At 73.7% G+C, this 54,667-nt stretch carries 55 protein-coding genes and 5 pseudogenes (1 of these 60 cut by a window edge); 37 read left to right on the top strand and 23 right to left on the bottom strand.

All coding sequences use genetic code 11. The annotated features are described in order from the left end of the window. Both V1L54_RS21930 and V1L54_RS21925 read left to right on the top strand, forming a co-directional pair. Positions 1–975, top strand: a pseudogene (locus V1L54_RS21930) (NF041680 family putative transposase); it begins 446 nt to the left of the window's first position. Positions 976–1,178: 203 nt separating this feature from the next. Next, positions 1,179–1,904 (top strand): dienelactone hydrolase family protein, encoded by a 726-nt coding sequence (locus V1L54_RS21925; RefSeq protein ID WP_330119789.1) that lies wholly within the window; start codon positions 1,179–1,181, stop codon positions 1,902–1,904. Positions 1,905–1,973: 69 nt separating this feature from the next. On the opposite strand, the gene V1L54_RS21920 is transcribed toward V1L54_RS21925, so the two are convergent. After that, positions 1,974–2,201 (bottom strand): recombinase, encoded by a 228-nt coding sequence (locus V1L54_RS21920; protein ID WP_330119788.1) that lies wholly within the window; start codon positions 2,199–2,201, stop codon positions 1,974–1,976. A gap of 90 nt (positions 2,202–2,291) precedes the next feature. Beyond that, positions 2,292–2,585 (bottom strand): site-specific integrase, encoded by a 294-nt coding sequence (locus V1L54_RS21915; RefSeq protein WP_330119787.1) that lies wholly within the window; start codon positions 2,583–2,585, stop codon positions 2,292–2,294. Between V1L54_RS21915 and V1L54_RS21910 the strand changes: the two genes are divergently transcribed. From V1L54_RS21910 to ung, 7 genes are all read left to right on the top strand, one after another. Further along, positions 2,584–3,401 (top strand): IS5 family transposase gene (locus V1L54_RS21910; RefSeq protein WP_443076738.1). Its coding sequence is split into 2 segments (ribosomal slippage): positions 2,584–2,926 and positions 2,926–3,401, totalling 819 coding nucleotides; the frame shifts between segments, so codons are not numbered across the junction. The two genes, V1L54_RS21915 and V1L54_RS21910, sit on opposite strands and share 2 nt — an antisense overlap. A 1,000-nt stretch (positions 3,402–4,401) precedes the next feature. Next, entirely contained in the window at positions 4,402–5,247 is an 846-nt protein-coding gene (locus tag V1L54_RS21900) for a HipA family kinase (RefSeq protein WP_330119785.1), read from the top strand. Continuing rightward, positions 5,244–5,639 (top strand): DUF3037 domain-containing protein, encoded by a 396-nt coding sequence (locus V1L54_RS21895; RefSeq protein WP_330119784.1) that lies wholly within the window; start codon positions 5,244–5,246, stop codon positions 5,637–5,639. The genes V1L54_RS21900 and V1L54_RS21895 overlap by 4 nt, the downstream gene beginning before the upstream one ends. Positions 5,640–5,824: 185 nt before the next feature. Then, the gene (gene fabG, locus V1L54_RS21890; protein WP_330119783.1) at positions 5,825–6,586 is read left to right on the top strand and encodes a 3-oxoacyl-ACP reductase FabG; all 762 of its coding nucleotides are present in this window, start codon (positions 5,825–5,827) and stop codon (positions 6,584–6,586) included. A gap of 60 nt (positions 6,587–6,646) precedes the next feature. Next, positions 6,647–7,402 carry an SDR family oxidoreductase gene (locus tag V1L54_RS21885; protein WP_330119782.1) on the top strand — a complete coding sequence of 252 codons (756 nt, stop codon included), beginning with the start codon at positions 6,647–6,649 and terminating at the stop codon, positions 7,400–7,402. A 357-nt stretch (positions 7,403–7,759) separates the two neighbouring features. Next, complete coding sequence (locus V1L54_RS21880) at positions 7,760–9,358, top strand: ABC transporter substrate-binding protein (RefSeq protein ID WP_330119781.1); 1,599 nt, start codon at positions 7,760–7,762, stop codon at positions 9,356–9,358. Between the two features lie 112 nt (positions 9,359–9,470). After that, the gene (ung, locus tag V1L54_RS21875) at positions 9,471–10,142 is read left to right on the top strand and encodes a uracil-DNA glycosylase (protein WP_330119834.1); all 672 of its coding nucleotides are present in this window, start codon (positions 9,471–9,473) and stop codon (positions 10,140–10,142) included. A gap of 34 nt (positions 10,143–10,176) precedes the next feature. On the opposite strand, the gene V1L54_RS21870 is transcribed toward ung, so the two are convergent. Beyond that, a complete protein-coding gene (locus V1L54_RS21870) occupies positions 10,177–10,593 on the bottom strand; it encodes a DUF3224 domain-containing protein (RefSeq protein ID WP_330119780.1) in 417 nt (138 codons plus the stop codon). Between the two features lie 108 nt (positions 10,594–10,701). Between V1L54_RS21870 and V1L54_RS21865 the strand changes: the two genes are divergently transcribed. Next, positions 10,702–11,739, top strand: coding sequence for a helix-turn-helix transcriptional regulator (locus tag V1L54_RS21865; protein ID WP_330119779.1), 1,038 nt, complete (start codon positions 10,702–10,704; stop codon positions 11,737–11,739). Between the two features lie 43 nt (positions 11,740–11,782). On the opposite strand, the gene V1L54_RS21860 is transcribed toward V1L54_RS21865, so the two are convergent. Both V1L54_RS21860 and V1L54_RS21855 read right to left on the bottom strand, forming a co-directional pair. After that, positions 11,783–12,544: a hypothetical protein gene (locus tag V1L54_RS21860; RefSeq protein ID WP_330119778.1), complete on the bottom strand. Its 762-nt coding sequence runs from the start codon at positions 12,542–12,544 to the stop codon at positions 11,783–11,785. A gap of 130 nt (positions 12,545–12,674) precedes the next feature. After that, positions 12,675–13,280 carry a TetR/AcrR family transcriptional regulator gene (locus V1L54_RS21855; RefSeq protein ID WP_330119777.1) on the bottom strand — a complete coding sequence of 202 codons (606 nt, stop codon included), beginning with the start codon at positions 13,278–13,280 and terminating at the stop codon, positions 12,675–12,677. Between the two features lie 102 nt (positions 13,281–13,382). Here V1L54_RS21855 and V1L54_RS21850 point away from each other — a divergent pair, with 102 nt between their 5' ends. Beyond that, on the top strand, positions 13,383–14,597 hold the full coding sequence (locus tag V1L54_RS21850; protein ID WP_330119776.1) for an FAD-dependent monooxygenase: 1,215 nt from the start codon (positions 13,383–13,385) through the stop codon (positions 14,595–14,597). A 55-nt stretch (positions 14,598–14,652) separates the two neighbouring features. Next, the gene (locus V1L54_RS21845) at positions 14,653–15,558 is read left to right on the top strand and encodes a Gfo/Idh/MocA family protein (protein ID WP_330119775.1); all 906 of its coding nucleotides are present in this window, start codon (positions 14,653–14,655) and stop codon (positions 15,556–15,558) included. Here the strand turns inward: V1L54_RS21845 and lnt are convergent. Beyond that, complete coding sequence (lnt, locus tag V1L54_RS21840; RefSeq protein ID WP_330119774.1) at positions 15,530–17,056, bottom strand: apolipoprotein N-acyltransferase; 1,527 nt, start codon at positions 17,054–17,056, stop codon at positions 15,530–15,532. The genes V1L54_RS21845 and lnt overlap by 29 nt on opposite strands. Before the next feature lie 235 nt (positions 17,057–17,291). On the opposite strand from lnt, the gene V1L54_RS21835 reads away from it, so the two are divergent. Genes V1L54_RS21835 through V1L54_RS21825 form a run of 3 tightly spaced genes read left to right on the top strand, consistent with a single transcriptional unit; the run spans position 17,292 to position 21,516 of the window. Beyond that, positions 17,292–18,137, top strand: coding sequence for a universal stress protein (locus V1L54_RS21835; RefSeq protein WP_330119833.1), 846 nt, complete (start codon positions 17,292–17,294; stop codon positions 18,135–18,137). Positions 18,138–18,161: 24 nt separating this feature from the next. Beyond that, positions 18,162–19,076 carry an HAD family hydrolase gene (locus V1L54_RS21830; protein WP_330119773.1) on the top strand — a complete coding sequence of 305 codons (915 nt, stop codon included), beginning with the start codon at positions 18,162–18,164 and terminating at the stop codon, positions 19,074–19,076. A gap of 4 nt (positions 19,077–19,080) precedes the next feature. After that, the gene (locus V1L54_RS21825; protein WP_330119772.1) at positions 19,081–21,516 is read left to right on the top strand and encodes a glycoside hydrolase family 65 protein; all 2,436 of its coding nucleotides are present in this window, start codon (positions 19,081–19,083) and stop codon (positions 21,514–21,516) included. Positions 21,517–21,606: 90 nt separating this feature from the next. Here V1L54_RS21825 and V1L54_RS21820 read toward each other — a convergent pair whose 3' ends face one another. Together V1L54_RS21820 and V1L54_RS21815 are read right to left on the bottom strand one after the other, a co-directional pair. After that, positions 21,607–21,933, bottom strand: a complete 327-nt coding sequence (locus tag V1L54_RS21820; protein WP_330119771.1) for a hypothetical protein — start codon at positions 21,931–21,933, stop codon at positions 21,607–21,609. Positions 21,934–22,077: 144 nt separating this feature from the next. Next, positions 22,078–23,076 (bottom strand): PP2C family protein-serine/threonine phosphatase, encoded by a 999-nt coding sequence (locus V1L54_RS21815; RefSeq protein WP_330119832.1) that lies wholly within the window; start codon positions 23,074–23,076, stop codon positions 22,078–22,080. 567 nt (positions 23,077–23,643) lie between these two features. Between V1L54_RS21815 and V1L54_RS21810 the strand changes: the two genes are divergently transcribed. After that, complete coding sequence (locus tag V1L54_RS21810; protein WP_443076741.1) at positions 23,644–24,783, top strand: CapA family protein; 1,140 nt, start codon at positions 23,644–23,646, stop codon at positions 24,781–24,783. A 60-nt stretch (positions 24,784–24,843) separates the two neighbouring features. Here V1L54_RS21810 and V1L54_RS21805 read toward each other — a convergent pair whose 3' ends face one another. Together V1L54_RS21805 and V1L54_RS21800 are read right to left on the bottom strand one after the other, a co-directional pair. Continuing rightward, entirely contained in the window at positions 24,844–25,716 is an 873-nt protein-coding gene (locus V1L54_RS21805) for an undecaprenyl-diphosphate phosphatase (RefSeq protein ID WP_330119769.1), read from the bottom strand. A 56-nt stretch (positions 25,717–25,772) separates the two neighbouring features. Next, positions 25,773–26,603 (bottom strand): TVP38/TMEM64 family protein, encoded by an 831-nt coding sequence (locus V1L54_RS21800; RefSeq protein WP_330119768.1) that lies wholly within the window; start codon positions 26,601–26,603, stop codon positions 25,773–25,775. Positions 26,604–26,815: 212 nt separating this feature from the next. On the opposite strand from V1L54_RS21800, the gene V1L54_RS21795 reads away from it, so the two are divergent. Beyond that, positions 26,816–27,700, top strand: coding sequence for a spermidine synthase (locus V1L54_RS21795; RefSeq protein WP_330119767.1), 885 nt, complete (start codon positions 26,816–26,818; stop codon positions 27,698–27,700). Here the strand turns inward: V1L54_RS21795 and V1L54_RS21790 are convergent. From V1L54_RS21790 to V1L54_RS21780, 3 genes are all read right to left on the bottom strand, one after another. After that, positions 27,640–29,025: an MFS transporter gene (locus V1L54_RS21790; protein WP_330119766.1), complete on the bottom strand. Its 1,386-nt coding sequence runs from the start codon at positions 29,023–29,025 to the stop codon at positions 27,640–27,642. The genes V1L54_RS21795 and V1L54_RS21790 overlap by 61 nt on opposite strands. Next, complete coding sequence (locus V1L54_RS21785; protein ID WP_330119765.1) at positions 29,022–30,068, bottom strand: DUF8017 domain-containing protein; 1,047 nt, start codon at positions 30,066–30,068, stop codon at positions 29,022–29,024. The genes V1L54_RS21790 and V1L54_RS21785 overlap by 4 nt, the downstream gene beginning before the upstream one ends. 90 nt (positions 30,069–30,158) lie before the next feature. After that, entirely contained in the window at positions 30,159–30,704 is a 546-nt protein-coding gene (locus tag V1L54_RS21780; protein ID WP_330119764.1) for a gamma carbonic anhydrase family protein, read from the bottom strand. 144 nt (positions 30,705–30,848) lie between these two features. On the opposite strand from V1L54_RS21780, the gene V1L54_RS21775 reads away from it, so the two are divergent. Further along, a complete protein-coding gene (locus V1L54_RS21775) occupies positions 30,849–31,664 on the top strand; it encodes an acyltransferase (RefSeq protein WP_330119831.1) in 816 nt (271 codons plus the stop codon). A 191-nt stretch (positions 31,665–31,855) separates the two neighbouring features. On the opposite strand, the gene V1L54_RS21770 is transcribed toward V1L54_RS21775, so the two are convergent. Continuing rightward, a complete protein-coding gene (locus V1L54_RS21770; RefSeq protein WP_330119763.1) occupies positions 31,856–32,716 on the bottom strand; it encodes an EamA family transporter in 861 nt (286 codons plus the stop codon). A gap of 143 nt (positions 32,717–32,859) precedes the next feature. On the opposite strand from V1L54_RS21770, the gene V1L54_RS21765 reads away from it, so the two are divergent. The 5 genes from V1L54_RS21765 to V1L54_RS21745 all read left to right on the top strand — a co-directional run bounded on the left by V1L54_RS21765 (position 32,860) and on the right by V1L54_RS21745 (position 35,817). Next, on the top strand, positions 32,860–33,444 hold the full coding sequence (locus tag V1L54_RS21765; protein WP_330119762.1) for a helix-turn-helix domain-containing protein: 585 nt from the start codon (positions 32,860–32,862) through the stop codon (positions 33,442–33,444). An 89-nt stretch (positions 33,445–33,533) separates the two neighbouring features. Continuing rightward, positions 33,534–34,115 carry a YbaK/EbsC family protein gene (locus V1L54_RS21760; RefSeq protein ID WP_330119761.1) on the top strand — a complete coding sequence of 194 codons (582 nt, stop codon included), beginning with the start codon at positions 33,534–33,536 and terminating at the stop codon, positions 34,113–34,115. A gap of 9 nt (positions 34,116–34,124) precedes the next feature. Continuing rightward, positions 34,125–34,499 carry a GvpU-like protein gene (locus tag V1L54_RS21755; RefSeq protein WP_330119760.1) on the top strand — a complete coding sequence of 125 codons (375 nt, stop codon included), beginning with the start codon at positions 34,125–34,127 and terminating at the stop codon, positions 34,497–34,499. 180 nt (positions 34,500–34,679) lie between these two features. Then, positions 34,680–35,111, top strand: coding sequence for an excalibur calcium-binding protein (locus tag V1L54_RS21750; protein ID WP_330119759.1), 432 nt, complete (start codon positions 34,680–34,682; stop codon positions 35,109–35,111). Continuing rightward, positions 35,053–35,817: a class F sortase gene (locus V1L54_RS21745; RefSeq protein ID WP_330119758.1), complete on the top strand. Its 765-nt coding sequence runs from the start codon at positions 35,053–35,055 to the stop codon at positions 35,815–35,817. Before V1L54_RS21750 ends, V1L54_RS21745 begins: the two co-directional genes overlap by 59 nt. 25 nt (positions 35,818–35,842) lie before the next feature. Here V1L54_RS21745 and V1L54_RS21740 read toward each other — a convergent pair whose 3' ends face one another. From V1L54_RS21740 to V1L54_RS21730, 3 genes are all read right to left on the bottom strand, one after another. Next, complete coding sequence (locus V1L54_RS21740) at positions 35,843–37,231, bottom strand: hypothetical protein (protein WP_330119757.1); 1,389 nt, start codon at positions 37,229–37,231, stop codon at positions 35,843–35,845. 126 nt (positions 37,232–37,357) lie between these two features. Further along, positions 37,358–37,492, bottom strand: a complete 135-nt coding sequence (locus V1L54_RS21735) for a hypothetical protein (protein ID WP_330119756.1) — start codon at positions 37,490–37,492, stop codon at positions 37,358–37,360. Between the two features lie 209 nt (positions 37,493–37,701). Further along, on the bottom strand, positions 37,702–39,204 hold the full coding sequence (locus V1L54_RS21730; protein WP_330119755.1) for a SulP family inorganic anion transporter: 1,503 nt from the start codon (positions 39,202–39,204) through the stop codon (positions 37,702–37,704). 353 nt (positions 39,205–39,557) lie between these two features. Between V1L54_RS21730 and V1L54_RS21725 the strand changes: the two genes are divergently transcribed. Beyond that, positions 39,558–39,941, top strand: coding sequence for a MerR family transcriptional regulator (locus V1L54_RS21725; protein WP_330119830.1), 384 nt, complete (start codon positions 39,558–39,560; stop codon positions 39,939–39,941). A 93-nt stretch (positions 39,942–40,034) separates the two neighbouring features. Here the strand turns inward: V1L54_RS21725 and V1L54_RS21720 are convergent, their stop codons facing one another. Then, a complete protein-coding gene (locus V1L54_RS21720) occupies positions 40,035–41,456 on the bottom strand; it encodes an FAD-dependent oxidoreductase (protein WP_330119754.1) in 1,422 nt (473 codons plus the stop codon). A gap of 159 nt (positions 41,457–41,615) precedes the next feature. Here V1L54_RS21720 and V1L54_RS21715 point away from each other — a divergent pair, with 159 nt between their 5' ends. Both V1L54_RS21715 and V1L54_RS21710 read left to right on the top strand, forming a co-directional pair. Then, positions 41,616–41,981, top strand: coding sequence for an ArsR/SmtB family transcription factor (locus V1L54_RS21715; protein WP_330119753.1), 366 nt, complete (start codon positions 41,616–41,618; stop codon positions 41,979–41,981). Between the two features lie 235 nt (positions 41,982–42,216). After that, positions 42,217–43,260, top strand: coding sequence for a flavin-containing monooxygenase (locus V1L54_RS21710; RefSeq protein ID WP_330119752.1), 1,044 nt, complete (start codon positions 42,217–42,219; stop codon positions 43,258–43,260). Between the two features lie 62 nt (positions 43,261–43,322). On the opposite strand, the pseudogene V1L54_RS21705 reads toward V1L54_RS21710, so the two are convergent. Further along, positions 43,323–43,700, bottom strand: a pseudogene (locus V1L54_RS21705) (FAD-dependent oxidoreductase); the annotation flags it as partial. Positions 43,701–43,807: 107 nt separating this feature from the next. On the opposite strand from V1L54_RS21705, the gene V1L54_RS21700 reads away from it, so the two are divergent. Continuing rightward, positions 43,808–44,437: an arsenate-mycothiol transferase ArsC gene (locus V1L54_RS21700; RefSeq protein WP_330119751.1), complete on the top strand. Its 630-nt coding sequence runs from the start codon at positions 43,808–43,810 to the stop codon at positions 44,435–44,437. A gap of 234 nt (positions 44,438–44,671) precedes the next feature. Then, entirely contained in the window at positions 44,672–45,376 is a 705-nt protein-coding gene (locus V1L54_RS21695; RefSeq protein WP_330119750.1) for a restriction endonuclease, read from the top strand. 109 nt (positions 45,377–45,485) lie between these two features. Here the strand turns inward: V1L54_RS21695 and V1L54_RS21690 are convergent, their stop codons facing one another. After that, positions 45,486–46,019 carry a DUF488 domain-containing protein gene (locus V1L54_RS21690; protein WP_330119749.1) on the bottom strand — a complete coding sequence of 178 codons (534 nt, stop codon included), beginning with the start codon at positions 46,017–46,019 and terminating at the stop codon, positions 45,486–45,488. 359 nt (positions 46,020–46,378) lie between these two features. Here V1L54_RS21690 and V1L54_RS21685 point away from each other — a divergent pair. Further along, a pseudogene (locus V1L54_RS21685) lies at positions 46,379–46,966 on the top strand (aldo/keto reductase); the annotation flags it as partial. Positions 46,967–47,237: 271 nt separating this feature from the next. Here the strand turns inward: V1L54_RS21685 and V1L54_RS21680 are convergent. Beyond that, entirely contained in the window at positions 47,238–47,606 is a 369-nt protein-coding gene (locus V1L54_RS21680; protein ID WP_330119748.1) for a VOC family protein, read from the bottom strand. A 219-nt stretch (positions 47,607–47,825) separates the two neighbouring features. Then, positions 47,826–47,897 (bottom strand): annotated as a pseudogene (locus V1L54_RS21675) (CoA-binding protein); the annotation flags it as partial. A 44-nt stretch (positions 47,898–47,941) separates the two neighbouring features. Here V1L54_RS21675 and V1L54_RS21670 point away from each other — a divergent pair. The 5 genes and pseudogenes from V1L54_RS21670 (at position 47,942) to V1L54_RS21650 (ending at position 51,547) form a co-directional block, all read left to right on the top strand. After that, the gene (locus V1L54_RS21670) at positions 47,942–48,184 is read left to right on the top strand and encodes a restriction endonuclease (RefSeq protein ID WP_330119829.1); all 243 of its coding nucleotides are present in this window, start codon (positions 47,942–47,944) and stop codon (positions 48,182–48,184) included. Between the two features lie 436 nt (positions 48,185–48,620). Further along, a pseudogene (locus tag V1L54_RS21665) lies at positions 48,621–49,090 on the top strand (FAD-dependent monooxygenase); the annotation flags it as partial. Positions 49,091–49,530: 440 nt separating this feature from the next. After that, a complete protein-coding gene (locus tag V1L54_RS21660; RefSeq protein WP_330119747.1) occupies positions 49,531–50,016 on the top strand; it encodes a hypothetical protein in 486 nt (161 codons plus the stop codon). Positions 50,017–50,079: 63 nt separating this feature from the next. Next, on the top strand, positions 50,080–50,733 hold the full coding sequence (locus tag V1L54_RS21655) for a ScbR family autoregulator-binding transcription factor (protein WP_330119746.1): 654 nt from the start codon (positions 50,080–50,082) through the stop codon (positions 50,731–50,733). Between the two features lie 49 nt (positions 50,734–50,782). Next, entirely contained in the window at positions 50,783–51,547 is a 765-nt protein-coding gene (locus tag V1L54_RS21650; RefSeq protein WP_330119828.1) for an SDR family oxidoreductase, read from the top strand. Positions 51,548–51,604: 57 nt separating this feature from the next. On the opposite strand, the gene V1L54_RS21645 is transcribed toward V1L54_RS21650, so the two are convergent. Then, the gene (locus V1L54_RS21645) at positions 51,605–52,279 is read right to left on the bottom strand and encodes a ScbR family autoregulator-binding transcription factor (RefSeq protein ID WP_330119745.1); all 675 of its coding nucleotides are present in this window, start codon (positions 52,277–52,279) and stop codon (positions 51,605–51,607) included. 217 nt (positions 52,280–52,496) lie between these two features. Between V1L54_RS21645 and V1L54_RS21640 the strand changes: the two genes are divergently transcribed. The 3 genes from V1L54_RS21640 to V1L54_RS21630 form a co-directional block, all read left to right on the top strand. After that, the gene (locus V1L54_RS21640; RefSeq protein ID WP_330119744.1) at positions 52,497–53,456 is read left to right on the top strand and encodes a ScbA/BarX family gamma-butyrolactone biosynthesis protein; all 960 of its coding nucleotides are present in this window, start codon (positions 52,497–52,499) and stop codon (positions 53,454–53,456) included. Then, complete coding sequence (locus tag V1L54_RS21635; RefSeq protein ID WP_443076737.1) at positions 53,453–54,472, top strand: NAD-dependent epimerase/dehydratase family protein; 1,020 nt, start codon at positions 53,453–53,455, stop codon at positions 54,470–54,472. The genes V1L54_RS21640 and V1L54_RS21635 overlap by 4 nt, the downstream gene beginning before the upstream one ends. A gap of 8 nt (positions 54,473–54,480) precedes the next feature. Further along, positions 54,481–54,667 (top strand): hypothetical protein (locus V1L54_RS21630; RefSeq protein WP_330119742.1); only part of this gene is annotated, 187 nt, incomplete at its 3' end.

Below are 54,667 nucleotides of genomic sequence, written 5' to 3'. Positions count from 1 at the left end.
GGGCGCCGATCTGGCGGCCGTAACCACCGCCCAGCTCCGTGAGGTCACCGAGCGGCTCGTCGCCGCTGGTCAGTGGCGGGAAGGAGACCCGGAGATCCTGGTCGTCCTGGACTCTGGATATGACGCACCCCGCATCGCTCACCTCCTGTCCGGCCTGCCGGTGCAGATTCTTGGGCGGCTCCGGTCTGACCGGGTCATGCGACGACCGACACCGCCGCGCGTCTACAACCCGAAGGGCGGTCGCCCGCCCAAGCACGGTGGCGAGTTCGTCTTCGGCGACCCTGCTACGTGGGGCACGGAGCAGACCGTGACTACCACGGACACCCGGCTCTACGGGAAGGCCACCGCGCAAGCCTGGGACCGGCTCCACCCCGGCTCACCCGCCGGGCGGCCTGGCTCGACCACGACGGGCCACTGCCCATCATCGAGGGCACCGTCATCCGCCTGAGCGTCGAGAAACTGCCCTCCGGTGGGGTCAACAAGCCAGTCTGGCTCTGGTGGTCTCGAACCACAGCCACAGCCCAGGACGTCGACCGCTGCTGGCAGTTCTTCCTGCGACGCTTCGACATCGAGCACACGTTTCGCCTGTTCAAACAGACCCTGGGATGGACGAAGCCCCGTCTCCGGGACTCCTCGGCGGCAGACCGCTGGACGTGGCTCGTGATCGCTGCCCATACCCAGCTCCGCCTTGTCCGTCCACTGGCCACCGACCTCCGGCGCCCCTGGGAAAGGCCGACGCCACCCAACAAGCTCACCCCGGCCCGAGTCCGGCGAGGGTTCAGGAACCTCCGCGCGAAAACGACGTCGCCAGCGCGTGCACCGAAACCCTACCGGCCCGGCCCGGGACGTCCACCCGGCTCGAAGAATCAGCGGCCTGCCACACGCCATGACGTGGGACGCGTCCTGGCCACTGGCCAGGCATACAGTCGCCCCACCCATCACAAGGTGGGAACCAAACCGTGGCGCGTTGGATAAATGACAAGGTGAGAGCCTGTGAACAAACCCCGTCTGCGCGCAGCGGCGTCCGGTGCGCCCGCCCTTCGGGCGGACGGCGTTTTGTTCACAGGCTCTGAGCTGAACCGCTGACGGGGTGGTTCCGGAATACGTCAGAGACCTGCCTTCTGCCAGCAGCAGAACACCGGCCCGGCCGGGCTCGACGATCACTACAGTCCAGGCTCATGACGACAGTTACAACGCGCACGATCGAATACGCGGCCGACGGCCTGACGATGATCGGGCACCTCGCGCTCCCGGCCGGTGTCGACCGTCGGCCCGCTGTCCTGGTCGGGCCCGAGGGGGTGGGGCTCAGCGACGTCGAGCGCCGCCGGGCCGATGCGCTCGCCGAGCTGGGATACGTGGCGCTGGCCTTCGACCTCCACGGCGGGCGCTATTTGGGCGACCCTGAGGAGATGTTGGCCCGTTGCATGCCGCTGCTCGCCGACCCCGACCGGATGCGAGGCATCGGCCACGCGGCGCTCGACGTGCTCCGCGCCGAGCCGCGGACCGACCCGGACCGGATCGCCGCCGTCGGCTACGGCACCGGGGGCGCAATCGCGCTGGAACTCGGGCGCGACGGCGTCGACCTGCGCGCGATCGCGACAGTCAACGGACTGACCACGGGCCGACCAGGCGAGACGGCGCGCATTCACTGCCCGGTGTGGGCCGGGGTCGGGTCGGAAGACCCGATCATGCTGCCCGCGCAACGGGACGCGTTCACCGCCGAGATGCAGGCTGCGGGCGTCGACTGGCGCCTCGTGGTCTACGGCGGCGCCTTGCACGCCTTCCATCACCCACCGGTCGACCACATCGTGCTTCCCGGGGTCGGTTATCACCCTCAGCACGCGCAGCGAGCTTGGCGGGACGTCGTCGACCTGCTCGCCGAGTGCCTGCCCATAACGGAGTGATCTGGGCAGACTGCGGTTTGTTCACAGGCTCTGACAGCTCGTTGCTTCGAGGCATCGCTCTGGGGAGCGTCATTCGGACTCCTGCGGACGGCGGTGTGCGGGGATGCCGAGGTGGACGGCTGGTCGCTGAGCTCGGCGTTGGGTCTCGTCGCGCTTCGCGCGGAGGAAGGTGAGGGTGAGGTCGATGCCCTCGATCTCACCGATCCAGCCTTCGGCCTCGGCCTGCGTCCTGCGTTGCAGGAGGTCGGCTTCGAGCTCGGAGAGCCGGGCGAGCATCTTGGGATTGACGTGGAGCATCGGGCAGCGGATGCAGGCGTGCCTGTGCTGGCAAGCGGTGCCGTAGGGGCGTCCGCAGGATCCGAGCTCGACCTCGCGGCGGCCGAAGTGCTACTCGAACTCGGCCCACTCGTCAGAGGTGGTGTCTCGGTATTCGTCGGTGGGACGGATCTGGCGCCGGTGTTCCAGGTGCTCCTGGTAGTGGCGGATGACGTCTTCGTCGAACACCGCGACGTAGCCGCGAGTGGTCTGGACATTCAGATGCCCGAGCAGGGCCGCGCCGATGTGGATCGGCAGGCCGCTGTTGACGAGTTCGGTGATGAAGATCCGGCGGAAGTCGTGTGGGGTGAACTTCGGCCCCTTAAGTGCGTGTCCTATGTGGTGGTCGGCTCGTTGTCCGGGCATGGGGAGTGCTCGGTGGGGATGGATCGTTCCGGACGGCCTGTGGGAGATCGCGCAGCCGCTGCTGCCGCTGGCGAAGGTGCGGCCGCAGGGCGGGGGCACGCAGAACACCCCTGATGAGGCGGTGTTCGCCGCGATCGTCTACGTCCTGGTGAGCGGCTGCGCCTGGCGGGCGCTGCCGCCGTGCTTCGGGATCTCCAAGTCCACCGCCCACCGCCGCTTCCTGATCTGGTCCCGGGCCGGAGTGTGGGGCCGGCTGCACCAGGCGGTGCTCGACAAACTCGCCGACCACGGTCTACTCGACCTCTCCCGGATCATTCTCGACTCGGCCCACGTGCGGGCTAAAAAGGGGGCGAACACACAGGTCCGAGCCCCGTGGACCGAAGCAAGCCGGGTACCAGGATGCACATCCTGTCCGACCGGTCCGGACTGCCCCTCGTGGTCGGCATCTCAACTGGCAACACCCACGACAGTCAGGGACTGAGGCCCATGCCGGCCGGCCTCCAAACGGGACACGACCCCGGCCGAGGCCGCGACTACACCTTCGGCAAGCTCCACGCCGACAAGGCCTACGACAACCCTGACCTGCGCCGATGGCTCCGCGGCAAACGCATCGCAGCACGGATCGCCCGCAAGGGCGTGGAATCCAGCGAACGGTTAGGACGCCACCGCCGGGTGATCGAGCGCATGGTGGCCTGGCTCACCGGCTACCGTCGCCTCTCACCCCGCTACGAGCGCCATTCCCGCAACTACCTGGCCTTCCCCGGCCTGGCCGCAGCCCTCTGCTGCTACAAGCGACTGATCCGCCTCACCACATAGGACACGCTCTACGGCGGCGGAGCTGCGCGCGTACACGGCGAAGCTGGAGGCCGCCGTGTCCTCGGTCGACTACCGGCGCGGCATTCTATCCGAATTGTCCGGCATCCTGGAGGTGGCCGTCGATGACAAGCGGCTCGCCAGGAACCCCGTGCGCGCCAAATCGGTGCGGTGGCCCAAGGTGCCGCGGGAGCGTCGGGAGGCGTGGTCGCTGGAGACCGCACTCCGAGTTCGTGATGCGATCAGCCCGCGGCACCGGGTGGCCGTTGTCCTCGGTCTGGGCTGCGGGCTCCGCCAGGGCGAAGTATTCGGGCTGAGCCCGGGGGACGTCGACTGTGCGCGGGGCGTCCTCCACGTTCGCCGCCAGGTTCAGACGATCAGCGGCAGGTTGTTCTTCGCCCTGCCCAAGGGGGCGAAGACACGCACCGTCGACATGCCCCGCTCGGTGGCCGAGGAGCTGAAGCGCCACGTCGAGACGTTCCCGCCGGTGGAGGTGGAGCTCCCGTGGGGGATGCCGGAGGTGGACGGACCCGCGCAGGAAACTCCCCCTTCTGGTCACCGCGCGGTTCGGCAACGCCGTGGCCGTGGACACGTGGAACACCTACACCTGGAAGCCCGCCGGCCAAGGTCGGCATCATCCCGCCGCGCCCCGAAGGGGCCAAGCCGTGGCAGTGGGAGGCGGCGCCGAGGGACGGCTTCCACGTGCTGCGGCACACCTACGCATCGGTCATGTTGGAGGCGGGGGAGTCCGTGGTGACTCTGGCGCGCTGGCTCGGGCACTCCTCGCCGGCTGTCACGCTCGGTTACTACGCTCACTTCGTGCCGGAGGCCGGGAGCAAGGGGCGCACTGCCATCGACGGGCTGCTGGGGCGGCGGGGGAATCTGCGCGCCGGTCGAAACTCCCCAGATTCTCCCCAGGGCTGATCGCAGGGGATTCCCCGGTTTGTGTGTGTCCGGAACAAACCATGGATTGCAAGGCTCGGGCATCGGATAGCCTGGCGAAATGCTTCCCGAAGTCACCGCCACGCGCTATGTGACGCCCCTGCGCGAGGGCGGCTCGCTGCCCGGGCTCGTCGAGGCCGACGACCTGGGCACCTACGTCGTGAAATTCACCGGCGCCGGCCAGGGCCGCAAGACCCTGGTGGCCGAGGTGCTGTGCGGGCGGCTGGCCCGGCGGCTGGGGATGCGGGTGCCCGACCTGGTGGGCATCCAGGTCGACCCGGTCATCGGGCTGGGCGAGCCCGACCAGGAGGTCCAGGAACTGCTCAAGGCCAGTGGCGGGCTGAACCTGGGGATGGACTTCCTGCCCGGCTCGATCGGCTTCGACCCGCTCGCCTACCGGGTGGACGCGGCCGAGGCCGGGCGCGTGGTCTGGTTCGACGCGCTGGTGGGCAACGTCGACCGTTCCTGGCGCAACCCCAACATGCTCGTCTGGCACGGCGACCTGTGGCTCATCGACCACGGCGCCACCCTGATCTGGCACCACAACTGGCCCTCCGCGGCGCAGGCGGCCGTCCGGCCGTACGACGCCTCCGACCACGCCCTGGCACCGATGGGGCCCGACCTCGCCGCCGCGGCGGCGGAGCTGGCGCCGCGGGTGACGGAGGAACTGCTGGCCGAGTGCGCGGCCGGCATCCCGGACGAGTGGCTGGCCGGCGAGCCGGGCTTCGACACCCCGGACGCGGTGCGCCGCGCCTATGTCGAGGTGCTGGCGGCCCGGGCCGGTACGGTCCACGAGCGGATCACGCTCGGTGTCCCGAGCCAGGACGGGCCGTCGAGGGCGCCGGGCTGGCTGCGGGACTGGGCGGACGCCGTCAGCGGGCTGCGGAAGGGCGGACAGGAGCGGTGAGCGGACGCACGGACGGACGGGACGTCTTCGAGTACGCCGTTCTGCGCGTCGTCCCCCGGGTGGAGCGCGGTGAGCTGATCAACGCCGGGGTCGTCGTGTACTGCCGGGCCCGGTCCTACGTCGCGGCCCGCGTCGAACTGGACGAGGACCGGCTGCGGGCGCTGGACCGGGGCGTCGACGTCGAGGGCGTGCGGGCCGCGCTGCACGCCGTGGAGCGCGTGTGCCGCGGGGGAGAGGCGGCGGGGCAGGCCGCCGCCGACGACGCGGGACGGCGCTTCCGCTGGCTGGTCGCGCCCCGCTCCACCGTCGTCCAGCCCGGCCCGGTGCACACCGGTCTGACCGCCGATCCCGAGGCGGAGACCGAGCGCCTCCTGGAGGTACTGGTGCGCTGAGGGCGGGCGGCTTCCCGCTCCGCGCGCCCGTGAGCCCCCGGAAGAGGGAACCGGCACGGGGGCGCGGAGTGGGCTGGGACTCACTCGCGCCGTGGGCCGTTGACAGGGCCCGCACCTGCTTCTAGCGTCACGTCCACCACGGATACTAAGCGGTTGCTCAGGCAGCGGGGAGCGAGGGAGTCGGCATGTCCACCACCGAACAGCGGGTCGCGATCGTGACGGGCGCGGCACGGGGCATCGGCGCCGCCACCGCCGTCCGGCTGGCCGCCCAGGGGCGGGCCGTCGCCGTGCTCGACCTGGACGAGGCGGCCTGCCGGGACACCGTGGAGAAGATCACCGCGGCGGGCGGCAGGGCGCTGGCGGTCGGCTGCGACGTGTCGGACGCCGGACAGGTCGAGGCCGCCGTGACCCGGGTGGCCGGGGAACTGGGCGCGCCGGTCGTCCTGGTCAACAACGCCGGGGTGCTCCGCGACAACCTGCTGTTCAAGATGAGCGACTCCGACTGGGACACCGTGCTGAACGTGCATCTGCGCGGCGCCTTCCTGATGTCCCGGGCCTGCCAGAAGCACATGGTCGACGCGGGCTTCGGCCGGATCGTCAACCTCTCCTCCAGCTCCGCGCTGGGCAACCGGGGGCAGGCCAACTACTCCGCCGCCAAGGCCGGTCTGCAGGGCTTCACCAAGACCCTCGCCATCGAGCTGGGCAAGTTCGGCGTCACCGCCAACGCGGTGGCCCCCGGTTTCATCGCCACCGAGATGACCGCCGCCACCGCCGCCCGTGTCGGCATGGGATTCGAGGAGTTCCAGCAGGCCGCCGCCTCCCAGATCCCCGTCCAGCGGGTCGGCAGGCCCGAGGACGTCGCGAACGCCATCGCGTTCTTCACCGGCGACGAGGCGGGCTTCGTCTCCGGCCAGGTGCTGTACGTGGCCGGCGGACCGCTCGACTGACGGCCGGAAGACCCTCCACCGGCCCATCGGTCCACCAGCCCACCAGGAAACGGAAGAGACATGTCAGTGCGGGACAGCGGCAGGGTCGCCATCGTCACCGGGGCGAGCCGCGGCATCGGCTACGGCATCGCCGAGGCGCTCGTCGCCCGCGGCGACCGGGTGTGCGTCACCGGCCGCGACGAGAAGACCCTGGAAGAGGCCGTCGGGCGGCTCGGCGCGGACCGGGCCATCGGAGTGGCAGGGAAGGCGCACGACGAGGCACACCGGGCGGAGGTGGTCGAGCGCACCATGGCGGCGTTCGGCCGGGTGGACCACCTGGTCAACAACGCCGGCACCAACCCGGTCTTCGGCCCCCTCGCCGAGCTGGACCTGGCCGTCGCGCGCAAGGTCTTCGAGGTCAACGTGCTCTCGGCGCTCGGCTTCGCCCAGCTCACCTGGGCGGCCTGGCAGCAGGAGCACGGCGGCACCGTCGTCAACATCGCCTCCCTGGCCGGGCTGGGCGCCTCCCCCTTCATCGGCGCCTACGGCATGAGCAAGGCCGCGATGGTCAACCTCACCCTCCAGCTCGCGCACGAGATGTCGCCGGGGGTGCGGGTCAACGCCATCGCCCCGGCGGTGGTGAGGACGAAGTTCGCCGCCGCGCTCTACGAGGGACGCGAGGAGGAGGTCGTCGCCGGCTATCCGATGGGACGGCTCGGCACGCCCGAGGACGTCGCCGGCGCCGCGGCCTTCCTCACCTCCGACGCCTCCGGCTGGATCACCGGCCAGACCCTCGTGATGGACGGCGGCAAGCTCCTCAACGCCGGGATCGGCTGACCCCGGACGCCCCGGCGTCCACGGGCTCCGCACACCGCGCGCAACCGGCGTGAACCCCCCGGTGCCGGGCCGCCCGACCGGGCCGCCCGGCACCGGGGTTTCCGCCCCGCACGCTCCTTCGCCCTCCGCCGCGGACTCTCGCTCCTCCTCGCTCACGAGGGGTGCCGACTCCGTCACGTGCTGCGGTATGGTCTGCGGCGTCGTCGGCGCGGCAGACCCCAACGGGCCTGCCGGGGGCCTGCCGTACGTGCGGCCGCACGCGCGCGAAAGGCGCGCCTCCCACCCCTCCCGCCGGCGGACCACCCCCTGCGCACGGCCCCAGGCACCAGTGGCATCGCCGACCGAGGAGCGTTACGAGTGTTCAGCCAGGACAGGCCTCTTCTGAAGGGCGCGGCCGCGGTGGTGGCGGCGGCCCTGCTCGCCGGATGCGGCTCGCTGGTCGAGGGAGACGGGCGTGCCGGTGGCGCCGACAGCGCGCTCACGGTCGGCACCACCAGCGCGCCCACCTCCCTCGATCCGGCCGGCGCCTGGGACGGTTCGTGGGAGCTGTTCCGCAACGTCTACCAGACGCTGCTGTACTTCCCCGCCTCCGGCGGCACCCCGGAACCCGACGCCGCCCAGCGCTGCGCCTTCACCGACAAGGCCAGCAGCGTCTACCGCTGCGTCCTCAGGGAGGGGCTGGCCTTCTCCAACGGAAACCCGCTGGACGCCGAGGCGGTGAAGTACTCCCTGGAGCGCACCCTCACCATCGAGGCCGACACCGGTCCCGCCCAGTTGCTGCAGAGCATCGACCGCATCGAGACCTCCGGCGACCGGACGGTCGTCTTCCACCTCAGGCGGCCCGACGCGACCTTCCCGCTGGTGCTCGCCACCCCCGCCGCCTCCCTGGTCGATCCCTCGGTCTATCCGGCCGACCGGCTGCTGGACTCCGCCACGGTCACCGGCTCCGGACCGTACCGGCTGGCGTCGTACGAACAGGGCGAGCGGGCCGAACTGGTCCGGAACAGGGAGTACGAGGGCTCCGCCGAGATCAAGAACGCCGCCGTCACCATCCGGTACTTCGAGGACCCGGCGGAGATGGTCGGCGAACTGGGGAAGGGCGGGATCGACCTGACCTACCGGGGACTGACCCCCGAACAGATCTCCGACTTCCGGCGGAACCGCGACGACCACCCGGGCGTCAAGCTCAGCGAGGTCTACGGCACCGAGATCCGCTACCTGGTGTTCAACCCGGAGCACGGCCCGGCCGGCGAGCGGGCCGTCCGCCGGGCCGTCGCCCAGGTCATCGACCGCGAGGCACTGGTCAGCGAGGTCTACGAGGGCACCGCCGCGCCGCTGTACTCCATGGTCCCCAGCGGGATCACCGGACACACCAGCGCCTACCACGAGGAGTACGGCGACGAGCCCGGTGCGGAGAAGGCCAGGGCCACCCTGGAGGAGGCCGGCATCACCGGGCGGGTGCCGCTGACCCTCTGGTACACCACCGACCGCTACGGGGCGGACACCGAACGGGAGTTCCGCGAGATCGAACGGCAGCTGGAGGAGTCGGGGCTGTTCGAGATCACCCTGGAGGGGCGGAGGTGGCGCGAGTTCCAGAAGGGGGTGGCCGAGGGCGAGTACCAGGTGTTCGGCCGCGGCTGGTTCCCGGACTTCCCGGACGCGGACAACTACATCTCGCCGTTCGTCGGCGAGGAGAACGTCCTGGGAGCGCCGTACGAGGACGCAGACCTGACCGGCAGGCTGCTGCCCCGGTCCCGCAGGCTGGGCGACCGGGGCGCGGCCGGCGAGGTCCTGGCGGAGGCCCAGAAGATCCTGGCCGAGGACGCCCGGCTGCTGCCCCTGTGGCAGGGCAAGCTCCACATCGCCGCCCGTGACGACGTCGCCGGTGTGGAGTGGAGCATCGACTCCTCGACGATCATGCGGATGTGGGAGCTCTCCCGCAAGAAGAGCTGGTGACGGCCGGATCTCCCGTACCGCCGTGCCGCTGTCGGTGGGCCCCGGTACGTTCTGAGGGCGCGTCCGGGAAGGCGCGCGGAACCGATACCGGAGGTTGTCTCACGTGAACGGCATGCTGCCCGATTCCTGGCACAAGGTCCTCGGCGACGAGCTCGGGAAGCCCTACTTCAGGGAGCTCACCGAGTTCGTCGAGGAGGAGCGGGCACGCGGACCGGTCTACCCGCCCCGGGAGGAGGTCTTCGCGGCGCTGGACGCCACCCCCTACGACCGGGTCAAGGTGGTGATCCTCGGCCAGGACCCGTACCACGGCGAGGGGCAGGGGCACGGGCTGGCGTTCTCGGTGCGCCCCGGGGTGCGGATCCCGCCTTCCCTGCGGAACATCTACAAGGAACTGCACGCGGAGCTGGGCTGTCCGGTCCCCGACAACGGCTATCTGATGCCCTGGGCCGAGCAGGGCGTGCTGCTGCTCAACGCGGTCCTGACGGTCCGGGCCGGGGAGGCCAACTCCCACAAGGGCAAGGGCTGGGAGAGGTTCACGGACGAGGTGATCCGCGCCGTGGCCGCCCGGCCCGATCCGGCCGTCTTCGTGCTGTGGGGGGCCTATGCCAGGAAGAAGCTGCCGCTGATCGACACCGGGCGGCACGCGGTGGTCCAGGGGGCCCACCCCTCGCCGCTGTCCGCGAAGAAGTTCTTCGGCTCCCGCCCCTTCACCCAGATCAACGAGGCGATCGCGGCGCAGGGGCACGCCCCGGTGGACTGGTGCGTCCCCGACCTCGGGGCCTGATGGCGGCCGGGCCGCCTCCCCCGGGGGCCGGCCCTCAGTCCAGCTCGTAGTCGAAGGTGTAGGTGACGGAAGGCTCGCCGTGCACGGCGGTGAAGCCGCCCGCCCCCCGCAGCCCGGCCAGCTCCCCGGTGCCGGAGCCGGGCACCACCTCGAAGACGCAGCGCACGGTCGCCTTCTCGTCGAAGGTGCCGCGCTCGGCGAGGACGAAGCTGCCCCTGCGGCCGTCGACGGTGCCGGTGAGCAGCTCGTGGCCGCTGAAGCTCCCGGCCGAGTCCGGATTCCCGGAGGTGTACACGGTGGTGTAGGCACACGCCGTCCCGGCGGCCTCGATGCCGCCGGTGAAGTGGTTGGTGACGGTGGTGGCGGTCAGCCTCGGGCCGTCCTCGACCTCGCGCAGAACGGGCTCCCGCCAGTCGGCGAAGGTGAAGCTGCCGGTGGTGTGCGTGGGCATGGGAACTCCTCCTTGACAGGGTGCGCGGGACCGCCCCGCGCCGGCTCGCCACCACCCTGCCGCCCGTACCTGACACCTTCTGTCAGGTACGGGCGGCAGACTGGCGTCATGCGCGCCGACCGTCTGCTGCGGATGCTCCTGCTGCTCCAGAACCGGGGCCGGATGACCGCCCCCGAGCTCGCCGCCGAGCTGGAGGTCTCGGTCCGCACCGTCTACCGCGACGCGGAGGCGCTCATCGCCTCCGGCGTGCCGCTGGCCGCCGACCGGGGGCCGGAGGGCGGCTACCGCCTCATGGCGGGTTACCGCACCCGGCTGACCGGGCTCACCGGGGAGGAGGCCGACTCCCTCTGGCTGGCCGGCATGCCCGCCGCCGCGGCCGAGCTCGGGCTGGGCGCCGGACTGGCCACCGCCCAGCTCAAGCTGCGGGCCGCGCTCCCGGACCGGCTGGCCGAGCGCACCCGGCGGATCTCAGAGCGCTTCCACCTCGACGCCCCCGCCTGGTTCCGGGACGCCGACCCGGTACCGCAGTTGGCGCGGGTGGCGGAGGCCGTCTGGGAGCAGCTGGCGGTGCGCGTCCACTACCGCCGCTGGCGCGGTGAGGTGCACCGCGAGCTGCACCCGCTCGGGCTCGTGCTCAAGGGAGGCATCTGGTACCTGGTCGCCCGTGCCGCCGCGGTCCCCGGGGACCCCGGGGACCCCGGGGAGGGGGAGCGGGCCGTGCGCACCTACCGGGTCTCGCGCATCCTCGCCCTGGACATCCCCGGCGCGCGCTTCGAGAGGCCCGCGGACTTCGACCTCGCGGCGTACTGGGCGGAGGTCTCCGGCCGGATGGAGACCGGGCGCCACCGGGGCGAGGCGCTGCTGCGCCTGTCACCGCGCGGCCTGCGGCTGCTGCCCATGCAGTTCGGCGCGGTGGGCGCGCGGGCGGCGGCGGAGGCGGACGGACCGGACGAGGACGGCTGGGTACGGGTGCTCCTCCCGGTGGAGAGCACTCCCGTGGCGGTGGGCGATCTGCTCCGGCTGGGCACGGAGGCCGAGGTGCTCGGCCCCGCCGGACTGCGCTCGGCGGTGGCGGACGCGGTGGGAACGCTGGCGCGCCGGTACGGGCGGGGCGACGGTGGCGGTCGGCCCCGTGACGGCGGCTGACCGGGCTCCGCCCGGGAGCCCGCCGGTGCCTCCGCCGGAGGTGTCAGCGGAGGCTCCGGCAGAACCCGTCCTCCAGTCCGTGCGGGTCCCAGCCGGCGACGGAACCGGCCACATCGCACATGCCGGGGCCGGCGGGGCCGGAGCGCGCCGGTGGCGTGCCGCCTGCAGGGGCGGGTGCCGGCGTGTGCGAGGGGGCACCGCCGGGGGTGTGCGCGGGCGCGGGCAGGGGCCGGGCGGTGCGGGAGGGCGTCCGTTCGGACGGCGGGCGCCGCCGCTCGGGTGCCGGTGCGGCGGTCCGGGCGGGCGGCCCGGTACGGCGGGTGGGCGGTGCCGCCGGAGTCCCGGGCACGGTCCGCGGGCCGGGGCGTGCCACCCGGCGGGGAGTGGGGGCGGCCTTCCCGCGCGGTGCGGGAGCCGGCCGCACGGCGGAGGGCCCCGGAGCGGACCGGCGGACCGGCTCGGTCCGCTCCGGCTCCCGGCTTCCCACCCCGTCCGCTCCGGCTTCCGCCCTGTCGGCCCGGTCCCCCCGGCCCTTCTCGCTCTTCTCATCCCGTCCGCTCTCGCCGCCCGTCCCGTGGCGCCCGGTCCGCTCCCGTTCCCCCGGCACCCGGGTCAGGCTCTCCCACGCCGGACCGGGGTCCTCCAGGGGGCCGGCGTGCCGCTCGGCGGGAAGGGAGGCGGCGGGCCGGGGCGGCAGTGTGCCGCCCGCCGCCCGGGAGTCGCCGGCCACCGTGGTACAGCCCGCCGCCGTCACCGCCGCCAGCCAGGCCCCGATCAGTACCAGGGCGCCGGTCCCGGTCCTCATGTCTCGCACCCGGACAACTCTGCCGACCGCGGCCGCCACCGGGGAACCCCCACCGGAGTGACACCGGCGGCCCGGCGGCACTCGTACGGCGTACGGAGCGGGGCGTACGGGTGAGCGGACGGGCGGCGGCTCAACGCCCCAGCATCCCCGCCAGCAGCTCGCCCAGCCCGGCCCGCAGCTCCTCCACGGCGGGCACCGTCGAGTGGTAGGAGCCCGCGGTGCAGGAGAACATCATCCCGTCGCACCAGGCGACCAGCGACAGCGCGTGCCGTTCGGGTTCGGCGGACCCGGCGGCGGTCATCATCGCCACCAGCGGCTCGCGGAAGGCGTTGCCGCCCGTCCGGTCGTAGACGGCCCGCAGGGCGGGGCGCCGGGTCGCCTCCAGGGCCAGTTCGTAGCGGGCGACCGCCAGATGGCGGTGGTGGGTCAGATAGCGGTGCAGGGTCCGGGCCAGGGCCTCGGCCAGCGCGTCGGCCGGGTCCCCGGAGTCGCCGGGCGCCGGCGTCCGCCGCGGTTCCAGCACGCTCGCCTCGCGCACCGCCAGCCGCCGCACCGTCAGCTCCAGCAGGGCCTCGCGGGTGCGGGCGTGGTTGGAGGTGGAGCCCTGCGGCAGACCGGCCGCCTCGTCCACCGCGCGGTGGGTGAGCCCGCGCAGCCCCCGTTCGGCCAGCAGGCCGATCGCGGTGTCGGCGATCAGTTCGGTACGGGCGGGGGGACGGGCGGTGCGCGGAGCCATGCCGCCAACCTACCGGCTGCACTACAGCTGTAGTAGGCTGCTGGTGTCACTACAGCTGTAGTAACGACTTCTCCGTCACCGTCCACACCGGGAGGGCGCCTCATGCACCAGCCCCGAGCCGTCGTCGTCGGAGCCGGGATCGGCGGCCTGACCGCGGCCGCGGCGCTGCACCGGCACGGCTGGCGGGTCACCGTCCTGGAACGCGCCGCCGCGCTGGAGCCGGTCGGCGCGGGAATCGCGCTGGCCCCCAACGCCCAGCGGGCCCTGGACGTCATCGGACTCGGCGACGCCGTCCGCGCCATGTCCGCCTGGCAGGGCGAGGGAGGGCTGCGCACCCCCTCGGGCCGCTGGCTCTCCCGCACCACCCAGGACGCGGCGGCCGAGCGCTTCGGCGGACCGGTCGTCATAGCCCACCGCGCCGACCTCGTCACACTGCTCGCCGCCCGGCTGCCCCAGGGCGCCGTCCGCACCGGCGCCCCCGCCCGGATCGCGGACCCGGGGGCGGCGGACCGGCCCGCGACGGTGCGCACCGGACGCGGCGAGGAACTCGCCGCCGACCTCGTCGTCGCCGCGGACGGCATCCACTCCGCCGCCCGGAGCGTCCTCTTCCCCGGCCACCCCGGGCCCCGTTACGCGGGATTCACCGCCTGGCGGTTCGTCGCCCCCGCGCCCGGACGGCCCTTCGCCCCCCACGAGACCTGGGGCCGCGGCGCGCTGTGGGGGACCGTCCCGCTCCACGACGGCCGGGTGTACGCCTACGCCACCGCCACCGTCCCCGCCGGGACACGTTTCCCGGCGGGCGAGCGGGCCGAGCTGCTGCGCCGGTTCGGCGGCTGGCACCACCCCGTGCCCGAGCTTCTGGCCGCCGTACCGCCGGACGCGATCCTGCGCAACGACGTGTACCGCGCCGCCGCCGCGCCGCCCGCCTACCACCTGGGCCGCACCGCCCTGCTCGGCGACGCCGCGCACGCCATGGCGCCCAGTCTCGGCCAGGGCGGCTGCCAGGCGGTCGAGGACGCCGTCGTGCTGGCACACCACGCCGCCGGCGGAGGCGCGGAGACGGTACGCGCCCTGGCCGCGTACACCCGTGACCGGCTGCCCCGCACCATGGACGTCGTACGCCGCTCCACCCGGGTCGGCCGGCTGTTCACCCTGTCGTCGGTTCCCGCCTGCGTCCTGCGCGACGCCCTGGTCGCCGCCGCCAACCGGGTCGGTCCGCGGCTGGCCCTGCGCAGCCTCGACGGCATCGCCGACTGGCGGCCGCCGCCGGAGTCGTATGCTGCCGGGGCACGGCGGCCGCGCACCGCGCCGGAGTGACGGCGACGACAGCGGCGGCAGCGACGGTGAACGACGGCGAGACCGGGGAGGCCCTGTGAAGATCGGTGTGATCGGGCTCGGTGACATCGCGCGGAAGGCCTACCTGCCGGTGCTCACCGCCCAGCCGGGCCTGGAACTCCACCTCCACACTCGCACCCGCACCACCCTGGACCGGATCGCCGACGCCCACCGGATCCCCGCCGCGCAGCGCCACTCCGACCTCGACGCGCTGCTCGCCGCCCGGCCCGACGCGGCCTTCGTCCACGCCCCCACCGAGACCCACCCGCGGATCGTCACCCGGCTGCTGGAGGCCGGGGTGCCCACGTACGTCGACAAGCCGCTCGCCTACGAGCTGGCCGAGGCCGAGCGGCTGGTCCGCCTCGCCGAGGAACGCGACACCGCGCTGACCGTCGGCTTCAACCGCCGCCACGCCCCCGGCTACACCCAGTGCCTGGAGCATCCGCGCGAGCTGATCCTGATGCAGAAGAACCGGGTCGGGCTGGCCGCCGACCCGCGCGAGGCGGTCTACGACGACTTCATCCACGTCGTCGACACCCTCCGCTTCCTGCTGCCCGGCCCGGCCGGGCACACCGACGTCCGGGCGCGGGTCAGCGGGGGACTGCTGCACCACGTGGTGCTCCAGCTGTCGGGCGACGGCTTCACGGCGATCGGCGTCATGAACCGGATGAGCGGCAGCACCGAGGAGATCCTCGAGGTGGCCGGGCAGGACACCAAGCGCCAGGTGTCCAACCTGGCGGAGATCGTCGACCACAAGGGCCAGCCCAGCGTCCGCCGCCGCGGGGACTGGGTGCCGGTGGCCCGCCAGCGCGGCATCGAGCAGATCACCCTCGACTTCCTGGACGCGGTGCGCGCCGGGCGGCGGCCGAGCGCCGCGGACGCCCTGCGCACCCACGAGCTGTGCGAGCGGATCGTCACCGGCGTACTGGAACAGTCCCGCTGACGGACGCCCGCCCCGCCGTCCGGCCCCGCACCCGGCCGGCCGCCGCGACGGCGCCGGCCGCCAGCAGCGCTCCCAGCGCGGCGGCCGGCACCCAGTCGCCCAGCCGTACGTACGGGCTGGTCCCCGAGGCCAGCGGCACCTCGTACACCGCCGCCCCGCGGTGGTCGGTGCCCAGCCGCCCGCCCACCGGCTCGCCGCGCGGACCGTGCACCGCGCTCACGCCGGTCAGGGTGGCGTGCACCACCGGCCGCCAGGTCTCCGCCGCCCGCAGCGCCGCCAGGGAGGCGTGCTGCTCCGGTGCCCAGCTCTCCTGGAAGGTGGAGGTCGCCGACTGGGCGACCAGCAGTTCGGCCCCGTCGCGGGCCAGCGCCCGGCTCATGTCGGGGAAGGCGGACTCGAAGCACACCAGCAGACCGGCGGCCGTGCCGTCCGCGTCCGCCACCACCGGGTTCTTCCCGCGCCGGCGGTCCTCCTCCGCGGCCCGTCCCACCGAGGTCGCCCAGCCCAGCAGGGAACGGGCCGGTACGTACTCGCCGAACGGGACCAGCCGCATCTTGTCGTAGCGCCCGGTGGGGCCGCCGGGACCCACCAGCACCGAGCTCTTGAAGATCCCCGGCCGGTCCGAGCGCCGCGCGTCCACGTTGACCAGCAGCGGCGCCCCGACCCTTGCGGACAGCCCGGCCAGCCGGTCCCGCAGGTCGGAGCGGTCGTCCAGGTCGTGGCCGACGCTGCTCTCGCCCCACACCACCAGGTCCGCGTCCCGGCCGGCCAGTCCACGGGTCAGCCGGGCCCCGGTCTCGAAGCGGACCTCGGGACCCTCGACGACCCCCGGCTGTACCACCGCGACCCGGACCGTGCCGGACGGCCGGGGCAGCGGCCCCCACGCCCAGACCGCGGCCGGCACCAGCGCGCACACCACGGCCGCGGCCACCGCGGCGGTACGTGCCCGGGGGAGCGCGACCAGCACCGCCAGCACGGTGTTCACCGCCACCAGCCACACCGTCACCAGCCACACCCCGCCCAGCGAGGCCAGCCGCAGCGCGGGCGGCACCTGCCACTGGCTCGCTCCGAGCAGTGCCCACGGCCCGCCCAGGTACTCCCAGGAGCGCACCAGTTCGATCACCAGCCACGCCGACGGCAGCAGGACCACGGCCGCCAGTGCCCGCCCCGGCCCCGGCGTGCCGCCCAGCAGGCGCCGGACCAGCCAGCCCCAGGGCGCCCACAGCAGTCCCAGCAGGGCCGCCACCACGAGGAGGAAGACATGCAGACTCGGGGCCAGCCAGTGGTGCGTGGCCAGCAGGAAACCGGTGCCGCCCAGCCAGCCCTCCACGGCGGCGCGGCGTCCGCCGCCCGCCGTCCGGAGCAGCAGCAGCCACGGCACCAGCGCCGCGTAGGCCCACCACCACAGCGACGGCTCGGGGAAGGCCGCGGCGGGCAGCGCGCCCGCCACCACCGCGAGCGCCCCGCGCCGCCACCGTACGCCCGAAGCCGCCCGCATGCCGTGCCTCCTCACCCGGCTCGGGAACCAGTGTGCGGGACCGCCGCCGCCGCACGGAACAGAGGACCGCGCCCCGGACGGTCCGGGAGAGGAACCAGTCCCTCCGGGTTTCGCCGGTCCGTTTGCGGGTCACCGTTCCCAGGAAGCAGCCGGTCATTGCCCCCCGGACGCGGGGGACGGGCAGGAGCGGGGAGCGGGAACGGAGCACGGCCGGGAGAAGAGGGTGGTGGAGGAGATGACCGCGGCGGAACTGCCCCTGCTGGTGGGCGTCGACGGCTCCGAATCCAGCATGCACGCGGTGGACTGGGCCGCGGACGAGGCGGCCCGGCACTCGGTGCCGCTGTGCCTGCTCCACGCCGTCACGGAGTGGACGGACACGGAGCACGCCCCGGACACCCTGGTGGCCGCCGCGGCGGAGCGCGCCCGCCGGCACGCCCCCGGAGTACGGCTGACCACCGACGTCCGCGCCGAGGAGGCCGCCGACGCCCTGACCCGCGCCGGCCGCAACGCGCTCGCCCTGGTCGTCGGCTCCCGGGGACGGGGCCGGATCGCCGAGCTGCTGCTGGGATCGGTGGGCCTGGCGGTCGCGGGCCGGGCCGACTGCCCGGTCGTCGTCGTACGGGGCCGGGACGCCGCCCGCCGTGGCGAGCGCGGCCGGGTGGTCCTGGGTGTCGGCGACCCCGTCGACGGCTCACCCGCCGCGCGCTTCGCCTTCCGCGCGGCCGCGGCCCGGCGCTGCGCGCTCCACGCGGTGCGGGTCTGGCACCGCCCGGCCCACGAGGAGCGGCAGCACCCACTGCTCCGGGGCCGCCCCTCCGGGGCCCGCCACCGGGAGGCGATGGACCACCTGGACCAGGTCCTGCGCGGCACCGCCCGCGAGTACTCCGGGGTCGACCTGCACATGCGGGCCATGGAGGGTCCCACCCGCGCCGTGCTGCTGGACGAGGCACGCGGCGCGGACCTGCTCGTGGTCGGCGCCCACCGCAGACAGGACCACCTCGGCCTCCAGCTGGGCGTGGTCGGCCACACGGTGCTCCACCACGCCGACTGCCCGGTCGCCCTCGTGCCGGAGCACATCTGACCCGACTCACCGGACGGACCGCACATGCCGCACGCCGCCGACGCCGAACCGGCCGAACCGGCCGAGCCGCACAAGGAGGGCCCCGGGAGCGCCGGGACCCGGGACACCGCCGTACCGGCCCGGTGCCTGCGCGCACTGCGGGCCGTGGTCTTCGACACCGACGGGGTGATCACCGACTCCGCCCGGGTCCACGCCGCCGCCTGGAAGGAGGCCTTCGACGCCTGTCTGCGCCACTGGCGCGAGCGCTCGGAGAACGGCGCGGGGGCGACGGAGGGGCAGGCGGCGGCCGACCGGACGGACCGGTTCCGTCCGTTCGACATAGCCGAGGACTACCGGCGCCATGTGGACGGCAGATCCCGCATCGACGGCGCCGCCGCCTTCCTGGCCTCCCGGGGCCTGGACCTGCCGCCGGGCACCCCCCAGGACCTGCCGGGCGAGGGCACCGTCCGGGCCGTGGCCGCCCGCAAGGAGCAGCTGTTCACCGAGGCGCTCCGGCGGGACGGCGTCGAGGCCTGGCCCGGCACGGTGCGGCTGCTGTACGCCCTGCGCCGCGCCGGGACACCCATGGCGGTGATATCCGCCTCCCGGCACGCGAGGGAACTGCTCTCCACGGCCGGGGTGCTGGGGCTGTTCGACGAGGTGGTGGACGGCCACGAGGCGGCCCGGCTCGGTCTGGCAGGCAAACCGGACCCCGCGGTGTTCCTGGAGGCCGCCCGGCGGCTGGGCGTACCCGCGTCCGGGGCGGCCGTCGTCGAGGACGCGCTGGCGGGTGTCGAGGCGGGGCACCGGGGCGGCTTCGCCCTGGTCGTCGGGGTGGACCGGACGGCCGGCCCCACCAGCGCGCGGGATCTGCGGGAACACGGTGCCGACCTGGTCGTACGTGATCTGGCCGAACTGCTGACCGAGCCCGGCGACGGGACCGGCGAGGAGGGGGACTGAGCCCGTGGAGCGACACGAGGAGCAGTGGGAGTGGGGCTACGAGGGCTACGAGCCGGCCGGGGAACGGCTGCGCGAGGCCCTGTGCACCCTGGGCAACGGCTATCTCGCGACCCGGGGCGCGGCCCCCGAGACGGACGCCGGCGAGGTGCACTACCCGGGCACCTACGTGGCGGGCTGCTACAACCGCCTGGTGTCCGAGGTGGCGGGCCGGCAGGTCGAGAACGAGGACATGGTCAACCTGCCCAACTGGCTGCCCCTGCGCTTCCGGATCCCCGACGGCCCCGAGGCGTCCCCCGGCGCGCCCTGGTGGACCCCCGACCAGGACGGACTGCTGGAGTACCGGCAGGTCCTGGACCTTGCACAGGGCGTTCTGAACCGGACCCTGCTCCTCGAGGACCCGAGGGGACGGCGGCTGCGCGTCGAGCAGTGCCGGCTGGTGCACATGGGACAACCCCATCTGGCGGCCCTGCGCACCACGTTCACGGCGGAGAACTGGACCGGGACGCTCGAGGTGGAGTCCGCGATCGACGGCTCGGTCACCAACGCGGGCGTCGCCCGCTACCGCGCCCTGAACGGCCGCCATCTGACCGGTCACACCACCGGCGCCGCGGAACCCGACACCGTCTGGCTGCGCTGCCACACCACCACCTCCGACATCTGCGTCGCCCTGGCCGCCCGCACCCGCCTGGCGGGCACCGGCCCGGGCGGGCCCGCCGAACCCGTCGAGGCCGTCACCGAACCGGCCGGCCCGCGGCCCGCCCGGCGGCTGACCCTGGCGGTCCGGCCCGGGGAGCCGGTCACCGTCGACAAGACCGTCGCCCTGCACACCAGCCACGACCTGGCGATCAGCGATCCGCTGCGGGCCGCCCTGACGGACCTCGCCGACGCGCCCGGCTTCCCCGAGCTCCTCGGCTCGCACCGCGCCGCCTGGGCGGAGCTGTGGCGGCACGCCGACCTGGAGGTGCCGGGCAAGGCGGGCCACATCCTGCGGGTGCACCTCTTCCACGTCCTGCAGACCCTCTCCCCGCACACCGCCGACCTGGACGTGGGGGTACCGGCCCGCGGACTGCACGGCGAGGCGTACCGGGGCCACATCTTCTGGGACGAGCTGTTCGTCCTGCCCTACCTCAACGTCCACTTCCCCGAGACCTCCCGCGCCCTGCTGTCCTACCGGCACCGGCGGCTGCCCGAGGCCGTGCGGGCGGCCCGGGAGAAGGGGTACGCCGGGGCGATGTACCCCTGGCAGAGCGGCAGTGACGGCCGGGAGGAGACCCAGACCCTGCACCTGAACCCGCGCTCGGGCCGCTGGCTGCCGGACCACTCCCGGCTCCAGCACCACGTGGGCTCGGCGATCGCCTACAACGTCTGGCAGTACTGCCAGGCCAGCGGCGACACCGACTTCCTGCACACCAGGGGCGCCGAGACGCTGCTGCGGATCGCACAGTTCTGGGCGAGCAGGGCGGAGTACGACCGCGGACACGAGCGGTACCGCATCCGCGGCGTGGTCGGCCCCGACGAGTACCACGAGGCGTACCCGGACAGCGACCGGCCCGGCCTGGACGACAACGCCTACACCAACGTCACCGCCGCCTGGGTCCTGGCCCGCGCCCTGGAACTGCTCGGGATCCTCCCCGAGCCGCGCCGCCGGGAGCTGTGCGAGGACCTGGGAATCGGCGGGGAGGACACCGAGCGCTGGCAGGACGTCTCCCGGCGGCTTCGGGTGCCCTTCCACGACGGGGTCATCAGCCAGTTCGGGGGATACGGCGAACTGGCCGAGCTGGACTGGGAGGGCTACCGGAGGAAGTACGGCGACATCCGTCGGCTGGACCGGATCATGGAGGCCGAGGACGACACGGTCAACCGCTACAAGGCGTCCAAGCAGGCCGACGCGCTGATGCTCGGCTACCTGTTCTCACCGGCCGAGCTGGCGGGGCTGTTCCGGCGGCTCGGCCACACCCTGGACGACGAGCTGTGGCACCGCACGGTCGACTACTACCTGCGCCGCACCAGCCACGGCTCCACCCTCAGCTCCCTGGTGCACGGCTGGATCCTGGCCCGGGTACGGCGCCCGGACGCCTGGGGCTACGTGCAGGAGGCGCTCGTCAGCGACATCGCCGACATCCAGGGCGGCACCACCGCGGAGGGCATCCACCTGGGCGCCATGGCCGGGACGCTCGACCTCGTGCAGCGCGGCCTGACGGGACTGGAGACCCGTGAGGACGCCCTGTGGCTGGATCCGGTGCCGGTCCCGGAGCTGTCCGAGTTCGGCTTCACCATGCGCTACCGGCACCACTGGGGAGTGGCGGTACGGATGCTGGCGGGCGAGCTGTGCATCGGCCTTCCCGCGTCCGCCCAGGGACCGATCCGGGTGGTGCTGCCCGACCGGACCGTCACCGTCGGCCCCGGGGAGTCGTGCCGGCTGCGGCTGGCCGGAAACTGACCGGGCACCGACCGGAAACCGCCCCGGGGACCGGCGGGAGGACGGGGAACCGTCCGCCGGTCCCCGGGGCGGCCCCGGGCGCCGGCCGGATCAGCCGGGTTCCCGGCGGTCCGGACGGTCCGGGCGGTGGCTGGTCCAGTACGCGGTGCCCATGATCACGGCCGACAGGAGCAGCAGGGCGCCGACCGCGGGGTGCAGGATCATCAGGACCGGCAGCAGGGCGATGCAGACGGCCGCGAACAACCACGGCCGGGAGGAGCCGCCCGACGGGTCCGGCGGCGGGCCGCCGAAGTCCCGGACGGTCCACGAGTCGCCGAACTCCCGGAATCGGGCCGTGAGTTCGGCGTCCTCGCGCAGCGCTCGCTCGGTTTCGTTCAGTATGCGGAGTTCTCGGAGGGTGAGGCGGGAATCTTTCATCGTCTCGGTGTCCCGGTTCAACCTGATGCACGACGGTGGGGTTCGGCTGACGGGTACCCGTTCCGCGCGGGTCATCCTCCTGTTTTCGGCCGGTCTGTGGAGAATTCCCGGGATCCAGGGCGGGGACGCCCGCGGGCGCGGCGGTCAGCCGCCGCGGTACCGCAGGAGCAGCATGGCCGCGTCGTCGTGCAGCGGCCCTCCGACATGCCTCACCAGATCACGGCGCAGCGACTCCAGCGCGGAGTCCGGGCTCGCCTCCCGCAGCAGGAAGGAGCGCCGCTGAAGCGGGTAGAAGCGGCCGTCCGGATCGCGGGCCTCGGTGACGCCGTCGGTGTACAGCAGCATCTGGTCCCTGCGGCCGAGCGCCAGGCAGTACGGCGCGGGCGGCTTGAGGTCGAGCCCCAGGCCCAGGGGCGGCGAGGTCTCGGGGGGCTCCGCGAGCCGCGCCGTGCCGTCCGCGCGGACGACCAGCGGTGAGGGGTGGCCGTGGTTGAGCACGGTGACCGTGCGGTCCTCGTGCGTCTCCAGCAGCACGGCCGTGACGAACCGCTCCGCGGGCATGTGCCGGTTGACCGCTCTCTCCAGCCGGGCGCTGACCGCCGGCAGGTCCGGCTCGTCGTACGCGGCCTCCCGGAACGCGGCCAGGACCACCGCGGCCGTCTCCACCGCCTCCAGGCCCTTGCCCTGGACGTCCCCCACCAGCACCCGGACCCCGGTGGGTGAGTTGACGACCTCGTACAGGTCCCCGCCGATCCGGGCCTCGGCGACCGCGGAGGTGTAGGACACCGCCACCCGCAGATGGCCGGCGGCCCGGGGGACCGGACGCAGCAGCACCCGCTGGGCGACCTCGGCGATGGACCGCACACTGGCCAGCTCGGTCTCGTGCCGCTGCCGGACGGCCGCGGCGGCCAGCCCGGCCGCACCCACCCCGACCACCGACCCCGCCGCCGTGAGGCCGCGCACCGAGTCCAGCAGACCGTCGAAGGCGGCCAGGGAGAGGCACAGCACCAGGGCGAGCAGCCCGATCAGGGCGGCGCGGCGTATGCCGCCGACGAGGCTGGCGAAGGCGGGTCCGAGCGACAGCAGCGGCAGGAAGCCCACCTCCGGCCCCGCGGTCAGATCCACCACGGTGACGACGGTCATGGCCGCGAAGGGCAGGCCGGCCAGCAGTCGGTAGCTGTCGTCGTCGCGCTCGGCCAAGGTGAACTCCGGGGTCGGCTGCGGCTGCCCGCTGGCTGCCTCCCACCAGCTTCCCAGCCGGGGAGTGCGCGGGAAAGCGAACGGACCAGGTCGTGCCCACTCCCGCCGTGCGCCCCCGTACGGGCCGGGACGGCCGGGCACCGGTCCGGCCCGCCGCGCCGGCCCGGCTGACCCGATCGGCCCAGCCGGACGCCTCCCGCGCTGCCGTCGCGGGCCCGCCGCCGCACGCTGCGAGCAGGAACACGCCGGCCCCGGACAACCCGGCGGCGGGCAGCGCCGTCGAAACACGTACAGGAGGCAGCCATGAGGCACGGCCGGAGGGGATCAGCGGCACCGCCGCAGGGGGGACAGGGGGAGACGGTGGAGGACGGACGGACGGCGGGCCGCGCACGGGGCCGGCGAATACCGGCCGGGCGCATACGGACCGGGCACATACGGACCGGGCGGGCACCGGCCCCGCACGGCACCCGGCATCCGGCCGGCCCGGGACCCGGCCGGACCGCGCGGACACTGGCCGCGGCCCTGCTGGCACTCGGCGCGCTCACGGCGTGCACCGCCCGGAGCGGCCCGGAGCCGGGGGACACGGGGGAAGAGGGGGCGGGCACACCGCGAGCGGTGGCGGAACCGGCCGCCGGCGAGCCGCGCGAGGCGTTCACCGTCGTCGCGACCGGTGACATCATCCCGTACCCCTCGATCATCCGGCAGGCGCGGCTGGACGCGGGCGGCGACGGCCACGACTTCACCCGCATCCTGGCGGGTGTGAAGCCCGTCGTCGAGACCGCCGACGTGGCACTGTGCCACATGGAGACCCCCTACGGCGACGAGGACGGCCCCTTCACCGGCTATCCGCTGTTCCGCTCGCCGCCCGAGCTCGCCCGGGCGCTGCGCGCCACCGGCTACGACAGCTGCTCCACCGCCTCCAACCACAGCCTCGACGACGGCTTCGACGGGGTGCGCCGCACCCTCGACGCGCTGGACGCGGCGGGCGTACGGCACTCGGGCACGGCCCGCAGCGCGGCCGAGGCCGCCCGGCCGGCCCGGTTGGAGGCGGGCGGCGCCGAGATCGCCCACCTGTCCTACACCTACGGCACCAACGGCATACCGCTGCCCGAGGACCGGCCGTGGGCGGTCGGCATGCTGGAGGCGGACAAAGTGATCGCCGACGCCCGCGCCGCCCGCCGCGCGGGGGCCGACGTCGTCCTGGTCAGCGTGCACTGGGGCACCGAGTGGCAGCAGGCCCCGGACGCGGAGCAGAACAGGCTCGCGAAGGAGCTGACCGCCGCGCGCACCGGCGGCCGCAAGGACATCGACCTGGTGATCGGCACCCACAACCACGTACCGCAGCCGTACGAGAAGGTGAACGGCACCTGGGTCGTCTACGGGCTGGGGGACCAGGTCGCCAGCTTCGTCCCGGCGGACAAGCGCAGCGGCAACGAGGGCTCCATGGCCCGCTTCACCTTCACCCCGCAGCCCGCCGGCGGGGGCTGGGCCGTCACCCGGGCCGAGTTCCTGGTGGGCCACTCCGACATGGGGCCGCCCTTCCGGGTGGTACGCGCCACCGAACGGAACTTCCCCGAGGTGCACCGGCGGGTGCGCGAGGCGGTGCTGAGCAGGGGCGCCGCCGAGGACGGTCTCACCGAGGGCCGCTGACGCGGGACACGGCACGGGAGTCCGGGGGAGCCGCCCGGCCGGCGGCTCCCCCGGGACGGTTCAGTGCGCGACCTCGCCCGCGTGCGGGGAGACCGCCCCGGCCGCGATGAGCCCGAAGATCAGCAGGCCCAGCAGTATGCGGTAGACCACGAACGGCATGAAACTCCTGGTGGAGATGAACTTCATGAACCAGGCGATGACCGCGTAGGCCACGAAGAAGGCCAGCACGGTCGCGAAGACCGTCGGTCCCCAGGAGACGTGGCCCTCGCCGATCTCCGTCAGCTCGAACAGGCCGGAGGCCAGCACCGCGGGGATGGCCAGCAGGAAGGAGTAGCGGGCGGCGGCCTCCCGGCTGTAGTTCATGAACAGCCCGCCGCTGATCGTCGCGCCGGACCGGGAGACCCCCGGGATCAGGGCCATCGCCTGGGCCATGCCGTACAGCAGGCCGTCGCGCACGGTCAGGTGCTCCAGCGTCTTGCGCTCCCGCGCGGCGCGGTGCCGCCCGCCGGCCGTGTCGCGCGCCGCGAGCCGGTCGGCGACGCCCAGCACGACGCCCAGCACGATCAGCGTCGTGGCGATCAGCCGCAGATCACGGAAGGGGCCCTCGATCTGGTCCTTCAGCGTCAGTCCGAGGACGCCGATCGGGATCGAGCCGACGACGACCAGCCAGCCCAGTTTCGCGTCGTGCTCCTGCCGCGCCCGGCGGTCGTACAGCGAGCGGAACCAGGCGGAGGTGATCCGCGCGATGTCCTTGCGGAAGTAGATCAGCACCGCGGTCTCGGTGCCGATCTGGGTCACCGCGGTGAAGGCCGCGCCGGGGTCCTCCCACCCCGCGAAGACCGCGGTCAGCCGCAGATGGGCGCTGGAGGAGATGGGGAGGAACTCGGTCAGCCCCTGGACGAGCCCGAGGATGAACGCTTCGAACCAAGACATGACTGGGGTGTGCTCGTCCCTGTGTTGTTGTGATCATCGGTCAGGTCGGGCAGATGCTATGACCGGTGCGGGAAGGCGGGGGAAACAGCAGGCGAACACAGGGCCCCGGTGTGTACCGGAGCGGTGACCGTTCCGGCGCGCCCGGGCTGTCCGGGCGCCACCGCCGGCTCCGGCTCCACCTCCACGGCCGTCCCCCGCAGCCGCGCGCGTCTGCGCCAGGCGACGGCCGCCGCGGCCAGGCCGGGGACCGCTATGAAGGCCGTCGCCGCCAGGAAGACCGGCGAGGTGGGTGTCGCGGCCTGGCTGCCCGCGACGGCGTACGCGGCGGTGTTGGGCACACAGCCCAGCGCGGTGGCCGCCAGGAAGGCGGACCAGCGCATCCGGGAGACGGCGGCGCCGTAGTTGGAGACGGCGAACGGCATCCCGGGCAGCACCCGCACCACCAGCATCGCCCGGAAACCATGGCGGCTGAGCTGCCGGTCCCCGGCCTCCAGCCAGCGTCCGCGCAGCAGCGGACGCAGCGCCTCCTGCCCCAGCAGCCGCCCCAGTCCGAAGGAGATCCCGGCCCCCAGCACCGTCCCGGCCACCGCCGCGGCCGTGCCCAGGGAGGCGCCGAAGAGCGCGCCCGCCGCCAGGTTCAGCACCGGACGCGGCAGGAGCGCCGCCGTGCACAGCCCGTACGCCGCGGCGAACAGCACCACCGCGGCACCGCCGGAGAGCCGGGGGCGCCAGCCCTCGGTGAGCAGCCGCTGCGGCTCGCAGACGGCCACCGCGGTGGCGGCCGCCGCCAGCAGCAGGACGAGCAGGCACAGACGGGACCAGGGGGAGAACAGCAGCGCGGCACACCGGGCGGCGGGGCCGACGGACTGTGGAATGGGGACGGGCACCGGTGGAGCGTAACCGACGAAAACGGCCCGTGTCCGGCGCCGCGGGCCGCGCGGAATTCCACGGCACCGCCGTCACCAGGGAGAACGACCGGAGAGACGGGTCCGGAAAACCGTCCGGCGGCCCTCACCGTGTCCGGTGACCGCCCGGGTGCCCTCCGGTCTGCCGCCCCCCCGCCCGGTCCCGTACCCGCCCGCCCCCGCACAATGGGCGCATGACCGAGCCGGCGGAGGAGTCGCTGCCCGTGGTCCGCGCCGTGGACCAGGGCACCGCCCGGCTGCTCCCCGACGTGGACCGCCGCCGGGCCTGGCTGCTCACCGTCGACGACGCGCCCCAGTCGTACGTGGACCTCGACGACCCGACGCACCTGGAGTTCGAGTACGTGCGCCGCATCGCCCACGTCCTGGACCGTGCCGCGGCCCCCGGAACCCCGCTGGACGTCCTCCATCTGGGCGGCGGGGGCCTGACCCTGCCCCGCTATCTGGCCGCCACCCGCCCCGGCTCCCGGCAGCGGGTGGTGGAAGCCGACCGGGCACTGCTCGCGCTGGTCGCCGAGCACCTGCCGCTGCCGGTGGCCGAAGGGGGCGGCGGGCTCGGCGGGCTCGGCGGGATCACAGTGCGGGCCCAGGACGCCCGCGCCGCCCTGCGGGACCGGCCGCCGGGCTCGCTGGACGTGCTGGTGGCCGACGTCTTCGGCGGCTCCCGCGTCCCGGCGCACCTGACGACCCTGTCCTGCGCGCGGGAGGCCGCCCGGACGCTGCGCCCCGGGGGGATCTACACCGCCAACCTCGCCGACGCCGCGCCCTTCGCCTTCCTCCGCTCCCAGCTGGCCACCCTCGCGGCGGTCTTCGACCGGCTGTGCCTGATCGCCGAGCCCGCCGTGCTGCGCGGCCGCCGCTTCGGCAACGCCGTGCTGGTCGCCTCCCGGGCCGAGCTGCCGCTGGCCGAACTGGCGAGGGCGGTGGCCGGCGACCCGTTCCCGGCCCGGGTGGTGCACGGCGGGGAACTGGCGCGGATCACCGGGGACGCCCGCCCGGTTCAGGAGACCGACGCGGAACCCTCGCCGCTGCCGCCGGGCGGCGCCTTCACGGTCGGCTGAGGCCCGGCCGCCTCCGGCGGCCCCGCCGCACCGGGCACCCCGGTGGCCGCCGCCGTCCCGGCCGTCGCCGCCGCGCCGGAGACCGCCGCTTCCCCGGCCGCGGCCGGGGAAGCGGAGCCGTCGCGCCGGACCAGGTGCCGTACGTCCGGTACGCACAGCACCGCGGCGGTCAGCAGCAGCACCAGGGCCGAGCAGCCCCACAGCGCCGCGGACCGGCCCACCGCCGCCTCCACCGGCCCGGCCGCGGCGGTGGCCACCGGCACCAGCGCCACGGAGCCCAGCCAGTCGTAGGCCGACACCCGGGAGAACTTCTCCTCCGGCACCTCCTGGTGCAGTGCCAGCATCCAGGTCACCCCGAACACCTCCAGGGCCACCCCGGTGGCGAACATCACCGCGGCCAGCCACCCGGCGGACAGCGGTACCGCCAGTGCCGCCGAGGGCAGCGCCAGCGGGAAGACGCACAGCGCGCCGGTGAGCAGGATGCGGCGCGGCCGCCAGCGGGTCATCAGCAGCCCGCCGAGCACCGTGCCCGCGCCGAAGGCGGCCAGCGCCAGACCCCAGGGCCGGGCGCCGCCCAGGTGCTCGGCGGCCACCTGCGGTCCGTACACCGCCTCGGCCGCCGCGACCACCGCGTTGACGACGGAGAACTGCGCCACCACCGCCCACAGCCACGGCCGTCCCGCCACCTCGCGCCAGCCGTCCCGCAGATCGCCGAGCAGCCCGCCGCCCGCCTGGCGCTCGGGCATCCCGCGCAGGTCGAGGAAGGCGCGCAGCGCGCCCGCCACCGCGAAGGCGGCGGCGTCCACGGCCAGCACCCAGCCGGGGCCGACGGCGGCGATCAGTGCGCCGCCCAGGGCCGCGCCGCCAATGGCGGCGCCGTTGACCCCCATCCGGAACACCGCGAAGGCGCGCCCGGCCTGCCGGCCGTCGACACTGGCGAGCACCATGCCCTCGGCGGCCGGGGCGAAGAAGGCGTGCCCGGTGCCGCCGAGCGCGGACAGCACCGCCATCTGCCACAGCCGCGCGTCCCCGGAGAGCACCAGCGCCGCGAAGACGCCCTGGGAGACGCAGTTGAGCGCGTTGGCCGCCACCATCACCCGGTGGCGCGGCAACCGGTCCGCCACGGCTCCGCCGACCAGCAGGAAGACCACCAGCGGTACGGTGCGGGCCGCGGCCACCAGTCCCACGTCGGTGCCGTCGCCGCCCAGCGCGAGCACGGCGAACGCCGCCGCGATCAGCGCACCGGAGTTGCCCAGGCCGGTGACCACGGCGGCGGCCGTCAGCAGGGTGTAGTTGCGGCCGGCCCAGGCGGGGCGGGCGGTCACTCCTCCTCGGCGTACGGGCGCAGACTGGCGGTCATCTTGTCGATGACGGCCTGCGGGACCTCGTCCTCGACCCCGGCGTCACTGACGAGCACCCAGATCCGCAGGTCGTTGGTGCCGTCGATCCAGGACAGGGCCACGGCCTTGCCGTCGGAGTCACACTTGTTGCCCTTCTTCACCCCGGTGGCCGTGGCGGAGGCGATGTGACCCTTGATGCCGTGCGCGTTGGAGAACGGCTTCGCCTTGGTCAGCCTGACGGTGTCCTTCTGCTCGCCGTAGGCGGAGTAGACGAAGTTCTCCGCGGCGAGCTCCGCACCCTCGACGGTGTCGCGGGAGCCCTGGCCGCCCTTGCTGCCGACGACGGACCGGGTGTACTCGCTGTTCCCGGACGTGCACCAGCCCTCCTTGTACACGGCCGGGGCGCTGAAGGCGACCAGCGGGCCGGAGAAGGGGTCGTCCTTGTCCTTCTGCCCGTAACCGATGATCGTGTCCTCCGACCGCACCTTCCAGTCGGGCGGTACGTCGAAGGCGCTGTGGTGCTTGGCGTTGGTGACCACCTGCCAGCCGGGGACCACCGGATCGGGCTTCTCCGGGGCGAGACCGTCGCGCGGGTTGCTCGGGTCGTCCTCCCGCTTCTCCGGCTCCTCGCTCGGCGCCGCGCTGTCCCCGGTGGAGGGCTCCGCGCTCGGTGACGCGGCCCTGTCGCCGCCCTTGGCGGTCTTCTCCCCGCCGTCGTCCCGCAGGACGAGGACCCCGGTGACCACGGCCGCGGCGATCACCGCGACGGCCACGACGACGGCGATCGCCGCGGTCCTGCCGCCCTTTCCGCCGCCCCGCGGCGGCTGCGGGGCACCGGGCCCGCCGGGCTGCCCCCACGGCCCGCCGGGCTGTGCCTGGTACGGGTTCGGCGCCTGGTACCCGGGCGCCTGGTACGGGTTGGGCGCCTGGTACCCGGGCGTCCGGTACGGGTTGGGCTGCTGCGGGCCCTGCTGGTTCCGCGGATCGTGCGGGTTCTGCTCGCCCCCGGGCTGCTGTCCTGGCCACATGGCCAGAACCTTAGAGGTGCCCCGCGGGCGCGGCCACGGCCGCCCCCGCTTCGGTACGGAGCCGGTACACGCCGGAGCCGCCCACTCCTTTCACTCCTTGCCGGGCACGTCGGTGAGCGTCTCACGGTGCGTGCCGGCCAGGTCCCGGTACATGGCCGCGTTCACCCTGATGCCCTCCCGCTCCTCGGTGGTCAGCTCGCGCCTGATCCGGGCGGGCACCCCGGCCACCAGGGAACCGGGCGGGATCACCATGCCCTGCGGCACCAGCGTGTGCGCCGCGATCAGCGAACCGGTGCCGATCCGGGCGCCGTTCAGCACGGTCGCGCCCATCCCGACCAGCACCTCGTCCTCGACCGCGCAGCCGTGCAGCACCGCGTTGTGCCCCACCGAGACCCGCTCGCCCACCACGGCCGGGAAGCCCGGGTCGGCGTGCACGGTGCAGTTGTCCTGGATGTTGCTGTCCGGGCCGACGGTGATCGCGTCGCAGTCGCCGCGCAGCACCGCGTTGTACCAGACGCTCGCGCCCGCGCCCAGCGACACCTCCCCGACCACCACGGCCGTCGCGGCCAGGTACGCCTCCGGGTGCACCACCGGTTCCCTGCCGCCCACGCCCGCGACCGTCGCCTGCCGTTCCATCAGATCTCTCCCGTTCCCTCGGTCCGCTCCGTGTCCCGGTACCCGTACCCGTGCGTCCGTGCCGCGGACGGGCGGGTGGGGCAAGGATCACAGCACACTCCGCGGTGCGCCGCACGCCGGGGCGTCTACGGTGAGCGGGTGGCCATGCGCAGGAACGTGTCCCCGTCCCCCCTGTCCGGGCTGCCCGCCCGGCTGCTGTCCCGCGCCGTGCACGCGCTGTGGCGCCGGGCGCAGCGGGCCGGTGCCGTCACGGCCGCCCGCCCCGGCCCGTACGCCTTCCGCCACATCGGTACCGGCACCCGGCTGGCCTTTCCGCAGGGCACGCTGTTCGGCACCCGGTGGATCGAGCTGGGCGACCACTGCGTCATCGGCGCCGAGGTGACGCTGACCGCCGGAATGATGCCGGACCTCGACCTCGGCCCGGAGGCGGTCCTGCGGCTGGGCGACGGGGTGGTCCTCGGCCGCGGCAGCCACGTGGTCGCGGACACCGCCCGGGCGGGCGTGACCATCGGGAACGACGTGTTCTGCGGCCCGTACGTCTACATCACCTCCACCAACCACTCCTACGACGACCCCCACCGGCCGGTCGGCAGGCAGTGGCCGCGCTCGGCGCCCGTGGAGATCGGCGCGGGCAGCTGGCTGGGCACGGGAGCGGTGGTGCTGCCGGGGGCACGGCTGGGCCGGAACACGGTGGTGGCGGCCGGGGCGGTCGTCCGCGGCGAGGTGCCCGACCACGCCGTGGTCGCGGGCGCGCCCGCGCGGGTCGTACGGCGCTGGGACCCCGAGGACGGCTGGTGCCCTCCGCTGCGCACCCCGCCGCCCGTACCGGTCCCCGAGGGCGTCACGTCCGAGCAGCTGCTCGCGCTGGCGGGACCGGACGCGCCGGGGCCCGCGGCGGGCGGACCGGCCGCGGCGGCCGACGGCCGGCCGTCTCCGGTCGCGGGCCGGGAAACGGGGTAGCCGGAGAACGACGGGGAACGACGGAAACGACGGAGGAGGTGCGTGGGACCGTGGACAACCGGAATCTCCGGCTGCTGCTGCTCATCGCCGTCGCCCTGCACGGCCTGGCACTGGCCCTGTACGTCGCGCGCCGTCACTGGGGACTGTTCTAGCGGCCCCGGCCCGGTCCCCGGCCGGGCTCCGGAACCGGGTCAGCCGGAGACCAGCAGCAGGGTGCCCGCCAATGCCAGGGCGGCGCCCGCCGTCTGCACCCGGAGCAGCCGTTCGCGCAGCACACCTCGGGCGGCCAGCGCGGTCACCACGGGGTAGAGGGAGGCGAGCACGGCGGCGACGGTGACCGGGCCGGCTCCGGCGGCCAGCGCGTAGGTGCCGTTGGCGGCGACGTCGGCCAGCCCGACGAAGGCGAGCGCGGGCAGCGCGGCGGTCACCGCCGCGCCGCCCTCCGGGGGCAGCGCCGCGCCGCCGCGCCGCACCGAGACGTACAGCGCCGCGCCGCCGACCGCGATGTTGCACACCCGCTGGACGAACAGGGCGAGGTACAGCCCGGTGACGGTGGTGGAGGCCTCCGCGATCAGTGCCAGCACCGCGCCGAAGCCGACCGCCGCCACCAGGGTGAGCGCCAGGGTCCGCCGCTGCACCGGAGCCCCCTTCAGCTGCGGTCCGCCCGCCAGCACCACCCCGGCGGTGGCGACGGCCATGCCCGCGTACTGCGCCGCGCCGGGCCGTTCGCCGAGCACCAGCCCGGCCCCGAGGGGCACGACGACCGCCAGCGCGGCGAGCGGGGAGACCACGCCCATCGGCCCCAGGGCCAGGGCGCGGTAGAAGCAGAGCATCGCGGCCGGGCCCACCACCCCGGCCGCGACGGCGAACCACAGCCGGGCTCCGGCCTCGCTCCAGGCACCGGTCGCCACGACCACCGCCCCCAGCGCGACCGCCGCGAGCGTCTGGGAGACGACCACCACGGTCAGGGCGGGGATGCGCCGGGTCAGCAGTCCGCCGCCGAAGTCGGCCAGCCCCCACAGCAGACTGGTGGTCAGGGCGAACGCGATCATGGAGAGACCTCTCGGTACAGTGTCATGGACTTTCCGGTGCAGTACACCGTAGTCCATTCCAATGTACTGAGTCATCTTGAATAATGCACCAAGTGGTCCGGGCGGTGCCCGCGGGACTCCGGGCCCCGAGACGGGAGGCATGTGTGACGGACCTCGACCAGCTCAGCCAGTCACTCGCCCGCAACCTCAAGCGGCTGCGCACCGAGCGCGGCTTCACCCTGGACGCCCTGGCGGCCCGGGCCGGTGTCAGCCGCGGGATGCTCATCCAGATCGAGCAGGCCCGCACCAACCCCAGCCTCGGCACGGTGGTCAAGGTCGCGGACGCGCTCGGTGTGAGCCTGACCGGGCTGCTGGACTTCGACCGGGAACCGGCGGTGAAGCTGGTCACCGCCGACCGGATGGCGCGGCTGTGGTCCACCGCGGCGGGCAGCCACAGCATCCTGGTGGCCGGGGCGGAGGCGCCCGGTCCGCTGGAACTGTGGACCTGGCGGCTGATGCCGGGGGAGGGCAGTGCCTCCGACCCCCACCCCGCCGGGACCACCGAACTGGTCCATGTCACCGCCGGAGTGCTCATCCTCACCGTCGACGGCGTCGACCACGAGGTGCCCACCGGGGCCTCCGCGGCCTTCGAGTCGAACGTCCCGCACGGCTACCGCAACGACGGCGGCGAGCCCGTGGAGATGACGATGGCGGTCTCGGTGCCCCCGGCTCCGCGGGCGCCGCGCTGAACCGCGCCGGACCGACCGGACCGCGCCGGGGCCCGCCGCACCGGACCGGTCCCGTGCCGCCGCGGCCGGCGGCCGCTAACGTGTCCGCCATGCGCGCGCCCATCGGAGACTTCACCGCCGCCTGGCCGGTCGCGGAGAAGCTCGGCCTGCTCGCCCCGCCGGTCGCCGCCGCCCTGCGCGGGCCCGTGTCCGCGGAGGGCGTCGTCTATGTCGACAGCGACCCGGAGGACGCCGACACCGTCCGCTTCGGCGAGGTCCACGGCATCCCGCCCGAGCAGTCCGCCAACTGCGTGGTCGTCGCGGGCCGCCGGGGCCCGGAGACCACCCTCGCCGCCTGCGTCGTCCTCGCCCACACCCGCGCCGACGTCAACCGCCTGGTCCGCCGTGAACTGGGAGCCCGCAAGGCGTCCTTCGCGCCGGTGGAGACCGCGGTCGAGGCCTCGGGCATGGAGTACGGCGGCATCACCCCGGTCGGCCTGCCCGGAAACTGGCCGCTGCTGGTCGACGCGGCCGCCGCCGGCACCCCGTACGTCGTCGTGGGCAGCGGCCGGCGCCGGGGCAAGCTGCTGGTGCCCGGCGGGCTCCTCGCCCGGCTCCCCGGAGCCCGGGTGCTGGAGGGACTGGGGCTCCCGGCGGACCGGAGCGGCCACCCGCCCCCCGGCGGGCGCTAGTCTGCCCGCATGTCGAACCACGATGACCTGCTCGCCGACATCGCCGAGAAGGTGGAGTCCGAGCGGAGCAACCAGATGCCCCTCACCGTGGTGGTGCCCGGCGCCGTGATCACCGGCAGGCTGGCACCCGAGGCCGTCTGGAGGGAACGAGTCGCCGAGGTACTGAGGGACTCCGAGCAGCTCAAGCCGTTCGCCGAACTGTTCGCCACCACCGGGGCGGAACCCCGGCGCGCGGGGGGCGGCCGTCCCACCCACCTGCACCTGCACGTGGCACGCATCCTCCAGGGGAGCTACGGCCTCCCCGACACCGGGGGGATGTACCGCGTCGCCATCGACCAGGTGTGCGGCTGGACTCTGGGAGAACTCAGCTACTCGGACGCCTAGCACTGTTCCGCATCCCCGCCCCGCCCGGTTCACGCGGTGTCCGTCCGCCGTGAACCGGGCGGAGCGGTGTCACCCGAATGGCGGTGGCCAGGTGGCCGCTCCCGCGGTGGGAGCCGACCGTGGCAGTCGGGTGGTGTCTTCCACCACCCGGTCGGCAGAACACCGATGCGGGAGGATCCCATGCGACTGCGTACCGCCGCCGCGGCATGCGCCCTGGCGGCGCTGACCTTGCCGCCCATGGCCGGGACCGCGTGGTCCCAGCCCGATCTGGACTGCGCGGACTTCGAGTCCCGGGAGGCGGCCCAGCGCGTCCTCGACGGACAGGACGGCGATCCGTACGGCCTGGACGCCGACGACGACGGGCGCGCCTGCGAGGCACTGCCCTCCGAGGGCGGCGACCGGGGCGAGATCGGTGACGCGCTCACGCCCGAGGACAGGGACGGCGGGGCCGGGACCCCGGGCGGGTCCGTCGATGCCGGAGGCGGCGGCACGGCCCCCGGCGACATCGCGCCCGCGCTCTCCGTGGCGGCCGCCCTCGGCCTGGCCGCGGGCGGTGCGGTGCTGGTCCGCCGGCGCCGTACGGCAGCCGGCTCCGTGGACCGGGGAGCCTGAGATCCTCCGGCCCACGGGACGGCACCGCCGGCCGCCCCGGTGGGGCGGTGATCTCCGCGCGGCGGCCAGGGCCGCGGGCACCACCGCCGTCTGCGCACTGGCGCTGACCCTGCCCGGCTGCGGGGACGCCCCGGACTCCGTCCGCGCGGCCGGTACCCGGCCGGAGGCGGACCGGCTCCCCGACCGGCCCCCGGACCGGGCTCCGGAGAAGGGGACGAACCGGCCCGGACCGGCGCCGGAGGCAGCCGTTCCGGTACGTGTCCGCGTCCCGGCCATCGGCGTGGCGGCACCCGTCGGACCCCTGGCGACCGGGTCGGACGGAACCCTGCCGCCACCGGAGAGCCCCGGTGCCGCCGGCTGGTGGCGGGACGGCCCCGAACCGGGCGAACCGGGCCCCGCGGTCCTGGTCGGCCACTACGACTCCGCCACCGGCCCGGCCGTCTTCCACCGCCTCGCCGAACTGCGGCCCGGCGACCGGGTCGCCGTCGATCGCGCCGACGGCACCGCGGTCTCGTTCACCGTGCGCGGTGTGGCCGCCCACCGGCGGGACGCCTTCCCCACCGACCGGGTCTACGGCGGCACCGGCGGCCGTCCGGCTCTCCGGCTGATCACCTGCGCGGGCCGGTACGACCGGGCCGCGGGCCGCTACACCGAGAACCTGGTCGTCCTCGCGACGGCGGCACCGCCGGACGGGTCGCGCGGGTGATCAGCCGGACGGCCGCGCACGGGCGTCACCCGGCGGACGAGGCCCGGGAGTTCAGCGCCTCCAGCCGTTGCCGCGCGACGGGCACGTGGCGCGGGTCGAGCGCGGGAAGCCGGCCCAGCAGGTCCAGCAGCTCCGGCCCCAGCTCCCGGGCGGCGTCCGGGTCGGTGACATGGTGCCAGCAGTAGTGGGCGCCCTGCGCCGCGGCGAGCAGCTCGGGGGCGTCGAAGGACTGGTGGGCCAGCCGGGAGCGGGCGGCGGCGATCCACAGCCGGGTGGCCTGCGGGTAGTTCTCGGCGATCCGGGCCAGATCGGCGCGGATCTCCGCCCAGTGGACGGCCTCCGCGGAGTTCGGCCCGTGGCGGCGCATCGCGTGCTGCTCCCAGGCGGCGGCCATGGCCGCCGCCTCGTTGTGCCGCCCGGCCTGCGCGGCCTCCCAGATCACCGGACGGGGATCGGCCTCGACGGGGAGCTGCCGCGGCACTGCGGGGAGCGCGGCGGCCGGTGCCTGCGCGGGCGCCGGGGCCGGCGGCCCCGCGGGAGCGGCCGGAGCGGTCGTGGCCGGTGGGACCACCGGGGCCGTTGCGGGCCGCGGCGGCGTTCCGGGTGGCTCGGGAGCGCCCGGGGCCGCTGCGGCGGCGGGCGAGGACCGGCCCGCCGCCCGCCGCCGCTGGACCTGGGCGAGCAGGCCCCGGACGTCGGTCCGGGGCTCGTCGGTCCCGGACAGGGCGTCGAGCTGCCCGGTCCGGGGCAGGACCAGGGTGCCGGGCGGCAGAGCGGCGGCGGACACCGCGGCCGAGTGCAGCAGGCTGTTGCCGGGCCGCCCGGCCTCCTGGCGCAACTGCTCGACCAGCTGCCGGGTGTAGGGGCTGACGCCCTCGGTGCCCGCCAGGCCGGGCGGTACGACGACCCCGCACAGCGGCAGCTGCTCGCAGACGGCGTCGGGCCGCTCCTGCAACCGGGCCCAGGCGTGCCGGTCGGCGGCGAGGTCGGCGAACACCACGGTGGTACCCGCCGGGCGGGTGCGCAGCTCGTTGCGGAGCCAGGACCACGGCAGCGCGCTGTAGCGGACGGTCCCCGGCGTGGTGCCGGTCAGGGCCAGGTGCAGCTCACGCCGGCGGCGGTCGGCGGTGAGCCGCCCGGAGAGGTACAGCAGGACCGGCCCGGACGCCGTGACGGCGGCCCGCAGCCGCAGCAGGACCGAGTTGGGGTCGTGGACGCCGTCGAGATGCACCAGGTCGGTGGGGAGGGAGCTGTCCAGCAGCACCGGGGTGGGAACGGTGGCCAGGACCGCCAGGTTCGCGCTGGGGGTGATCTGCGGGCGCCGCCGGTGCACGGCGCGGTCCCCGGCGACCAGGAGGACGTGTCCGCGCCGCTGATACTGACTTCCGTGTGTCTGCGCCCCGTTGGCATGCATGGATGCACCGTACGCCGGAACCGGGCGGTGTTCTCCGCCGGGCCGCGGATACCGGGGCGAGTGGCACGGACGGATGTCCGCAGGGGCAGGTTCCGGGTCTGTCTCCCGCGGCCGTGCGGCCTCGTGTCACGCGTTTCTCCGGCTCTGGCCGGTGAGGCGCCGCAGCAGCCAGGAGGTGCCGTTCAGCCCCCAGATGAGGAGCGCCAGGGCGAGGACGGGCGCGATCGTCAGGCCGATGATGAGGAAGACGCTCTCCGACATGGTGATCCTCCTGGTCGGGCGGGGAGAACATCCGGCCGGGGCCGGCCGGATGCTCCACCGTTGCCCCGTCCGGCGCCGGACACTCCTGCCCGGCCGGTCACGCGCCGGACGGCACCGCCCGGCAGGCCGACGTCTCCGGCCGGGACAGCCGAGGTGCCGGCCGGCGGGAGAGGCGGGCCCCCGGGCGATGCCCTGGCCGATCCTCACGGTCAGTGGGTGTCGGCGAGTTGTCCGGCGAGTTTGCCGTGCATGGCGGCGCTGGGCTGGTTGAGGCCGATGATGGTGACCTTCTTGCCGCGGGCGGTGTACTTGGTCTCGACGGCGTCCAGGGCGGCGACGGAGGAGGCGTCCCAGATGTGGGCGTCGGTCAGGTCGATGACGACGTCGTCGGGGTCGCCGGCGTAGTCGAACTGGTAGACCAGGTCGTTGGAGGAGGCGAAGAACAGCTCGCCGGTGACGGCGTAGACGACGCTGGTGCCGTCGGGGTCGGTGACGGCGGTGACGTCGACCAGGTGGGCGACGCGGCGGGCGAAGGCGACCGTGGCGGTGAGGACGCCGGTGATGACGCCGATGGCGAGGTTGTGGGTGGCCACGACCACGGCGACGGTGACGGTCATGACGACGGTTTCGCTGACGGGCATCCGCTTGAGGGTCTTCGGGTGGACGGAGTGCCAGTCGAAGGTGGCGAAGGAGACCAGGATCATCACCGCGACCAGGGCGGCCATGGGGATGGTGGAGACCACGGGGCCGAGGGTGACGACCAGGACGAGCAGGAAGACGCCGGCCAGGAAGGTGGAGGCGCGGGTGCGTGCACCGGCGGTCTTGACGTTGATCATGGTCTGGCCGATCATCGCGCAGCCGCCCATGCCGCCGAACAGGCCGGTGACGACGTTGGCGACGCCCTGGCCGATGGACTCGCGGGTCTTGTTGGAGTGGGTGTCGGTGATGTCGTCCACCAGCTTGGCCGTCATCAGCGACTCCATCAGCCCCACCAGGGCCAGGGCGAGGGCGTAGGGGGCGATGGTGGTCAGGGTGTCCACCGTGAAGGGCACGTCGGGCAGGCCGGGGGTGGGCAGGGCGGAGGGGAGGTCGCCCTTGTCGCCGACGGTGGGCACCGCGATCCCGGCGGCCACCGTGATCACGGTGAGGATGACGATGGAGACCAGCGGGGCGGGCACCACCGTGGTGACCTTGGGGAAGAGCACCATCAGGGCCAGGCCGCCGAGCATGAGCGGGTAGACGGCCCAGGGGACGTCGGTGAACTCGGGTACCTGGGCGAGGAAGATCAGGATGGCGAGGGCGTTGACGAAGCCGACCATCACCGAGCGCGGGACGAAGCGCATCAGTTTGGCCACGCCCAGCGCGCCGAGGGCGATCTGCATCAGACCGCCGAGGATGACGGCGGCGATCAGGTGGCCCAGGCCGTACTCGTGGTTGAGCGGGGCGATGACCAGGGCGATGGCACCGGTGGCGGCGGAGATCATCGCGGAGCGGCCGCCGACGACGGAGATGACCACGGCCATGGTGAAGGAGGCGAACAGGCCGACGGCCGGGTCGACTCCGGCGATGATGGAGAAGGAGATCGCCTCGGGGATCAGGGCCAGGGCGACGACCAGGCCGGCCAGCACCTCGGTGCGGAAGACCTTCGCCGAGGACAGCCAGTCGGGGCGGGGCAGGCGCAGCCGCAGGGCTGCGGAGGTGTCAGCGGACATGCATCCGTTTCTGTTCGGGCGCGCGGGCGTCAGGCGTGCGCGGCTCTGTGGTGGGAGCGGAAAGGACCGGTCGGCCGCGGCCGTCGCCGGTGACGGGGGCGCAACCGGGGATCGGCGGATGTGGGGGGCCGCCGGTCGGGCATCATTGCCCGGCGAGGTTCGGGAGGGCGGTGTTCCGCCCGTGAACAAAACCCTACCCTGACGTGAGGGACGGTTTCGACCGCCGCCCTGTAAATCGCAGGTGAATCCCGGGTGGGATCTTGTGATTCATCTCACGCGGTAGGGTTGGAGTTTACGAATCCGAAAAGTGTTCGGACAGCGGAGAGGACGCGGCAGTGACGGAGGAGCAGCGGATGCAGATCGGCGAGGTGGCCGAGCGGACCGGTCTGTCGCTGCGCACCATCCGGCACTACGAGGAGGTCGGGCTCGTCATCCCTTCCGCCCGCACCAAGGGCGGCTTCCGGCTCTACACCGCCGCCGACGTCGACCGCCTGATGGTCATCCGCCGGATGAAACCGCTGGACTTCTCCCTGGAGGAGATGCGGGACCTGCTGGCCATCACCGACCGGCTCTCGGCCGCCGCCCCCCTCCCGGACGCCGAGCGCGAGCGGCTGCGGGAGCGCCTGGAGACCTACCGCAAGATCACCGACGCCCGCTGCGAGACCCTGCGCGCCCGCCTGATGGCCGCCGAGGACTTCGCCGCCACCCTCCGCCGCAAACTGGATTCCCAGGGCTGAGTGGGGGGTTCGGGCGCCCGCCGTCCGCGCGGCGCGGCGCGGGGACACGGCCAGCCCCCGGTCCGGTCGTGTCCCCGCGGGTGATGGGGGTGGTCACGCGCCGCAGCAGCCGCCCGCCGGGGCCGCGTCGGCGGTCTCGGCCGCCCCGGCCGGGGTGGTGGCCGGGGTTTCGGCGCCGAGCCGGATGAGCTGCGGCTCCGGTGCGGCGCAGCAGCCGCCGCCGGTCCGGTCGGCCTCGGGGGCGTCGTACAGTCCGCTGCCGCCGCAGACTCCGGTCTCGGGCAGGGTGAGTTCGACGCTGTCGGCGGACTCCAGGTCGCCGGCGAGGGCGGCGGCGATGGAGCGGACCTGTTCGTAGCCGGTCATGGCCAGGAAGGTCGGGGCGCGGCCGTAGGACTTCATGCCGGCCAGGTAGACACCGGTTTCGGGGTGGGACAGTTCGCGGTGGCCGTGGGGGTAGACGGTGCCGCAGGAGTGGATGTTGGGGTCGATCAGCGGTGCGAGGGCGGCGGGTGCCTGGAGGCGTTCGTCCAGGTTCAGGCGGATCTCGGTCAGGAACGACAGGTCGGGGCGGAAACCGGTCAGCGCGATGACCCGGTCCACCGGCTCGGTGCGCCGTCCGTCCTCGCCGACCAGTGTCAGGCGTCCGTCGCCGTCGCGTTCGACGGCCTGGATGCGGAAGCCGGTGACGGCGTCGGCGTGCCCGGCGTCGACGGCGGCCTTGGCCGCCAGGCCGAGGGCGCCGCGGGCGGGGAGCTGGTCGGCCTCGCCGCCGCCGAAGGTGTCACCGGAGAGGCCGCGGCGCAGGATCCACAGCGCTTTCGTCCCAGTGCCGTCGGTGGCCCGGGCGAGGTCGGCCAGGGCTGCCAGGGCGGTGAAGGCGGAGGCGCCGGAGCCGATGACGGCGGTGCGCCGGCCCGCGTAGCGGGCGCGGACGGCCGGGTCCTTCAAGTCGGGCACGCGGTAGGCGATCCGGTCGGCCGCCGCCCGCTCGCCGAGCGCCGGGAGGCCGTCGCCGCCGGCCGGGCCGGGGGTGGTCCAGGTGCCGGAGGCGTCGATGACCGCGCGTGCCAGGACGCGCTCCTCGCGGCCGTCGGCGTGGGTGACGTGGACGCTGAAGGGCTGGGCGGCGCGGTCGGCGTCCACGACGCGGTCCCGGCCCGTCCGGGTGACGCCGGTGACGGTGGCGCCGTAGCGCACCCGGTCGCCGAGGGCGTCGGCCAGCGGCGTCAGGTACTGCTCGGCCCAGTCGGCGCCGGAGGGGTAGGCGGCCGGGTCGGGCCGCGTCCAGCCGGTGGGGGCCAGGAGCTTCTCGGCGGCCGGGTCGACGACCTCACCCCAGGTGGAGAACAGCCGTACGTGCGCCCACTGGCGCACCGCGCTGCCGGCGGCCGGGCCGGCCTCCAGCACCAGCGGGTCCAGGCCCCGTTCGGTCAGATGGGCGGCGGCGGCCAGCCCGACGGGGCCGGCACCGATCACGACGACCGGAAGCTGCTGCTCGCTCATGGCGTTCATGGGGATTTTCTCCTTGTGCGGGGTGGCGGGGTGGTCAGCGGCTGTGGGCGGCCGCGCTCGTGGTACGCGCGGGTGCGGGTGGTCGCGAGGACCCCTTGCTTCGATGGCTGTCGATGTCCGGAGCTTGTCACTTGCTTCGATGGCTGTCAACATAGACGCATGTCGAATCCAGAGGCCGTGGAACTGCCGGTGCTGACGGAGTCCGATGCCGCGGTGCCGTGCTGCCCGCCGCTGACCGATCGCCCGCTGACCGCCGGGGAGGCGGAGCGGACCGCGGTGATGTTCAAGGCGCTGGGCGATCCGGTCAGGCTGCGGCTGTTCTCGCTGGTCGCCTCGCATGTGGGCGGGGAGGCGTGTGTGTGCGACATCTCCGATGTCGGGGTCTCCCAGCCGACCGTCTCCCACCATCTGAAGAAGCTCAAGGAGGCCGGACTGCTCACCTCCGAACGGCGCGGCACCTGGGTCTACTACAAGGTCGCCCCGTCCGTGGTCGCGGCGATGTCCGCCATGCTCGACCTGCGCTGACGAGAAGGCCGGCCGTGCCGCACCGCCGTGCCGGTGCGGTGCGGCGCCCGGTGTTCCGGGGCGGTCGAGTCCTCGGAGCGCACCGCCGATGAATCGCCGCGGCGCTTTCTGCCGGACCCTGTCGGCCGTCGCCGCTTCCGCCGGGGGAGCCCCGCCCCCGCCCGTTGGCGCTGCTCCATGCCCATTAATTCGATATATATCGAAATAGAGAACTGACCGGAGGGTCCGCAAACGCATGGACGATCTGATCGTGATCGGTGCCGGGCAGTCCGGCCTGGCCACCGCCGCTCTGGCCCCGCGCCACGGCTTCACCCGCACCCTGGTGCTGGAGGCCGCCGACCGGGCGGGCGGCGCCTGGCCGCACTACTACGACAGCCTCACCCTCTTCTCCCCGGCCCGGTACAGCGCGCTGCCCGGCATGCCCTTCCCCGGCGAGCCCGACCGCTACCCGGACCGGGGCGAGGTGGTGGCCTATCTGCGCGCCTACGCCCGCCGCCTGCCGGCCGGGATCCGCACCCGCACCACCGTCACCTCCGCCACCCGGCACGACGGCGCCTGGACGGTGCGCGCGGCGGACGGCAGCCGCTTCACGGCCAGGGCGCTGGTGGCCGCGACCGGCGACTTCGGCACCCCGCACACACCGGAGCTGCCCGGACGGGCGGAGTACGGCGGACGGCTGCTGCACGCCGCCGACTACCGCACCCCCGCCCCCTTCGCCGGGCAGCGGATCGTGGTGGTCGGCGGCGGCAACTCCGCCGTCCAGATCGCCGCCGAACTCGGTGCCGTCGCCGAGGTCACCCTCGCCACCCGCCGCCGCCTCAGGTGGCTGCCGCAGCACCCGCTCGGCAGGGACCTGCACTGGTGGCTGAAGCACACCGGAGGGGACATCGCACCGCTGGGCCGGTGGCTTCGCCGGCTGCCGGTCTCGGTGCTCGACGACGGTCACTGGCGCGCCACCCTGGCGGAGCACGCGGTGGACCGGCGGGAGATGTTCACCCGGCTGGCCCCCGACGGCGTGGTGTGGGCGGACGGGACGAAGGAAGCGGTCGACACCGTCGTGCTGGCCACCGGCTACCGCCCCGCCTTCCCCTACCTGGCCGGCAGCGGCGCCCTGGACGCGGAGGGCCGGCCCCGCCACCGCGGCGGTGTCGCCACCACCGTTTCCGGGCTCGGCTTCGTCGGACTGGAGTTCCAGCGCGGCTTCTCCTCCAAGACCCTGCGCGGAGTCGGCCGCGACGCACGCCACGTGCTGTCCCGGCTGCGCCGGCACCTGGCCTGACGGCCGGCCGGACCGCCAGGACAGGAGAGCGGTGATCTGGGTGGCGGCCTCGCGGGCGGGGCGGCCCGCGCCGACCAGGTGCCGGAGTCGGTCTCCACCCGCAGCCGGTCCCCGTCGCGGTGTACGGCCGTCGCCCGGACCGGGCGGACCACGGGCAGGTCGTAGCGCTGTTCGTAGGCGGTCAGGTACTCCACCACGTGCGCGGCGCCGGGGTGTTCCCGGCCCCTCTGCTGCGGCATGGGGCGGCCGGGCAGGGAGGAGTGCTCGGCGGGGGAGAACAGGCGCAGGGAGTCCCACATGTGGCGCCAGGCGCCGCCGGGCCGCTCCTGGGCGTCGAATATCACGAAATCCACACCGAGGCGGCGCAGACGGTACCCGGCGGCGAGCCCGGCCCGGCCGCCGCCGATGACGATCACCTCCGCGCCGCTTCCGCATCTCATCGGCGCCGACGCGGCGCACAGGCCCTCCGGAGCGCGGCGGTGGCGGGTACCCGCGTCGGGTCAGCATGGGCTGACATCATCATGTGCTGATGATGTCACATCGGTTGATGCTGATGCCGTACAGGGGTGAACTCACCGGGCCGGCCGACGGGGTTCCCAGGACCGCGCCCCCGTTCCCCGCTCTGCCCGATCGCCGCCTCGCCACCGGGGCCGCCCGTCTCGCCGCCCGGTACACCGGCCGCTTCCCGCCGAAGACCGTGCGCGGCCCGGTGGCCGGCTCCCGCCAGCGGCCGGCCGCCACGGCCCGGGTGCGCACCCATCCGGTGATGCCGGCCGAACGCTTCGCGGACGAAAGACCGGAGTCGTCGGCCCGCACCCGGGAGGTCCCGGGTTCCGCGCTGCCGCGAGTGCTGTTCGTGTGCGGCCACAACGCCGGGCGGTCGCAGCCGACCGCGGCCCTCCCGGCCCACCGCGCGGCCGGACGTGCGAGGGTCTCCTCGGCGGGGACCCGTCCCGCCGCCGAGGTGGACCCGGGCATCGTCCGGGCGCTGTGCGAGGTGGGGGCGGATGTGGCGGGCGCCTTCCGCGAGCCGCTGACCGACGAGGTGGGCGGTCGGCGGCGTCGTGACGACGGGCTGCGGCGACGCCTGCCCGGTGGTGTCCGGCCGCCGCTGTCCGGACTGGCCCGTCACCGACCCCTACGGCGTCCCGTCGGCCGGGCTTCGCGCTGCCCGTGACCGGCTCGACGCCCATGTCACCGACCCGCTCACCACCCTGCCGGGTGCCTGAGCCCGTTCCGGACGCCCTCCTCCAGCAGCGGGCCGGGCGCGCCCGCTGCCGAGGGCCCACGCCGCGGACGCCTGCGGGTCCGGCTTTCGGCCATGGCCGATCGGCGCCCTTCCCGGCCTGGTCCGCTCCCTCCAGACTGCTGTGCCGGCGAATAGTGGTGAAGGTGGTGTGAGGGGGGCGGGATGGCTGCTGGGCGTGGGCGCCGATCGGCGGTGCGGCGCAGCCAGGAGAGACTGCGCAGGGCAGTCGCGGCGGGCGGCGGTGCGGCACTGCTCCTGTTGCTGGTGGCATGGTCGGCGGCCCGGCCCCATGTCCTGGGGGCCGCCGTTCTGGCCGGTCTGGGCGGCGCGGGCTGGTGGCTGTGGCGCACGGACCGGGCCGTTCGCGGAGCGGACCGCGGCTGGCGGCGGGCCGAGGCGGTACGGGCGGGGCACCGGACGCTGACCGGGATCGACACGATGAGCGGCACCGAGTTCGAGGAACTGGTGGCCGCGCTGTGCCGCCGGGACGGCTGCACGGACGTGCGGCGGGTGGGCGGCTCGCACGACAACGGCGCCGATGTGACCGGGCGGCTGCCCGACGGCCGGGCGATGGTCGTCCAGTGCAAGCGGTACGCGCCGCGCGGCACCGTCGCCAGCCGCGAACTGCGCGATCTGCTGGGCGCCCGGGCGCACTTCGGGGCCGACGTGGCCGTCTTCGTGACGACCACGCGCTTCAGCCGCCCCTCCGAGGCGTTCGCGGTGGAGCACGGCATCCTCGCCGTGCACCGCGACCACCTGGGTCTGTGGAACAACGGCGCCTCCCTGCAGTCCCTGCTCGGCGTCAACGGCTCGGGTCAGGGCGACCGGCGGCACCGGGCCCGGTGGAAGAAGACCTACGGCACATGAACGGGTGACACCCCGGGCGGCAGCCGGCCGTCCCGCGGACGAGCGCCGGCCGCCGGGCACCACCGGACGCCCCGGGCCTCGCCGGCGCCGGCACCCGTCGCGGCGGTGCTCAACCCTCGCCGTCGTAGACGAGCAGGCCGTCCGGGAGAAGACGCGCTCCCGGTGTCGGGGAGTGCTCCGTCAGGCGGCCGTCGTGCATCAGGTGCAGGGCGGGCACACCGCGGGCGAGGACGGCGAAGTCGGCGATGAGACGGCGGTGGCACCGCCACCACACGGCCTCGCTGCACATCACCGCCGTGCGTTCCCGTGCCGCCTGCGCCAGCAACTCGTCCATGGCGGCGACGAAATGAGGGGTGCGGGTGTGCGCGGCGTAGCCGCGGAAGGAGTCGTTGCGCCAGACTGTGTCGGGTGAGTCCGGCGCAGGCCTGCGGAAGCCGCCCAGCCGCGGCTCCCAGCGGTAGGCGACGCCCTCCTCCGGCAGCCACCGGGCGAGCCGCTGCCGTGCCAGGTCCGGGTCGCGGCGGCTGCCGGGGGCGGTCCTGACGTCCACCACGGCGGCGAGTCCGGCCCGGCGCAGCAACTCCGCCAGCGGTGCGCGGCCCGCGGTGCTGTGGCCGAACGTGACGAGTTCGAGCCGGGCCATCGGGCACCTCTTCCGGTCTTCCGGGTCGTGCCGCCCTCCGCGCCGCCGGATGCGCGGTCCGCGGGAGGGCGTCTCGAAACCCGTCTGTCCACCCACCGCGGACATGATGCCGCTCGGCCCGGCAAGGCGCTGCGGACTCTGGCCTGCCGGAAGGAGCACCGAAAGGAAAAGTGTGCCAAGCGGCATGACAAACGGCGCAAGCGTACCGGCGTGATCCCGGTGCCCGGAGCCGGTCCGGGGAACCGCCTCGTACGCACCGAGTGCCCCGGCCGGGCCCGGCCGGGGCGGCACCGGCAGCAGTGCGTCCATGACGAGGCCGATCAGCCGTCCGGTCTGCTCGCAGGAGTCGTCGGCGCTGGCTGCGGGCGGGCGTCGAGGACAACCTCGGGTCCCTCGGCCTCGACCGGATCCCGGTGGTCAACCTGCGCCACCTGGACACCGGCCCGGGCCTGCGGGCCGAGGGCGACCAGGTGGTCGACCTCGACGACCGGCTCGCGGTGATGACCGCGCTGCGGGACGAGGGCAAGATCGGCGCTACAGGACTGAGCGGCGTCACCCTCGACGGACTGCGCAGGGCCCTCCCCGCCGGTGTCGTCTGCGTCCGGAACGCCTACAGCCTGGTCGCACGCGGCGACGAGGAGATGCTCCGGCCCTGCGCCGAGGAGGGGATCGCCTGGGTACCGTTCTTCCCGCTCGGCGGCGCCTTCCCCGGTCTGCCGACGGTGGCCGACGATCCGGCCGTCGTCGCCGTCGCCCGGTCCCTCGGCCGTACTCCCGCGCGGGCCGGTCTGGCCTGGCTGCTCCACCACGCGCCGAACACCCTGCTCATCCCGGGGACGGCGGACGCCGCCCCCCTGGAGGCGAACGTGGCCGCCGGAGCGATCGAGTTCGACGAGGCCGCGCTGGCCGCCGTCGGGTCGCGGTCCGTCGACATCGTGCTCGGCTGATCCGTTCGCGACCGGTGCGTCCGGGCCCCGCCCGCCCGCGCGGCGTCTCCGTCCGCTCCCCGTGCCCGTGCCGCTCCCTCCCGCTTCCGGGCCGGCTCCCGGTGCCGCGGCGACGGCGGGGAAGGGGGAAGAGGGGCGTGCCGCCGGACCTGCCGCGCGAAGCGCCGGGCGGGGTCCGGCGGTTGTCCGGGCGGGCGGAGCGGCACCCGGCCCGGTACGCGGGCAACCGTGTGGGGCGTGCACCGGAGCGCCCGCGGACCCGGGCGGGTGATCAGCCTCTGTCCAGGCAGAAGGGATGCCCCGCGGGGTCGATGAAGACCCGCCATCTGTTCCCGCCCGGCTGGTGGCGCGGCTTGCGGGCGCCCAGCTGCAGCAGCCATGCCTCGGCCTTGTCCAGGTCCTCGACCGCGAAGTCGAGGTGGAACTGCTGGGGGACGGCCGGGTCGGGCCAGCTCGGAGCCCGGTAGCCGTCGACCCGCTGGAAGCCGATGAAGAGTCCGTCCGCACGGCGGAGACCGGCGAAGCCGGTGCCCGACTCCGGGTGGAGTTCGAGGCCTGTGATCTGCTGGTAGAACGCCGCAAGAGCGAGCGGATCAGGGCAGTCGAGCGTTATCGCGGTCAGCTTCATCTGCAGGGGCATGGCATCTCCGGGCCGATCGGTGGACCTTCGCGCTCCACACCCTAGATGCGCCGCGGGCCGCCCGAGTGCCGGGCGGCCCGCGGCGCCGGCGGCAGCGGTCAACCCGGACACGCGAAACGCGCCGTGGGCGCCGTCGTACTGCATGGCAGGCCCGGGGAGCCCGCGTGGCACGGCGCCGTGAACCGTGCTCGTCGGCTGCGGACCACCACATGACGGGGACTACCGCAGGGCGGGGATCTCGATCGCCGGGCAGCGGTCCATCACCATGTCCAGACCGGCCGCGCGGACGCGGTTGCAATCGGTACGCGCCGCGCGGCACCGTCGCCGGCCGCGAACTGCGCGATCTGCTGGGCGCCCGGGCGCACTTCGGGGCCGACGTGGCCGTCTTCGTGACGACCACGCGCTTCAGCCGCCCCTCCGAGGCGTTCGCGGTGGAGCACGGCATCCTCGCCGTGCACCGCGACCACCTGGGTCTGTGGAACAACGGCGCCTCCCTGCAGTCCCTGCTCGGCGTCAACGGCTCGGGTCAGGGCGACCGGCGGCACCGGGCCCGGTGGAAGAAGACCTACGGCACATGAACGGGTGGGATCCAGGAGACTTCCGGTCCTTCCGGACACGGGAGTGCCCGGCGCAACGGCACCAGCCCCGGTGCCGGCGCGGACCGCATCGGTGCCTTCCCCACCATCAGCCGTCAAGGTCCGTCACAACCTTGGGGGACAGCCAACTGCCGGTGAAGCACAGCCGGTACGCCGACCGCAGGGCGGGCGCCTCGGTGCGGTAGAAGCGGCATTCGTCGGCTCCCGGCGGGGCGCGCCCGCACGCCGCCGGTTTCACAACGCGCCGCGGGCTCCGCCCGGCAGAAGGGTACCGACAAGAAAAGTGTGCCAAGCAACCCTATCCGACCAATCCGGCCCCGGATCCTCCCCGAGACCGGAGCACGCCACCCGCGGCGGCCCTTTGATCCGGCGCGGCTGCGAGGTGGCCGGGCTGAGCCAGGACGAGGACGGGGTGAGCGTCGAGCTGGCCGGTGGGGCGGCGCACGTCCACCCGCCGACCGGCGGGCAGGGGCTCAACCTCGGTATCCAGGACACCGTTCAACCTCGGCTGGAAACTGGCCGCCGAGGTGGGCGGTCAGGCGCCGGAGGGGCTGCTGGACAGCTACCACACCGAACGGCACCCGGTGGCCGCCGACGTGCTGGACAACACCCGCGCGGGCCGAGCTGCTGCCCTCCGAGCCGGGTGCCCGGGCGGTGCGCCGGCTGGTGTCGGAACTGATGGACCTCAAGGAGGTGAACCGGTGCCTGATCGAGAAGATCAGCGGGACCGCGGTCCGCTACGACTTCGGTGAGGGCCATGAACTGCTCGGCCGGTGGCTGCGGGACGTGGGGCTGAAGCGGGGGCACCTGTACGCGCTGATGCACGGCGGCCGCGGGTTGCTGCTCGACCAGACCGGCCGGCTCTCGGCGGCGGGCTGGGCGGAGAGGAGCACGGAGAGCTCGCGTGGCCGGCGGCAACCCGAGGGTCTTCCGGCGGCCTCGGCCGGTTCTGTCGGCGGCCGGTGGCTCGGATGACGGCTGTGGGTCAGGGCGTTCCGGGGGGTCACGAGCGGCAGTAGGCCCGGTGCCCCTCGCGCATCGCGCGGAACCGGGCACCGAACGCGGAGCTGCTGCCCTCGACGACGCCGTGGTGGTTCCCTCCCCGGTCCGGACTCACGATCCCCGATTGGACAAGAACGAGTCGCTTTCACAACCTGCGCACGTCACTGACCTGCTTTTCCCCGGAACACTCACCCTCTGATTCAAGCCGTTCGACCGGTATTGATTGACATTCCAGTCGGCCGGTTTTTACTCTGTAAGTGTACTGGTCGAGGTGGGCGGGACGGTCGACTCCCGGTGCTCTTGCCGGAGATGCCGGAGGAGGGGCGATGAGCGGGCTCGTGAGTGGTCTCGGGGCGCGGCTGGTCGTTGTCGGGGCGGTGGGAGGCGCGGCGTCTGCTGCCGGCAGTCTTCTGGTCTCCATGCGACTGGGGTGTCGCGGCGTCCAGGCCGTGAACCTGGGAACGGGTGTCACGCTGGGGCGGGCGGCCGACGAGCTCTCCCGTCGTCAGGAGGCGGAAGCCCTGCTCTTCATCTCTGACGACAACGGCCGCGGTGTCGTGCGGCAGCTGGCCGGACTCGGGGAGTTGCAGGCCGTCGGCGCCGTTGCCCGGCCCGTCTTCGTGGGGGGTACGGGGAGCGGTTCCTGGCGGGAGCTGCGGAGTGTGGCGGCCAGACTGCATGAGCTGGGGGTGGCGCAGGTGCTCTCCGACGTGGTTGACGCGGTCTATCTGCTCCCGTCGAGGAGGGCGTACGCGACCGGGAGGGTGGCCTGCTCCCCGTCCAGGGCGGGGAGGCGTGTCCCGGTAGGGTGACGGGTTTTTAGTTTAATAGTGAAATACCGTTCGCAAGGTATCGTTCTAGTAGGGTTGGCGGGGATGGCGAAGCAGGAGCGGTCCGAACGCACCATGGAGCGGCTCGTTGCCGCGGCCGCGCAGGAGTTTGCCGCTCAGGGCTTCATGGGGACGTCACTGGCCGATGTGAGCGCCTCTGCCGGAGTGACGAAGGGGGCACTCTTCTTCCACTTCCCGACCAAGGATCAATTGGCGGACGCCGTTCTCTCGGGCGGCCAGGACGTGCTCGAGACGACACTGGAGGAACTGAGGGGGCAGGAGTCGTGCTTCCTCCAGACCGTGATCGATGCGACGCACGTGCTCAACCGGCTGCTGCGGGACGACCCGTTCATCAAGGCAAGCGTGCGGATCACGCGCGAGCGGGCGCAGGACCGCCCTGCGCCGCTCGACTTCTATCCGCTCTGGCTCGGTCGGCTGTGGCAGTTGCTGGACAGCGCGCGCCGCCATGGCGAGCTCGGGCCTTCCGTGACGGACTCCGCCGCGCGGAACCTGATCACGGCGGTGGTGTCCGGTGCCGAGACGCTGACGTGGATGCGGGTCTCCCGTGAGGAGACCGAGCAGTGGCTGAGCCACCTGTGGGAGTTGACTCTTCCGCTTCTGTGTTCGGAAACATCCGGCTCCCGGATCAGGACCACGGCTCCGGTGGTGGTCGTTCCCACGGCCGCAAGGGGATACTGACGGCGTGACCGCTGCAGACCTGTTGCCGCAAGCCGAGGGGAATTCGGACGTGGACACACTGGGCGGTAAGACCGCGCTGGTCACCGGCGCCAGTCGCGGTATAGGCCGGGGCATAGCACGGAGGCTGGCGCAGAAGGGTGCGCTGGTCGCTGTCCACTACGGTGGGAACGAGGCGGCGGCGAGGGAGACCCTCGACTTGATCGATCGGGACGGCGGGCGTGCGTTCGCCGTCCGCGCCGAACTGGGGGTGTCCGATGGTGTCGAGGGCTTGTACGCCCAGTTCGAGGGCGAACTGGCGGAGCGCGGCGAAGGCCCCGAATTCGACATCCTGGTCAACAACGCGGGGATCAGCGGATCCGCGCGGATCCACGAGGTGACCCCCGAACTGTTCGACCGCCTCTTCGCGGTCAACACCAGGTCGCTGGTCTTCCTCGTGCAGCGAGCGCTCAAGAACCTGCGCGACGGTGGCCGCATCATCAACGTCTCATCCGCGGCCACCCGGATCGCCTACCCCGAGTCCGTCGTCTACTCGATGACGAAGGGGGCCCTCAACACCTTCACGCTGGCCTTGGCCAAGGAACTCGGCGAACGCGGCATCACGGTGAACGCTGTCAGCCCCGGGTTCGTGGAGACCGACATGAACGCCGCGAGGCGGGCGACTCCGGAAGCCGAAGCCCGGCTCGCCGCCTGGTCCGTCTTCAACCGGCTCGGCCGGCCGACTGACATCGCCGATATCGTGGCCTTCCTGGCGTCGGACGCGTCCCGTTGGATCACGGGGCAGTGCATCGACGCCAGTGGGGGCTCGCACCTGTGACACGACATGGCGGCGGATCAGGGGCACCGCGCCTTTGACCCGCCGCCGAACCGTGTGTCAGCCCACGGCCACGGTCTCTTGGTCCGCGCTGGGCAAGGACAGCGAGGCGCGCAGTCCGGGTGAGCCCGTCGGGTCGAACCGGGAGAGGCGGCGCGAGGGGACGATCCCGGGCAGCAGGAAACTCCACATGTCGGCGACGCGTCGATGCAGGTCCTCCCGCCCCGTCCGAACCTGGGACATGATCTGCACCCCGGCGAACGCTCCGACGACGTGGATCGCGATGTCCGCTACGTTGACCTCGGGTTTGATGTCGCCGCGGCCCTGGGCCGGTGCCAGGCAGTCGCGCACCGTCTCGATCCACTTGTTGTAGACCGACGGGTTGGGATCGGTGAACGAACCCAGCTCTATCACCAGCCTGACCCCGGCCCGGACGCGCACGCTCGTACGCAGGTCGTACGCCATCCGGTGGGTGAGGTCGACGGCGGTCTGGACACCCGGTCGGTCGGCTGCCTCGATGACCGAGGCGACATCGAACTGATCCGCCATCAACGCCCGGGCCAACGCCTCCTTGGAGGAGAAGTGGAAGTACAGCGCGCCCTTGGTCACGCCGGCCTCCTGGGCGATGTCCGAGAGGCTGGTGATGCCGAACCCCGCGGTGTCGAAGGCCCTGGCCGCTCCGTCGAGGATGGCCTGCCGGGTGATCTCTGCGCGCTCCTGCCGTGCCCTTGCCACTGTCGCCTCCTGTTCGCCGCGGCGCGGATGGCGGTGTTCCGTCCCTCCGTTGACGACCGCGGTTCCACTGACGGCAATCTTCCTTCCTCTTGCCAAAAAATACCAGTCGCCTAGTATTCTCTGCGTCGGAGATCGATCCACCGCCGAGTGCGGTTTCGCTGTCTGTCCTGCTCAACCCCGTACTGCTGTGGTTAACACGTACGTCAGGAGGTCAGGGATGACTGCAGTACTGCAAGCCGACCGTCTTGATTTCATACGGGTCGATATCACCGAACCCGAACTCTTCCGACAGGCCGTCCCCCGCGCGCTGGTGCACCGGGCGGCGATCTCAGAGGTGCTGCTGACCGGAATCAGACGTTGCGGGGAGGACGCCTTCCGGGTGGGAGCCCAGTGGTCACGCGGCCACAGTTACTACGGCGCCGTCGCGGGCCGGTGGCACGACCCGATGCTGTTCGCAGAGTCGATCCGGCAGGTGGGACTCCTGCTCGCCCATGAAGCCCTCGGTATCCCGCTCGGCTTCAGTTTCCTCACCAAGACGATGTCGTTCGATGTCAACGAGGAGGAGGTCCGGCTGGGCCGCGGACCGGCGCACGTGGTTTTGGAGGTGACGCTGCACGACGTGGTGCGGCGCCGGAACGTCGTCTCCGCCTACGCGTATGACGTCGTCGGCTACCGCGACGGTCGGCGCATCGGATGGGGAAGCGTCACCGCCAACTGCGTCAGCGCCTCCATATACCACCGACTGCGGGGCGATCGTGCGGGGGCGACCGCGCCGCGTGACCTGCCGAGCGGAATCAGCCCCGAACTCGTCGGACGGACCTGCGAGTTCGACGTCGTGCTGAGTGCGGATTTCGACAACGGGACGCGCGAGCTGCGCGCCGACGCGGACCACCCCGTGCTGTTCGACCACCCTCTTGACCACATTCCGGGCATGGTGCTGATGGAGGCGGCACGCCAGGCAGGGCTGGCGGCCCTGGGACTGCCCGACGCACTGCTGGTCGGCTGTGGTGCCGAGTTCCACAGGTACGTGGAGTTCGACCCCCCGTGTCATGTGTCCGTGGTCAGCGCGGACGTGGACGAAGCCGACCGCAGGAAGATGCTCCGCGTCGAGTTCGAGCAGGCCGGGTCGCTCGCGGCTGCCTGTGAGGTGGCCCTCTACCAGAGCTCGTCTGCATGAGCTCCTCCACTGCTGTTCCGGAGGCGGGAAACGGGACGGGTGCCGATGTGGGGACCGGAGCCGGCGCGGTCCTCCTGGCAGGTGGGACAGGATTCATCGGAAGCGCCGTCCTGCGGGAGCTCGACCGGGCGCGCGGGCGGCACGGCACATGGTCCGCCCCCATATTTGTCATGTCCCGCAAAAGTACGGGAGTGACGGACACGGCCGGGACGCGGCACCTGGTCGGCGACCTGGCCAATCCGTCCACGCTGCGCGACGTCTGCTCCGGGGTCGGGACGGTGATCCACGCTGCCAGTTACGTGGGGCGTGACCCCCAGCGGTGTCACGACGTCAACCATGCGGGCACGCGAGCCCTGCTTGACGATGCTCACCGGCACGGTGTCCGGCGCTTCGTGTACATCAGTACGGCGTCGGTCTATGGAGCAGGCCCGCACCGCGGGCTCCGCGAGGACAGGGCGCAACATGCTCCCGCGTCGGTGGCGAGCATGACGCGACTACGGGCGGAGGAAGAGGTGCGCGGTGCAGGTGGCATCGTCCTGCGCCCCCACCTGGTCTACGGCGCGGGGGACCGCTGGTTCGTGCCCAACCTGGCGCGGGTGCTGCGGGAAAACCCCACCTGGCCGAGCAGCAGACCGGCATACAGCTCGGTGATCGCTGTCGAGGATCTCGCCCGAGCCGTCGTGGCCCTGGCGTTCAGCAACCGGTCAGATGACCACGGTGAGGTGTTCCACGCTGCCGATCCCCGGCCACTGTCCACGGAACGCCTTCTCACCGCCGTGTGCTCGATGCTGAGTCTGCCGGAGCCGCGCCGGGTACCGATTGCGGAGCACCGAGCCCGGACACGCCGGGCGTTGCCGGGTCTCTCGGAACACCAGTACGTCCTCCTTACGGAGGACCACTGGTACGACGCCGGGCGGCTCTGGCGCCGCACGGGACTGAAATCGGGGCCCGGCTTCGACAACCGCTTCGCGGCCTGTGCCCCGTGGTACGTACGGCAGTTGACGGCCGGAGGGTGAGAGCGGGGGTGGCCACCGGCTCGGCGGCCACCCCCCACCCGTCAGCCGATGCTCTTGACGACGTGCGGGTCGGCGAGGTCGTCGTCCACGCCGGCCAGCAGGAGGACGGGGACCTGTCCCTGCCCTGGTCGGCGAAGGGCCGATCCGGCACCCGGTCCTCCATCCGGTCCTCGTCGTGTACGAGTCCTCCCGAGC

Origin of the sequence: Streptomyces rubellus (genome assembly GCF_036323805.1) — a bacterium.
Classification (GTDB): Bacteria; Actinomycetota; Actinomycetes; order Streptomycetales; family Streptomycetaceae; genus Streptomyces.
This window is presented reverse-complemented; position numbering and strand designations above follow the sequence as displayed.

Coding starts and splice junctions, on each gene's coding strand:
- V1L54_RS21925 (WP_330119789.1), top strand. CDS start 1,179: ATGACGACAGTTACAACGCGCACGATCGAATACGCGGCCGACGGCCTG.
- V1L54_RS21920 (WP_330119788.1), bottom strand. CDS start 2,201: ATGCTCCACGTCAATCCCAAGATGCTCGCCCGGCTCTCCGAGCTCGAA.
- V1L54_RS21915 (WP_330119787.1), bottom strand. CDS start 2,585: ATGCCCGGACAACGAGCCGACCACCACATAGGACACGCACTTAAGGGG.
- V1L54_RS21900 (WP_330119785.1), top strand. CDS start 4,402: ATGCTTCCCGAAGTCACCGCCACGCGCTATGTGACGCCCCTGCGCGAG.
- fabG (WP_330119783.1), top strand. CDS start 5,825: ATGTCCACCACCGAACAGCGGGTCGCGATCGTGACGGGCGCGGCACGG.
- V1L54_RS21885 (WP_330119782.1), top strand. CDS start 6,647: ATGTCAGTGCGGGACAGCGGCAGGGTCGCCATCGTCACCGGGGCGAGC.
- ung (WP_330119834.1), top strand. CDS start 9,471: ATGCTGCCCGATTCCTGGCACAAGGTCCTCGGCGACGAGCTCGGGAAG.
- V1L54_RS21870 (WP_330119780.1), bottom strand. CDS start 10,593: ATGCCCACGCACACCACCGGCAGCTTCACCTTCGCCGACTGGCGGGAG.
- V1L54_RS21865 (WP_330119779.1), top strand. CDS start 10,702: ATGCGCGCCGACCGTCTGCTGCGGATGCTCCTGCTGCTCCAGAACCGG.
- V1L54_RS21860 (WP_330119778.1), bottom strand. CDS start 12,544: ATGAGGACCGGGACCGGCGCCCTGGTACTGATCGGGGCCTGGCTGGCG.
- V1L54_RS21855 (WP_330119777.1), bottom strand. CDS start 13,280: ATGGCTCCGCGCACCGCCCGTCCCCCCGCCCGTACCGAACTGATCGCC.
- V1L54_RS21850 (WP_330119776.1), top strand. CDS start 13,383: ATGCACCAGCCCCGAGCCGTCGTCGTCGGAGCCGGGATCGGCGGCCTG.
- lnt (WP_330119774.1), bottom strand. CDS start 17,056: ATGCGGGCGGCTTCGGGCGTACGGTGGCGGCGCGGGGCGCTCGCGGTG.
- V1L54_RS21835 (WP_330119833.1), top strand. CDS start 17,292: ATGACCGCGGCGGAACTGCCCCTGCTGGTGGGCGTCGACGGCTCCGAA.
- V1L54_RS21830 (WP_330119773.1), top strand. CDS start 18,162: ATGCCGCACGCCGCCGACGCCGAACCGGCCGAACCGGCCGAGCCGCAC.
- V1L54_RS21820 (WP_330119771.1), bottom strand. CDS start 21,933: ATGAAAGATTCCCGCCTCACCCTCCGAGAACTCCGCATACTGAACGAA.
- V1L54_RS21815 (WP_330119832.1), bottom strand. CDS start 23,076: ATGACCGTCGTCACCGTGGTGGATCTGACCGCGGGGCCGGAGGTGGGC.
- V1L54_RS21805 (WP_330119769.1), bottom strand. CDS start 25,716: ATGTCTTGGTTCGAAGCGTTCATCCTCGGGCTCGTCCAGGGGCTGACC.
- V1L54_RS21795 (WP_330119767.1), top strand. CDS start 26,816: ATGACCGAGCCGGCGGAGGAGTCGCTGCCCGTGGTCCGCGCCGTGGAC.
- V1L54_RS21785 (WP_330119765.1), bottom strand. CDS start 30,068: ATGTGGCCAGGACAGCAGCCCGGGGGCGAGCAGAACCCGCACGATCCG.
- V1L54_RS21780 (WP_330119764.1), bottom strand. CDS start 30,704: ATGGAACGGCAGGCGACGGTCGCGGGCGTGGGCGGCAGGGAACCGGTG.
- V1L54_RS21775 (WP_330119831.1), top strand. CDS start 30,849: ATGCGCAGGAACGTGTCCCCGTCCCCCCTGTCCGGGCTGCCCGCCCGG.
- V1L54_RS21770 (WP_330119763.1), bottom strand. CDS start 32,716: ATGATCGCGTTCGCCCTGACCACCAGTCTGCTGTGGGGGCTGGCCGAC.
- V1L54_RS21760 (WP_330119761.1), top strand. CDS start 33,534: ATGCGCGCGCCCATCGGAGACTTCACCGCCGCCTGGCCGGTCGCGGAG.
- V1L54_RS21755 (WP_330119760.1), top strand. CDS start 34,125: ATGTCGAACCACGATGACCTGCTCGCCGACATCGCCGAGAAGGTGGAG.
- V1L54_RS21750 (WP_330119759.1), top strand. CDS start 34,680: ATGCGACTGCGTACCGCCGCCGCGGCATGCGCCCTGGCGGCGCTGACC.
- V1L54_RS21740 (WP_330119757.1), bottom strand. CDS start 37,231: ATGCATGCCAACGGGGCGCAGACACACGGAAGTCAGTATCAGCGGCGC.
- V1L54_RS21735 (WP_330119756.1), bottom strand. CDS start 37,492: ATGTCGGAGAGCGTCTTCCTCATCATCGGCCTGACGATCGCGCCCGTC.
- V1L54_RS21730 (WP_330119755.1), bottom strand. CDS start 39,204: ATGTCCGCTGACACCTCCGCAGCCCTGCGGCTGCGCCTGCCCCGCCCC.
- V1L54_RS21725 (WP_330119830.1), top strand. CDS start 39,558: ATGCAGATCGGCGAGGTGGCCGAGCGGACCGGTCTGTCGCTGCGCACC.
- V1L54_RS21720 (WP_330119754.1), bottom strand. CDS start 41,456: ATGAACGCCATGAGCGAGCAGCAGCTTCCGGTCGTCGTGATCGGTGCC.
- V1L54_RS21715 (WP_330119753.1), top strand. CDS start 41,616: ATGTCGAATCCAGAGGCCGTGGAACTGCCGGTGCTGACGGAGTCCGAT.
- V1L54_RS21710 (WP_330119752.1), top strand. CDS start 42,217: ATGGACGATCTGATCGTGATCGGTGCCGGGCAGTCCGGCCTGGCCACC.
- V1L54_RS21700 (WP_330119751.1), top strand. CDS start 43,808: ATGCTGATGCCGTACAGGGGTGAACTCACCGGGCCGGCCGACGGGGTT.
- V1L54_RS21695 (WP_330119750.1), top strand. CDS start 44,672: ATGGCTGCTGGGCGTGGGCGCCGATCGGCGGTGCGGCGCAGCCAGGAG.
- V1L54_RS21690 (WP_330119749.1), bottom strand. CDS start 46,019: ATGGCCCGGCTCGAACTCGTCACGTTCGGCCACAGCACCGCGGGCCGC.
- V1L54_RS21680 (WP_330119748.1), bottom strand. CDS start 47,606: ATGCCCCTGCAGATGAAGCTGACCGCGATAACGCTCGACTGCCCTGAT.
- V1L54_RS21660 (WP_330119747.1), top strand. CDS start 49,531: ATGAGCGGGCTCGTGAGTGGTCTCGGGGCGCGGCTGGTCGTTGTCGGG.
- V1L54_RS21655 (WP_330119746.1), top strand. CDS start 50,080: ATGGCGAAGCAGGAGCGGTCCGAACGCACCATGGAGCGGCTCGTTGCC.
- V1L54_RS21640 (WP_330119744.1), top strand. CDS start 52,497: ATGACTGCAGTACTGCAAGCCGACCGTCTTGATTTCATACGGGTCGAT.
- V1L54_RS21635 (WP_443076737.1), top strand. CDS start 53,453: ATGAGCTCCTCCACTGCTGTTCCGGAGGCGGGAAACGGGACGGGTGCC.